This is a genomic window from Fodinicurvata sediminis DSM 21159 (genome assembly GCF_000420625.1).
Lineage (GTDB): Bacteria > Pseudomonadota > Alphaproteobacteria > Kiloniellales > DSM-21159 > Fodinicurvata > Fodinicurvata sediminis.
Genome location: NZ_ATVH01000015.1, coordinates 1 through 53934 on the forward strand (window position 1 = coordinate 1; position 53934 = coordinate 53934).

The following is a 53934-nucleotide window of genomic DNA, read 5'->3' on the forward strand; positions in this document are numbered from 1 at the left end:
GTAACCGTCCGCTCAGGACCGCCTTCAAATTTTGGACAGCATCAGGTTAATTTCCGTCGTTATGTACGTCGTTACTGACGTCAACAAGGACGGAGGCAGTGGATGCGCCAGGAGATACTGACGGGTGTTGAGCGTCGGCGACGCTGGTCGCTGGAGCAAAAGCAGGAGATCCTGGCGGCGGTTGGCGTTGACGGGGCGACTGTTGCCGATGTGGCGCGGCGCTACGACATCACGCGCCAGCACATCTACCAGTGGCGCCGCGAGCTACGCCAGAAGGGCCTGCTGGCAGACAGCCGTCCGCAGTTCCTGGCGGTGGATCTGGCCCCGGAGGATCCGGGTGCGGATGCGGGCGGGGCCGGCCTTGTCGAGATCGGACTTTGCAATGGCCGTCGCCTGCGCTTGGCCGGCGATGCCCCGGAGGCGGTGGTGCGGCGCATGATCCGCCTGACGGAGGCGGCATGATCGGCCCGGGCAATGGTGTGCGCGTCTACCTGGCCTGCGGGGTGACCGACATGCGCAAGGGAATAACCGGTCTTGCTGCGGCAGCGGATCAGGTATTGCGTCAGGACCCCTGCAGCCGTGCGGTCTTTGCCTTTCGCGGCCGGCGCGGGGACCGCATCAAGCTGCTGCACTGGGACGGCCAGGGGTTCTGCCTCTACTACAAGGTTCTGGAGCGCGGACGCTTTCCCTGGCCCTCGCCGGCCGATGGCGTGGCGCGCCTGACCTCGGCGCAGCTGGCGATGCTGTGGGAGGGCATTGACTGGCGCCGTCCGGCCTGGACGGCGGCACCCCTGCGGGCGGGCTGATATTTTATCAGAATCAAGGGGATAGTGCTGTTCCTGGGGAGTCGGCTGGGGTAAACTTCTGCCCATGATACCGACGCTGGACAGCCTGCCGGACGACCCGGCCACCCTGAAGGCGATGATCCTCGCCCAGCACGAGGAGGTGACCCGCATGTCGGCCTCGGTGCGGGCCTATGAAAGCCTGGTGGAGGCACTCAAGGCGCGCATTCTGCGCCTGCGCAAGCAGAAGTTCGGCAGCTCCTCGGAACGCATCACGCGCGAGATCGCCCAGCTGGAGCTGGCCCTGGAGGACCTGCAGGTCGCCCACGCCCGCGAGTACGGCGGACAGGCGGAGGGCGATCCGGCCCCGACCCCCGAGAGCGAAAGTACGGACAAGCCACAGGGCCGCCGGCGCGGCCGCCCCCGGGTGGATCCGCAGACACCCCGCACGCGGGAGACCCTGGATCCCGGAGAAGAATGCCCCGACTGCGGCGGACCGCTGCGCCTGTTGGGCGAAGATGTTTCGGAACTCCTGGAGCTGGTGACAGCCCAGCTGAAGGTCATTGAGATCGCGCGGCTCAAGAAGTCCTGCCGCTGCTGCGAGAAGGTGGTCCAGCCCGAGGCACCGAGCCGGCCCATTCCGCGCAGCATGGCGGGCCCGGGCCTGCTGGCCCACATCCTGGTCTCCAAGTTCGACGATCATCTGCCGCTCTATCGCCAGACCGAGATCCTGGCCCGCCAGGGCGCGGAGATCCCGCGCTCGACCCTGGTCGACTGGTGCGGCCAGTCCATGGCCGTGGTCGCCCCACTGGTCGCGCGTATCAAGGACCATGTCCTGGCGGGCGATCGCCTGCATGGCGATGACACCCCGATCAAGGTCCTGGATCCGCGCCGCCCCAAGGCGGCGGCCAGCGCCAAGGCCGTCAAGGAGGGGCGGATCTGGACCTATGTGCGCGATGACCGCGCCTGGGGCTGTACCGACCCGCCGGCGGTGGCCTACTGGTTCTCGCCGGACCGCAAGGGGGTGCATCCCCAGGAGCATCTCAAGGACTTCCGCGGCATTCTGCAGGCCGATGCCTATGCCGGGTTCCGCAAGCTTTATGAACCCGACGCCGAGGGCAAGGTGCGCGTGCGCGAGGCGGCCTGCTGGGCGCATCTGCGCCGGGACTTCCACGACGTCTGGAAGGCCACCGGCTCCAAGTTGGCGGAAGAGGCCTTGAACCGTATCGGGGCCCTCTACGATCTCGAGCGGGCGATATCCGGTCAGGCACCGGAGATGCGTTATCGCCAGCGCCAGGCGCACAGCCGGCCACGTGTCGAGGCCTTCCGCACATGGTGCGAGGCGCAGCTGGCACGTATCTCGGGCAAGAGCGGTCTGGCCAAGGCCATGCGCTATGCCCTGAACCGCTGGCCGGCGTTCACGCTGTTCCTGGAAGACGGGCGTGTTGCCATCGACAACAACGTCGCTGAACGGGCCATGCGGCCCATCGCCATCGGCCGCAAGAACTATCTCTTTGCCGGTTCGGACGCCGGTGGCGAGACCCTGGCCGATGCCATGACGCTGATCGAGGCCGCCAAGCTGTCCGGCCACGACCCGCAGGCCTATCTGGCCAATGTCCTGGCCCGCATCAACGACCATCCGATCAACCGGATCGATGACCTCCTGCCCTGGAACTGGACGAACCCGGCCCTGGCCAAGGCAGCCTGATCAATCAGCAGGATTGCAAGGCGGTACAGAGCGGACGGTTACGAATTTTTTAAAGAAATACGAAAATTAATTAAATTTGACCAAGATAAATTAGAATGTATATATGAAAATAACATTGTGAAAAATATATATAGCAAAAATCAAATTAATAGCTTTATAAATAAGCACAAGTTATAAATTTAAATAATTATGATATTTAAGTATTTTATTAATTTAATAATTACAGAAAATCTCGCGGTATAGGCTGCAGAATGAAATCCACAAAATACAAATTTCGGCCCTACTACCTTCTGCGTCCACGCCTGTGGCGCGAGCACATCAAACCCATCGACCTGCGCACGGCCCTATCGCTCGAATGGGGCTATGGATATATCCGTATTCCCAAGGCCGCGAACAGCACCATCATCGGCACCCTGCAGCAGAATTTTCCGGAGGCACGAATCACCTCGAAGCGTGTCGGTGACATCAAGAAGCAGTACCTGCATTACAGTGACCTGTCCCTGACCCAGGCCATCACTCTTCCCCGCAGGCTGTTCACCTTTACGATCGTGCGCAATCCCTATTCCCGTGCGCTCTCCGCCTACCTCAACAAGATTGCGGAAGATCGCATGCCAGAGCACAAGAAACACAGTGCCCAGATCGAAAGCTACGATGAAGGCCGGCTTTCGTTCCGCGGCTTCTGCCGCTACCTGGCCGAGGGGGGAGAGCGGGACAATCCCCACTGGATGCGCCAGACGCGTATCCTGGGCATCGCCGACCGGATCGATTACCTGGGCAAGCTGGAAAGCCTGGACGACGACCTGCCGGCCATCGTGCGGCGCATCTCGCCCGCCGTGGACCTGACCATCCAGCGGAAAGGCCAGCGAACCGGCGCATCCGGGAAACTGCACGCCTATTACGATACGGAATGCCGCCAGATCGTGGAAGCAGTCTATGACCGTGATTTCGGCGAGCTGGGCTACGTGAAAGAGCTTTGAGGGAATGACACAGATGTCGGCATCGGCCTGGACATGATCTTTCCTCAGATGTCCTTCGGTATCGCTTCACTTCCGAAAATCAGGCTGGCGTAATCAACCACCTCCGGATGCCGCCGGATGACCCTCCGGCAGATCTCCTTGTTGCCCTGGTCCCATCTGGACAGCGTGTTCCTTGTGTTCTTCATTTCCGTGCCCTCGAAACTGCTGCCCTTGCCCGCATCGGACACGAAGTCGAGGTGCGCATCCCTGTTCCTGTAACCGATGGATTCGACGATCTGATCGCGATAGGCCCTGTCCTCCGCCCAGCGGTCAAACACGATGGGAACGAAGCTGCCGCGTGTCGCAGAGTTTGGGTAGAGGGCCAGGAAAGCATAACCTGACCACAGGCTAAGGCGGCCATTCAGCGATCTTTCTATGAAATCGTCATCCCTTGTCCTTATGCGTTGCAGCAGGCTCATTTTCTTCCGGCGCCGCTTCTTCATGCCGGCACGCAACATCTTCTCCTTGGAGGCAAGCATGTTGAACGGGTTTCTCAAGACAATGAAATTCGTTCTGCTTTGGGGCGTGCCAAAGTGCTCAACGATGGGCTTGTCCAGCAGGTCTTCGTCAAATTTGCGCAGATCGTAATTCTCGAAGCTGACCAACAGGTTCCGCCTGGTGCTTCTGCGCTTGAACTCATCGACCAGGTCTTCATTGAGCTGCTTCTTTCCGTCCACCCTGATGGCATAGGATTTATGACCCTCCGGCATGGACACGCCCGAGGGATCATCGAACAGATCCACGCCCGGCTTACGTCTGTTGAAGAACAGGGTGTTCTCCTGATCCAGGCCCATCAACCAATTGATGATGGGATGGTTCCCGCTGCGCTGCAGGCCGAAGAGTTTCCAAAGGTTATATGACATCCGGTTCCCTGTTGCTTTTGTCGTGGTGAAAGGCTGATGTCCGCACAGTAATTCATTCAGCTGAGAAGATCCTGACGATCTGATGCAAATCCTGCACAGCCAGTGTATCCTCGGCCAACAGTTCGCCGGGCTCAGGCTGCCATTCGGACTCATGGGCGACATAGACGAAGTCCAGGCTGTAGTGGCGCGCGACCTCCCGATCCACCCGGGAATCCCCCAGCAACAGGCCCTCGCCAGAGCCCAGATCTTCCAGCCCGGCGCGCTTCATGTTATTGAACTTGTCGTCAGGCGAGCCATAGATGCCCCGGAACCACTGCGCCAGGCCGCGTTCGGCAAAGATCTCGCGCAGTTCCGCCTCGCTGCCGCCGGAGTTGACGTAACAGGCGATGTTCCGCGCCTGCAGTGCGGGCAGCAGCTCTTCCACGCCCGGGATGAGGGCGCAATCCCTCAGGCCCTGGCGCACGATCCGGCCATAGCGGTCCACGGCCTGCCTGACCGGTTCCTCCGGTGCGCTTATGCCCTTCATGCTGCGGAAGAAGTGGTCGAACTTCACCTGGCGCGCGATGCCGCCGTTGGCCTGGTGCCAGGCGACGAACTCGGCCACCAGGGCCGGATCCTCGCCCTCCAGCGCCTGGGCGAAGGCCTGGGACTTCAGGCGGTTGGAGGCCAGGATCACGCCGTCGCAGTCGAAGACCGCAACGTGGTAGCGCGCCCGTTGCATCAGAGGGGGGCCTGCATCAACGCCGCGCCCGCATCACTTGGCAGCAGCCCGTTCGCGGAAAAGTTCGCGCACCCGCACCAGGTCCTCGGGCGTGTCCACGGCGACGGAGCTGGTGGAGACCTCGACCATCTGCACCTCGTGGCCCATTTCCAGGAAGCGCAGGATCTCGATGTCCTCCACCTGCTCGTGCGGGGTCTTGCCGCCGCGCTCGGCGAAGGCGGCCAAGGCGGCGCGCGGGAAGGCATAGATGCAGACCTGCTTGTGCGACCAGGCGAAGACGCCGTCCTTGCGTGCCGGGATCGGCCCCCGCGACATGTAGAGCAGGCGCCCGTCCAGGCGCGTCACCAGCTTGGGCACAGTGGGGCTGCGGTACTCGCGCTCGTCGGCGATGGCGCACATGGCGTTGAAAATGCGCTCGGGCTCGGCCTCGGCTCGGGCCAGCACGGCGCAGATATCCTCGGGCCGGATCAGCGGCTCGTCCCCCTGGACGTTGATGAAGGTCTCGGCCTCGATCTGTTTCGCCGCGTGATAGACCCGGTCGGTGCCGGTCAGGCAATCGTCCGGCGTCATCACCACCTGCGCCCCGCCGGCGCGCCCGGCCTCGGCGATGCGGTCGTCGTCGGTGGCGATGAAGACCTGCTCCGGACTGGTGGCCTGGCAGCAGCGCTCCCAGACATGCAGGATCATCGGCCGCCCCTCGATCTCGACCAGCGGCTTGCCGGGATAGCGCGAGGAGGTGTAGCGGGCCGGGATGACGATGGCTGCGTTTGGCACGGGTGGTTTCCTTCGGTTAGGCTTTGCGGTGGCGGTGGTGCGTGTGGCCGATCCTTCGAGGCTCGCTAACGCTCGCACCTCAGGATGAGGCTTCGAGGCTCCGCGCTAACGCGATCCGCCTCAGGATGAGGTTTATCCTTTAATTACAGCTCACTAACATCCTCCCAATTCACCTCATGCTGAGGTGCCCGGCCCGGAGGGACGGGCCTCGAAGCAGCCTGGCACCGGTGTTGAGGCCGGGGTCATGCCAACGGCGCCGTCCGAGCTGGCCGCCGATCCTTCGAGACGCCGCCTGTCGGCGGCTCCTCAGGATGAGGTTATCTTTTATCTGTAGCTCTCTAACTCTCTAATTTGCTCCCAAACCTCCTCATGCTGAGGTGCTCTGCCGGAGGCAGAGCCTCGAAGCACCTCATGCTGAGGAGCATGACCCGAAGGGGCATGCCTCGAAGCATTGGCACCGGCGGCGCCGTTGGCATGCTTTCCCGGCACAACCGCCTGTGCCAGCCTCCTTCGAGGCTCGCTATGGCTCGCACCTCAGGATGAGGTCAGTTTTATTGAGCTTTTCCTTACTCTGGCTCCTCACATAGCATAGACCGACGATGCCGTCAGGTTGTAGCGTGTGGGCGTCAGCGAGACGACGGGCAGGTCGGGGTGCTGTGCCTGGAAATCCTCCAGGAAGCCGTTCATGGCGCGGAACTTGTCGTTGGCCCCGTCATAGCCGTCGAAGCCGGCCACCAGAATTTCGCGCGCCCCGCCGCCGGCGGCGGCGGCCATGGCATAGGCGGCCACCAGGGGGGCCGGCACGACACAACCGTTGGGCGTCACCTGCAGCGCGTGGCGCTGCACGGCCATGCCGTAGTCCAGCACCTCGCGCCCCTCGAGCTGGTGGCGCAGATCGTCGGGCAAGCTGTCCTTCGGGGTCAGCAGCGGTTTCTCGCGCCAGCCGTCGGCAGAACCCAACAGCTGCAGCATGCGCCCGGGATGGCAACAGGCCACGCTGTCCACCAGCTCGGCCGGCACGAAGGAAATGGGGTTCAGGGCGATGACATGGGGACGGTCGCGCTCGATGTAGCGCGCCAGGGCCGGCCAGTGCCGCTCGGCCGAGGGGCCGGCCGCGATCAGCAGGACCTGTTGCCCGGCAAAGGCGCCATCGGCCGACCAGCTGCCCTCGGCCTGGGCGAACTGGCCCAACAGGGCGTTGTCCACGCCCGCGGGGCTGTAGGCCCGGCCGCCGGAGCGGCCCAGTACCTCGATCAGGGCGATGATGTCGTTGGCGTCGAAGCGCTCGTCCGTCAGCATGTCCTGGACATAGGTCGGGTGGACCTCGTGCAGCCCGGCCAGATAATAGAACAGGTTCTTGCCCCAGCCGTAGTGCGCGTGCAGCGCGGCGATCCCGTTGTTGGCAAAGTCGTAAAGCGGCGCCGGGCGAACCAGTTTCAAGTCGCGCTGCTGCAGCTCGGCGACCAGGTATTCCATCTGGGTGTTGCCGGCGCCGCGGCCCATGCCGCGCACCGTGGCATCGATCCAGCCGGCGCCGGCGTCCAGGGCCGCCAGGCTGTTGGACACGCCATAGCCCGTGTTGTCATGGCCGTGGAAACCGATGGGCCCGTTCCAGGCCCGGCGCAGGGCGGCCACGGTCCCCTGGACCGCCGCGGCATCCATGTTGCCCAGGGAATCGGCGAAATAGAGCGCTTCGACGCCACCGAAACCGACAGCCGCTTGGGCCAGCTCGCCCAGCCGCTCCGGCGTGCAGCTGTTCGCCTGCATGATGTTGAGCCCGATGCGATAGCCCAGGCGCGACAGCTCGGCCACCACCGGGCCGCAGGACTCGACCTGGCCCACGTGGGCGGCGATGCGCACCAGATCGACAGGCGACTCTGATGCGGGGGAGAAATGACGGCGGATTAACTGCGCCGGCCCCGGTTCCTCCTTCAGGTAGTCGCCGGCATTGATCATGACGCCATAGGTCAGATTGCCGGGCAGGTCCAGGCTGTCCAGGAAGGCGTCGGTAGTATAGGCGAAGGGCCCCAGGAAGCGGGCCTTGGGCGTGAAGCGGAAGCCGATCTCCACCACATCCACGCCACAGCGCGCCATGGCCGACAGGTAATCCGCGACCAGCTCGGCGTCGAAGTCCCAGTCGTTGTAATAGCCCCCGTCGCGCAGGGTGCAGTCGAGAAGCATCAGGTCCTTTGGCACAGCATTCACCCCAAAAGTATGGGAAAAGGTCTAACCAAAGCGCCGCATGACTTCAATGTCTGCCCAGGCGCCTCTGCATGTCGGCGATGAAGCGTGGCGTTTCGTCTTTGGTTTTGTCGATGATCATGTTGCGCTCCATGTAGGCGCGGACCTGTTCCAGGCTGCCGCTCTCCGAATAGAACGCGTTGATGTCCCGGACAGTGAAGGGGTCCAGCGCATCGCCGCCCGTCACCGCGTGACCGCGCATATAGCCGTAACGGTCATGCCCGTAGGCATCCAGGCCGGACAGGTAGAGGCAGGGTGTGCCCTCCAGCAGCACCTTCAGGATTGCGGTCGTATTGCCGCTGATGCAGAGATCGACCGCCTTCGCGAATTCCTCGATACCGGCCGTGCTGTCGTACACCTCGCAGTCGAGGCCCTTTACGACGCTGTCCGAGCTCCTGGGGTGCGGTTTGTAGAGCACACGGGTCGGCCGCCATTGCCTATGCAAACCGGCCAGCAGGCGCTCTAGCCCTTCGCGGTTCGGATAGACATTGGTGGTGATCCCTATGACGGGGTGTTCCGGCACACGCCTGAAGCGCAGGTCTTCGGCCTTCCCGTCATAGACATGCCGGTTCACGACGACGGCGTCCTGATCGGCCTTCAATTTGTCAGCCAGCAGGTTATTGAGGCAGATGGCGTAATCCACACGAAATGGGGGGCGGAAGCTGTGATGCTGCCCGTACTGGTAATAGATCACCGCAGCGCCGCTTTTTCGGGCCGCCCGGGCAAAAGCGATGCGCCGCGCGGCCAGGTCAGAGATGATGGCAATGGCCACAGGCGGACGCTTGGTAAAGCATTGCTCGGCCATGGTCTGATACAGGAAGAATTTCAGGAAATCCCGGCCGACCCGGGCAGGATAGCGCCGACGGATCCAACCATAGTTGCGCAGCACTTTCCCCAGGCGCCGCTTGAGAAACAGGTGTCCCAGAAGGAAAGAGAAAAGCGGAATGCGCTTGGCGTAACGGATAGTGTCGAAGCGCGCCGACGCGAAGATCCCCGTGATGAAGTCCCGGACCTCCCGTGTCTTGTGAGACTCACTGGCCAGCAGGATGGCGCCTGTCTCATAGTCCTTGATGAACGGCATGGGGGTACAGGCCACGGCAACCAGGTCCTTGAAGACCTCCCACAGCAACGCCATCCCTCGAAGGGGGGCTTGCGCGTAACGGGGACGCCGATTTCGCCCGAGATAGCGCAGAACCGCGAGAAGCGAGCTGTCCATGCCTGTCGTGCCTTTCCCGGCGCGGTGAGAGGGGTCAGCGGCGGAACAGGTGCTTGATCCTCTTCACCAGGCTTTTCTGGCGCGCCTTCTGCCTGGCCACACGGTCGAAGGAGGCACGGCGCTGGGTCCGGAAGGCCTGGGTCGCGGCCTCGAAATCCAGGGGCTTTGCATAGCGGAAGACGGCACAGCTGCCGTTATTGACCTGGTACTCGATGGGCTCGAAACTGTCCGTATTCTTGGCAAAGAAGTCCCGCTGGTCCGTGAACCTCTCCTCAGACTTCTTCCTGTAATAGTGAAAGTCCATCATGTAGAGGACCGTCTTGCCGGGCACCATGTGCGGCCCGAAGATCTGCATGGTATAGAGAAAGGGCTCGCCTGCCTTGGCGGTGTCGAGCACGAACAGGCCGATGTCCCCCTCGGTCCAGTGCACCTTCTCGATATCGCCCTGGTGAAACTGGATGGGCACGCCAAGGGGCGCCAGCGCGTCCCTGACCCAGGGCAGGGTGTCCTGGTTCTCCTGGAACTCCACGCCCCAGGCCCTGGCCTTGTCCAAGTGCGTCGCGCGGCAACGCCATTCGTCGAAGCTGTGCAAGGGGATATCCCTGCCGGAATCGCGCACGCCCAGGGCGAGATAGGCGGTGCCCGAACCGAGCCAGCTTCCGACCTCGACGATGCTGTGCCCCTCCTCCACCTCGGCGGCCGCGCGCCTGAGCCGGTCGCCTATGGCCTGTCCGCCCATGGAGGGGATGCGGGCGGCGATATCTTCGAGCGAGGAAGCAGTTGTATCGGTCATGGGCGTTTCACTGGTAAGAGGGGAAGCTTGATTGGCGCCTGAGCGGCTGATGGTCGGAACTGTGCACCTTGGATGGATATCCTCTCATAGAGGATGAGCCATCACAATCAAGCCTTTCGCATTCTTGTTGGCGAAGCTGTGGTGCGTCGAACCGGGGTCCGGGACACGGCAAGCCAGGATGAGGAAGGTTCTCAATAGACTGCCGCAAAAACCGCCAGTGCGGCATAGATCATCAGGCCCAGGCCGGCCCGGACATAGCCGCGACGGCGTTGGCGGCGAATCGCGTCCTCGCCCTGTGTTTCCGGCGAGTTGCCCGGCGTTTCCATCAGGGCCTCCAGGTGCCGCACCACGCGGTCCCGCTCGTTCTGGGGTATGCGCGCCGGCTGCCGGAACGGACGGCCCAGGGGCACGGCCAGTTCCTGGCGGTACAGGCTGGCGTGCAGCTTGGGAAGGTCGCGGGGCGCGGCCTGGAACAGGCGGCGCAGGCCGTGGCGCAGGCGCGACAGGTGCTGGCGGCGAAGCGGCAGGGGGAAGATCGCCAGCGGCCGGCCCAGGCTGGCCACCTCGACCATCATGGAAATGCTGTCGCCCGTCACCACGAAGCGGTCCGCATGGGCCAGCAGGCCCAGATAGGGGTTGTCACTGGTGGTGGGGTTGCCGGCCGCGTCCGGTTCCCAGCGGAAGAAGCGCGCGCCGGGCGGCAAGGCGGCCAACAGCGCATCGGCCACCTCGGGCGGGGTGCGGCGGCTGGTGGTGAAATAGAGCGTGCCGCCCTCGTCCTGCTGCAGGGCCTCGACCCGGGCGACCAGACGCGCGATGGCGGCGGCGTCCAGGGCGAAGGGCTTGGTGGGCCCGCCGACCAACACGGCGATCAGCGGCCGCGGAAGGGGTTCCAATGCGTCCTGCCACTGCGCGCGCTGTTCGGCCAGGCGGTTCGGATCCACGCGCATCAGCGGCAGGTCCAGGTTGATGACGTTGGGCCGCCGGGGCAGGTGATACTGCGGCGTGCCGATCACCAGGTCGAAGGCGTCGAACTGCTTCTTGGGCCGGCCGATCAGGGCCACCTTGGTGCGGCCACCCGACTGCTGCTTCACCCACAGCGCGGCCATGGAAGGCCGACGCCCGATGGTCAGGATCAGGTCGGGCCAGGGCGGCTGCAGCCGGTCCGAGCTTTCGGGATCGATGTGATAGAGATCGGGCCGGAACTCCGGCTTGCCGTGGATGTAGGGTTCGCGGAAACTCAGGTGCCGACGGACTACGGGCCAGCCCAGCGCCCCGGCCAGCGCCTCGACCTGGGCGTTGTCGCCCAGCTTGTCGCCCAGAAGCAGCCAGACGGTCGGTTCCACCATATCCCGGGGCATGTACATGGCCTGTCCGCAGGGCCGTTCGCCCTGCCCCTGCTGTGCAATGCCTGCCGCAACCGCATTGCGATTAACGCCATATTAACCTGTACTTTGTCGAACAGGCACCCTCAACCTGCAAGGAAAATCCGGTGTCACAGCACCTGTCTTTCGGGATAGCGTTGTATCTTTGCAGCAGTGGTTCGAGGCTCACCCCTGTGGGGTTCGCACCTCACCATGAGGGTTCGAGGCTCACCCCTGTGGGGTTCGCACCTCACCATGAGGGTTCGAGGCCCTGCCCTGCGGGCCGCGCTCCTCACCATGAGGAAGGTTGGTGAGGTGGAAATAAAGCAAAACCCTCATCCAGAGGTGCGGAGCGCGTAAAGCGCGGAGCCTCGAAGCCTCATCCTGAGCCTGTCGAAGGATGAAGCCACAAGGCCAGACCGCGCCGCTGGCATTCGCCACCAGCCCCTGCCAGGCCCCTTCTCCGCAAGAACAGGCTGCGCTATGGTTCCGGCATGACGGATCTCATCCTCCACATTGGCCTGCCGAAGACAGCTACGACCACTCTGCAGCGCCATATTCTACCAAACTTCCCGGCCTATCTCGGAACGCACTATGGCGAAGCAGGGCCGGACTTTGCACAAGGGCTGCTGAAGCGGGCGCCGGTCGCACCGCTGGAGTCGACCGAAGATCCGGCCGCTGCGGACTGGGCCAGGCAGCTGCTCGACCACAAGGACGAGCGCTTTCCCGACGCCAGCTGCATCGTCATCAGTCACGAGTCGCTGACGAACCGGCAGACCTATGGTCCGGACGATCTCTGGCCCGTGGAAAGTGCATCGGCAGCTGAGTCCGGAGAAGGCGCGCGCCCCTTTCCCATCATCTCCTTCCTGGAGACCTTCTCAGAAAAGGTGTGGCAGCGGGGCGATGTGAAGGTTCTCCTGACCCTGCGCAACCAGCCGGACTGGCTGGCCTCGCTCTATGCCCAGAAGTCGGCGCACATCAAGCGCGCCTCGCAGCGGGATTTCGAGGACAGGGTGCGAAGACTGATCCGCAACGGGAATGCCTATCTGGATTGGTCAGCCTGGGTCCACCACCTGCGCCAGGCCATTGGAGCCGACAACCTCTGCGTCCTGCCGATGGAAGAGATGGACCGCCCCGCCTTCTGGCAGGACCTGGCGGACTTTCTGGGCCTGGACAGGCTGCCGGAGGAAACACCGGCCGCCTTCAACCGCCAACAGGAGAATGCTCGGCGCACGCAAAGCGACAGCTGGGCGATACGCCCTCTCAAGACCTGGAATGTCAGTCTCAAGCGGCACTTGAAGCGCGCCTATGAGCGTAGGGACGAGACACCGCCGCGGCTCGTCCGAAAGGTTGCGGCCCTGGCAGACTCCGCCGTGAGTGCCCCCTATCTGAAATTCCATGAACGCCAGCGCGAAATGGAGATACGCCTGCCCGATGATCTGCGCAGCACGATCCAGGACTATTGCAGGCCGTTCAACCAGCGCCTTGCCGAACAGCTCGGCCGTGACCTGAGCCACCTTGGCTACTGAGCTGACCTGGAGTTCGTCGCGACCGGCATGCGTTCAGGACGATTTCACGAGGGATCGCAACGCCTCTCTCGCACGGTCGACCGGACGGCGCCGCAGTGGAAAGAAGCCTTGCGGCCGCGTCACATAGCTTTCACCGATGAAATTCACGTAACGACGCGGCACCTGGGTGCAGGAGCGCGGGGTTACGCCGTGCAGGCTGTGCGGCGTGTTCAGCCAGAGGATCAGCGTGTTCGGTCTGTAGCGAACCGTCTCAACGGTCTCTATGAACCGTTCCGGCACGTTCAGCTTGCGGTCGTGATAATAGCGCGCGTTGGTCAGGCGGTAGAGATTCAGGTCGCCGCCAGTGGAGTCGTCCTGCGGGCTGCGGAAATACAGCAGGCCGGCAAACAGCTTGAAGGGATTGTCCACATGCGGCACCCGCACCGAGGAGATCTCGGTGACGGGACTGTTCATGCAAAGCTGGCAATCCAGCAGGACGTCCTTCTGCAGGTTCTCGGAGGTTTTCTCACGGCCGGGGTGCCGCACATCCGCCCGCAGATCCGACAAGGGCTTGCCAAAACGCTGTGCCAGATCGGGATAGACCCCCTCTATGGCATCGTTCCAGAAGGCCAGGAACTCCTGCAGGAAGGCCTGAGAGCTGTGATAGTCCAGAAAATCCCGCCAGAGTGGCGGCGTGTCCTCGTCCCCCAGCAGATCGCGCGCCGAGCGGGAATAGAGCGTGTTGTTGGCCAGCGTCCCCTCTCCTGCGATGGCCTGCAAGCTCGGGAAGGCCGCGTCCAGTTCCGCGTAGTAGTCGCGATCCAGTACGTTTTCGGCCACCAGGTGCGGAAAGGGCGCCTGCCGGATCTGGCCTGGATCCAGGTTCTTCAGGATGCTTTCAGCCATGATCGTACCTTTGCAAGTCTGTTGGCGAATAGGGCAAACTCGGGTCCAGGTCGCGTGCGACCATTTCGTCGATCACCGCCAGCTGCTCTTGTGTGAACAGGCGCCGGTGCCCGCCCACACCGCCCTCGCGCACCTTGTAGGATTCGCCCGCGCCAGTGGCCGTCGGCTTCAGACGCTCGCCCTGGAAGAAGCCGCTGCGCTCCTTCTCCCTGAGGGACGAAAAGGAGGCAAACTCCACCGCCGCTTCCATGACAGCGCGTGACGGCATTTCCCCCAGCAGTGTCATCGTGCGCTCGAGCGCGCGCAAGCTATCCTGCCACAGGTCTTCATAGGTCACGACCAACGCCTGTTCGAACCGCGGCGCCTCACGCATCCAGTGGTTATAGCGCTGAATCACCCGCCCCAGGCCAAATTCGGAATGCACCATGAAGTCGTAGAGCAGCAGCTCACGAACTTCGTCGGGCACCTGCTTGCGCAGAAGTTCGCGTGGCGTCGCCCGCTCACGCAGGTGGTGATAGAAGGAAACCGAAACATCGCGCGGATCACGCAACAGGAAAATCACCCGCTGTTCGTCACGGGCGCGGGCCAGGCGTTTCCCCGACAGGCGGCTCACCACCTCCAGCCCATCGCCGAAGTGAACAGCGGGTATGTCCGGAACATGGCGCTTCAGGTTACCCCCCTGCAGCAACAGGTCGGCGGGTGTCTGATAGAGCTGGTGATAGACGTGGCTGACCATGGCGCGCAGCCAGGTGCTGCCGCTCTTGGCATGGAAACAGACCAGGACATCCGCCTGTTCCAGCGCCCGGGCCAGCTTCCTGTCGCGCCGGTGAATATGATAATTCTCGCGCAGGCGCCGGATCAGACTCATCCCCGCGCCTCGATGTTGATGGTCAGCGTGCGGCGCAGCGCGTCGGCCGGGCCGGTCATGGGCCGGACCGAGTGCCAGGAGTTGAAGGTCTTCACGAAGACCACCGCCTGGTTCGGCTCATAGGCGAAGCTGTCCAGCAGCTCCATCTCCTCGAACTCCGCCCGCGCGTTCATGCGGTTGAACAGGCGCGTGGCGTCCTTGGGTCGGTTCACATCCGTCGCCCCACCCCAGGCCGGATCCCACTCGTCGGCGCGGGCCATGGAGATCACGATGGTCACGATCTTGCCCGGCTCGTCGGTGTGGGGAATGACGCTGCCGCCATCGGCCGGCAGCATCGAGAACTCGAAACGCGATCGCAGCTTGGGCGACAACTCCCAGTAACGGCCCTTGGCCACGTTCTTGGCGTATTTCCTGAGGCGCTTGGCCGTGGACAGCGGCGCATCGAAGCCCAGGTCGATGTTCTGTTCGCGCAGGCTGTGCATCACGCCATAGATGAAGGCGTCGCTCTTGATCCAGGCATGCAGGTCGCGCCAGACGGGCGTGTTGTGGATGAAGTCCCGATAGGCCCGGGCGTTGAACTTCTCGGACAGCACGTACTTGTGCCCGACCTTGCCCAGGTAGTGGAAATGTTCCTTGTTCGGATAAGCCTCCAGCAACCGTGCATAGTCGTCATCCGGAAACAACGGGCGTGCCACGCCGATGGGAAAAGGGTCATGGCGCAGTGCAAGGTTTTGAAGCTGAAACTGCATGGCCGAGAGACAAACTCCTGTCGAACAAACCCTTCCCCTGACGCCGTGCAGCTTAGGCAAGGCCAGACGCGGCTGCAATGAAAAGCGGTGGAGAGGGCACAGGCGGTGGCGCTGGAATTTTTCCAGTCTTCACCGACTGTGCCAAGCCACTTCGAGGGCTTGACTAACGTCAAGCCGCCTCAGTGTGAGGAGAGGAGGGAGATTAGAGAATCAGACATAAATAAAGGCCTCGTCCTGAGCCCGTCGAAGGATGGGCGGCCTGCCCAGGCGGTGCCGTTAGCATGTGCCCCAGCCCAACCTCTAGTGCCGGGCTGCTTCGAGGCTTGACCTGACGGTCAAGCACCTCAGCATGAGGGAAGATAATAATCTGAAAATAAACAAAAACCCTCGTCCTGAGGTGCGGAGCGAAGCGGAGCCTCGAAGGGCCTGCCACCAAGCCAGGCGGCGCCGTTAGCAATTGCCCCTGGACCAACCGCCTGTGCCAAGCTGCTTCGAGGGCTTGACTTCCTCATCCTGAGGGCCGCCTAAGGCGGTGTCTCGAAGGACGTCAAGCCACCTCAGCAAGAGGAGAGGAGGGAGGCACGTGAATGTCCTGAAATTAAAAGAAGAACCTCATCCAGAGGTGTGAGCGGCAGCGGGCCTCGAAGGATCGGCCGCCAGCTGTGGCAGCGCTGTTTGCATTCTCACCAGCCCCTCTACCCACTCCCCTCTGAAACGGCGGCACTCACCTCCCCATACCCGAAGAAAGGATCCAGTTCGCGCGCGACGACGGCATTCACATGGGCAAGTTCACGCGGCGCCAACGCTTCCAGATGATCCCCCACCACCCCCTTGCGGGTCTTGTAGGTGCGCAGGTCGCCCTTCTCCGTCGGCCGCAGCGTCTTGCGGCCAAAGGCATCGGCTTCCTCAAGCTGGCGCATGTTGTCGAAGCTGGCATAGTCCACGGCTTGCGCGACCAGGTCGGGACGAACCTCCCTCACCCCGAAAAAGCCCAGGGCACGCGTCAGGGCTGTTGCCGGCTCGGCGATCATGTCCTCGTAGCGCAACAGAAGGAAATCGCGCGGGTTATGCTGCTGATCGGCCCAGATGTTATAATAGGCAACGATGGTCGCCAGCGACCCGCGCGCCTCGTAGACGTAATCCTGCAACGGACCGTCATAGCCGTGGGAACTGGCACGATAGCGCAGGGAATAGTACTGTGAAACCAGGACGTCCCGTGGATCGCGGCAAAGGAAGAGCACGCGGTCCTTGCGATAGTTGGTCTTGCTGCGCTCCAGCTCTTCCGGGGTCCGCTTGTAGGGTTTGTCATCGTGATAGGCGACCAGCTGCGGCACGCCCGGCTGCCGGAGCAGCTCTCCGGTCATCAGGTAATCCTGTGATTCGATGCCGTTGTGATGCGCCAGGTAATGCCCCAGCATCAGACGCAGCCAGGTCCGCCCGCACTTGGGAAAAGAGATGATGTAGTTGCCGCCGGGCCGGAAGAAATGGCGAAGGCTGCGAACCTGTCGCTTGAGGATCTTTCCGCCCATGAACCACCGAACTCCGCTGCTTGATCGGGAAGGGAACAGGTAGCAGGAACGACGGGCCTTGGGAAGTCGCAGGCGGCGCCGTCAGCCCTCCCCCGTTACCAGCGGCAGCCCACAACACTCCGCCACCACAGGCTCGCTGGTGACCAGTCGCCCCGGATGCTGCCGCCCCAGCGCGCTCAGGACGGTGATATCGGTCTCTGCATGCTTGCTGCGGGTGGTGCCCAGGGCGGTGATGGCCGGGTTTTCAGCATAGGCATGGGTCAATTCGAAAGAGATGCCGGCCAGCATCACGCGGTCCCAGGCCGGGTCAGCCAGACCCAGTAGGGTGGCGAAGACACCGGTGGAGGGCTGCTTGATGGCAACGGCCGCCGCAGCATCCGGGTCGTCCCCCGTTTCACGCTGCAACAGCTGCGTGTAGTGGCTGTAGGGCGGGGCATGGAAGTGCCCGAAGTCGTAGCCCGCCTGGCGCAGTGCCCGGCGTACATGCCAGGCCGACATGCGCCAGCGCCGGGCTTCGCGAAGGAGTCTGCGGGGCAGCAGCCCCTGTGCCGGCGGCCGGGGCAGGTACCAGACCTCGTCGCTGGACAGGCCGCTTAGGGTTTCCAGCGCGATGCGGTTGGCCTGGCGCTTGCCGCTCTCGTCCCGCGCCGTGCCGGCACCCAGTACCGCGCTGACCACCGTGAAGCGTGGTGTCGGCAGGCCCGCCGCCCGCGCCGACCAGCCCGAGGCATTGGCACAGGCGACGGCATCGATCTGCCAGGCCGGCGGCAGGCAGGGATCGGGCTTGGAACCGAGCACGAGCAGGCTGGGCATGGCGGCAATCTTCCGGTGGCGAATTCGTGCGTACCAGATAGCAGCCTTTACCGACCCGGGAAAAGAGGCAGGGTGGGACCTCTCCGCCTGTGCCGGGCGCCTTCGAGGCTCGCTTATGCTCGCACCTCAGGCTGAGGAGGGGGTTTTACTTCAGTCCCCTAAGCCCTCTCCACCTCCCTCAGCTGAGGCGCTTTGCCGAAGGCAAAGCCTCGAAGCAGCTGGATCAGGCCGTGCCACAAGCCACTGACCACAACCACCCCCTTTCCTCCGCCGGCGCAGCGGCGTAAAAGGCGGGCGACTCATTCGGCCCGCACGTAGGGCCGCGCCAGCAAGGGGAACGTCTACCCATGAACATCACCATGATCGGCACCGGCTATGTGGGCCTGGTCTCCGGCGCCTGCTTTTCGGAATTCGGCTGGACCGTCACCTGCCTGGACCGCGACGCGGACAAGATCGCGGCGCTGGAAGCCGGGCGCATCCCGATCTACGAGCCGGGGCTGGAGCCGCTGGTGGCGCGCAACGTGGCGGCCGGGCGCCTGGCCTTCACCACCGAGCTGAAGGCGGCGGTCAGGGACGCCGACGCCGTCTTCCTGGCCGTGGGCACACCCAGCGATCCGCACGGCCGCGCCGACCTGTCCCATGTCTATGCCGCGGCCGATGCGCTGGCCGACAGCCTGGAGGGCTTCACCGTCATCGTCACCAAGTCCACGGTGCCGGTGGGCACGGGGCGCGAGATCGCCCGGCGCATCCGTGCACGCCGGCCCGAGCTGGACTTCGAGATCGCGTCGAACCCGGAATTCCTGCGCGAGGGCGCGGCGGTGGAGGACTTCCTGCGCCCCGACCGCGTCATCCTGGGCGTCGAGGGCGAACGTTCGGCCGAGCTGCTGCAAACGCTCTACCGCCCCCTGGCCCTGCTGCAGAAGCCCATGGTGGTCACCGGCCTGGAGACCGCCGAGGTCATCAAGTACGCCGCCAACGCCTTCCTGGCCACCAAGGTCACCTTCATCAACGAGATCGCCGACCTCTGTGAACAGGTGGGCGGCAATGTCCAGGACGTGGCCCGCGGCATGGGCCTGGACGGGCGCATCGGGCCCAAGTTCCTGCACGCCGGCCCGGGCTTCGGCGGGTCGTGCTTTCCCAAGGACACCCGCGCCCTGGTGGAAACGGGTCGGGAGGCCGGTGCCGAACAGCGCATCGTCGAGGCCGTGGTGGCAGTGAACGAGGCGCGCAAGGTCGCCATGGCCGATAAGGTGGCCGAGGCCTGCGGCGGCGACCTGGCCGGCCGGACCATCGGCCTGCTGGGTGTCACCTTCAAGCCCAACACCGACGACGTGCGCGAATCCACCGCCCTGGACCTGGTTCCGGCGCTGCAGCAGGCCGGCGCCACTGTCCAGGCCTTCGATCCCGTGGGCATGGACAACGCCAAGCGCCTGCTGTCCGGCGTGGACTGGCGCGAAGATGCCTACGCCGCGCTGGAGGGGGCCGATGCCCTGGTCCTGCTGACTGAATGGAACGAGTTCCGCGGCCTGGACCTGGCACGGGTCAGGCGCCTGCTGGCCCAGCCGGTGGTCGTCGACCTGCGCAACATCTACACGCCGCAGGAAATGAACGCAGCCGGCCTCAACTACCACTCCATCGGCCGCCCGCCGCTGCGCGTGATCGAGGGGTGAGGGGCGCCTCGGGCCACGGTCCGGCCAAGCGGCGGTAGTGAGCGCGTAGCTACAGCGTCCACACCCTGGCCAGCGGCGACTCGCCCAGCGGTTCGGTGGACAGCTCGATGGTTTCCTCCGCCACCGTGGGGTAGAGGTCCTGCACCAGGGGGTCGTGGCCGGGGATGACCAGATCGGGACGGTCGTGAATCTCGCCCTGTTCGTCGCGCACCTGGGCCAGTTCGCGCATGCGCTCGTAGGCTGCCAGGGTGGCGGGGATGTTGACGACCACCGGGAAGGGGTTGCGCCAGACCATCTGGTCGAAGAAGTGCGCCACGTCGGAGGCCAGGACCAGCTTGCCGCGCGCCGTCTCGACGCTGACCGCCTGCATGCCGGCGGTGTGGCCGCCGGCCAGGTGGGCGCCGATGCCGGGCGCGATCTCGCCGTCACCGTGCAGGAAGCGCACCCGCTCGGCGAAGTTGTAGGTGACCAGGTTGCAGACGTCCTCTGGCTCGAAGGGCGCGCGGCAGACGGGGTGGCGCATGTCGGGTCCGGTGGCGAAGGCGACTTCGCTGCGCTGGACGTGGAAGCGCGCGTTGGGGAAGCGGTCCAGGTTGCCGGCATGGTCATAGTGCAGGTGGGTGACCACCACCTCGTCCACCCGCTCGGCCGAGAGGCCCAGGCGCTCAATCGCCGCCGCCGGACAGCCCAGAAAGTTGCGCCCTCGTTTCTTCGCCGCCGCTTCATTGAAGCCGGTGTCCACCATGACGATGCGACCGCGGCCGACGACGACCCAGACGAAATAGTCGATGACCCGCCCGCCCTCGTGCGGGTCGATCACCTCCGGGTGCGGCTCCAGCACGAAATGGTGCGGATCGCGCCGCAGTGTGGCGTAGCGGATGGCGAAGACGCGGTAGGTGTCGGCGTCGATGTCGGGGGTGGTCATGGGTGTTTACTCGCTTGTGTCTGGGTCTGTGCCTAGATGCTTCGAGGCTCAACCTATCGGTCGAGCACCTCAGCATGTGGGTTGGTTATTCTCAATAAATATTTGGTAAAACAAAATAATCTTCATCCTGAGGTGCCCGCGCAAGCGGGCCTCGAAGGAGGCATTTCTTCTGTAACTGTTCCAGTTTGCGCTCATCATCCGCCCCTCCCTACACCACCAGTCCGGTCATGTCGGCCAAGGCCTGGAGCAGGTGGGGGCGGAAGGCCTGGGGGTGTTCCTGCATGGGGAAGTGGCCCAGGTCAGGCATTTCGCGCATGACGGCCTGGGTGATCAGGGCGGCGAGCGCACGGGTGCTTTCGGGCGAGCTGGAGTAGTCGTATTCCCCAGTCAGCAGGGTGACCGGCACACCGTTGCCGGACAGGCGGGCGGCCACGGCGGCGCCGTCGTATTCCTCGCTGTAGAAGGCCAGGTCGCCGTCATAGATGCCCGGGCGCGCTTGGGCATAGCAGCCGCAGGCCTCGTCTCGGTAACGCTGGGGACTGGCCGGCGCCAGCAGGGCGCGGACGTAGGAGGGATTGTGTCGCGCGCTGTCCACCGCCGCATGACAGAGATAGGGTGAGCGCCGGCCCGGCGCCTGCAAGGGCGCCTCCAGCGCGATGGCGCCGGAGAGCAGCTCGGGGTGCTCGGCGGCCAGCACCAAGGCCATGGAGGCCCCCATGGAACAGCCGATGACAATGGGCTTTTGCTGCCTGTGCGCCGGGGCCACCACCTGGCTCAGGAAGGCGGCCGAGATGCCGCGGTAGAAATCCTGGGTCAGCACGCCGGGCGGTCCGGCCTGGGCGGGCGGCGAGGCGCCATGGGCCGGCAAGTCGAAGGCATACATGGGGAAGACAGCGCCCAGGGCCGTGTCGGCCAGCTGGTGCAGGTACTGCCGCGCGTCGGCCCCGGCGGTGTGCAGGAAGACCAGGGGCGGTCCTTCTGGTGCGCCGGCCTGCAGTGCATGGATCGGCAGCCTTTGGCCATCGTGGTCGATGCGATGGAAGTGGCCGGTGACAGAGGTGATATCATGCGCGAAGTCGACTTCCGGGCTGTCCCAGGGCGCGTCGGGACGTGTCAGTTCGAAAGCCCGCTCCAGCGCTGCCAGCGCCTGGGCCTGGACCAGCGGATCGCCCTGGATGGCGAAGGCGGGATTCTGGCGCAAAATGGCGCCGAAGGACTGCCAGCCCGGTGGCTGCCGCCGGCCGTCCAGCAGGGCGGTCCAGGCCTCGGGCGCGGCCGAGATGGTGATCTCCGGCACGGCACCGTGGGCCGGCGGGGCGCCCAGGGGCAGGGCAAGGACAGTCTCGCCGCTGCGGCAGACCAGGCGTGTGGCCAGGCCCTTGGCAGCAAAAGCCAGGTCCGGATCCTTGGAGGCGCGTTTGTGCCAGGCGGCGATCAGGGCGTCAGCTTTCATGAGCTGCTCCTGCCGCCGGTATCACAAGCAAATTGCTGATCGCACGGCATCAGGACAACAGCTCCTTCCAATCCTGGCGGCCATTCAGGACACGAAGTATCAGAACATCGTCCTGTCGTACTTGATAGACAATCAGGTGGGCTTGGTGGGCGTGAATGCGGACAATGGGCCGGAATTCATGGCGTTCCCTGGCGATCATGGGTTGCTCCGAGAGCAGACGCAGGGTCGCCATGAGATCGCTGTGATAACGCTCGGCCTGGTGAACTCCGAATTCCCGGACGCCGTAAAGATAGATAGCGATAATATCTTCATCGGCTTTCCGGCTCGTTCGAAGCTGCATGTCAGTGATCGGTTCCAGCTTGGCGCCGGGCTTGGGCCAGAAGGTCGTCCAGGCTGTTGGAACTGACGCCGCTGTTCACGCCCTCGTCGATCAGCTGTTGCAGCTCGGCCAAACGGGCCTGTCGATCCTGGTCGCGTCGGATCAGGTCGCGGACGTAGTCGCTGGCATTGCCGTAGCGACCGCTCTTCGACTGGGACTCCACCCATGCCTTCATCTGTTCGGGTAGGGAAATATTCATCGTTGCCATTGCCAGTCCTCCATGGGGGAAAGAATGGCATGCTTTGGCAAATATTGGCAAGACTCTGGTGTCGCTTTGCCTGTGCCGGGGTGCTTCGAGGCGCGACCTGACGGTCGCGCACCTCAGCATGAGGGGAGGGGGCCAAGTAGTAGAACGTTGATCCTAAAGAAAAAACCTCATCCTGAGGCGCCCTGCCGTAGGCAGGGCCTCGAAGGAGGCCTTTCTGCTGTATTACCTCCCTCATCCCTCCTTCGGCTCCGACAGGCGGGCGATTTCGGTGTGGTCGGCGTCGGCGGGCAGCTGGTCGCGGGCCTGGGTCCAGAGCTTGACGCTGGTCTCCAGCGTGGGGGTGTCCAGGCCCAGTTCGGCGGCCAGGTCGGACGCGGTGCCCAAGTCCTTGGCCATGAGGGCCAGCGCGAAGCCTGAGCCGTAGTCGTGGTTCAGGATGTACTGTGCCAGCTTGTTCTCGGTCGAATTGTTGCGGCCCGTCGAAGCATTCAGGATGTCGGTCATGCGCTGGCCCTCGATGCCGAAGCGCTTGGCGATGTTCACCGCCTCGCAGGCGGCGGCCAGGCCGGCGGCGGAGACGAAGTTGTTGAGCGCCTTGGCGGCGTGGCCGGCGCCCAGGGGCCCGGCCTCCAGCAGGCTGCCCATGGCCTCCAGCACCGGGCGCACGCGCGCCACCTGGGCGGGATCTCCGCCGGCCATGATGGCCAGCTTGCCCGTGCGTGCGCGCGGCACGCCGCCGGAGACCGGGGCGTCCACCAGGGCGATGCCGTGCTCGGCCAACTTGTCGCCCAGGGCCACGGTGCGCAGCGGCGCCGAGGAGGACATGTCCACCACCACGGCGCCGGGCTCCAGCCCGGAGATCAGGCCGGGGCTGTCGGCATTGCCCAGGACGGCGGCCTCGACCACTGGCGAGTCGGGCAGCATGGTGATCACCAGCTGGCAGCCGCGGGGCAGCTCGGCCAGGCTGTCCACCGCTGTTCCGCCTGTGGCCTGGGCCACCTCGAGGCGCCGGTCGGCATCGATGTCGAACAGGCGCAGGGCATGGCCGGCCCGGGCCAGGCATTCACACATGGGCGCACCCATGTTGCCCAGTCCTACAAATCCTATGGGGCCGACAAAACCGATGGGGCCGGTGATGGGGGCGGCGGAGTCGCTCATTCCTTGCCCTCTTCCTTGTCGATCTGGTCGAAGACCTCGCGGGCGTTGCGGAAGGAATCGATGGCGGCCGGCACCCCGCAGTAGATGGCGGTGTGCAGCAACACTTCGCGGATCTCCTCGCGCGTCAGGCCGTTGTTGAGCGCGCCCTTCACATGCAGCTTCAGTTCGTGCGGGCGGTTCAGCGCCGTGATCATCGACAGGTTGATGATGGAGCGGGTGCGCCGGTCCAGCGTCTCGCGGCCCCAGATGGCGCCCCAGCAGGTGCTGGTGACGAACTCCTGCAGGTCGCGGGTGAAGTCGTCGGCGTTGGCGATGGACTTGTCGACATACTCCGCCCCCAGAACTTCCCGGCGGATTTTCAGGCCCTTGTCGTAGAGATCCCCGTAATCCATGACTGTTGCTACTCCTCTTTCTGTTGATCCGGCCCTTTGCCGGAAGTTGACGCAGGGAACTGCGCCAGGATGACGTCTGTGGCACGGCGCACGTGATCTTCGGCGGCCGCGCGTGCGGCCGCAGCATCGCCGGCCCGGATGGCGTCGATGATGCGGTTGATCTCCTGCAGCGTTTCGGGATAGCGCCCGGGCACCGAGAGCGACAGGCGGCGCAGCTGGCTGACCCGGTTGTTCAGCTGGACCAGGAACTGGCCCACAACACGGTTGTCGGCGCCCTCGATCAGGGTTTGGTAGAAGCGGTTCTTGACCTCAACCCGCTCGCTAGCGCGGCTCTCGTCGGCCAGCGCGTGCAGTTCGGCGGTGATGTCGTAAAGCTGCTGGCGCTGCTCCGCTGTGGCGTTGCGGACGAAGTCCTCGGCGGCCAGCCCTTCCAGCACGCCACGTACGCGATAGATCTCCTCGGCCTGGCGCCGGTCGATGCTGGCCACCACGGGCCCGCGGTGCGGGATGTTGACCACCAGTTCCTCGGCGGCCAGCTGCTGCATGGCCTCACGCAGCAGGCCGCGGCTGACCCCGAAGGCCTCGCACAGCCGGCTTTCGGCCAAGCGCTCGCCGGGGGCGAAGCGGCCTTCCAGGATCGCCAGGCGCAACTGCTCCACCAGCTTGCCGCGCAGCGACAACGGCTCGCGTTCTATCTTCAGGTCCTCAAGTGTCATGTCCGCAGTCTCTCATTCATGGCTCATCCTGCTAAATTGTAGGACAATCCGTCAATAGTATTGACAGAGCATTTTGCCCTGTCACATGCTGTGCCGATAATTCCAAGAACGGCCACCTCAGTAAACGGCCAGTGGCGGATCAACCCTGTGGGAGGAAGAAAGATGGCGGAGTCCAAGAAAGATACCTTGAAAGGCGGCCTGCGTGTGACAAGGCGTACCGCGCTTGCAGGCGGGGCGGCAGCCCTGTCAATGCCCTTCGTTTCGCGCCTGGGGCGCGCGGCCGATCCGGTGAAGGTTGGTGTGGCGGTGCCGCTCAGCGGCGCCAACGCCCAATTCGGCATCAATTCGCGCAACGGCATCGAGCTGGTGGCCAACGAGATCAACGCCAACGGCGGCATCGAGGCCCTGGGCGGTGCGCCCATCGAACTGGTGGTCGCCGACACCACCTCCAGCGCCTCGACGGCGGCCACGGTGGCCCAGCGCATGGTCACAAGCGACAACGTGGTGGCCATCCTCGGTGCCTTCGCATCGTCGCTGACGCTGGGCATTTCCGAGGTGACCGAGCGGCGCGGCGTGCCGCTGCTCACCATGTCCTTCTCGGACGAGATCACGGGACGCGGTTACAAGAACGTTTTCCAGGTCGTCTCCAAGGCCTCGACCATAGGCCAGGCGCAGTTCGGCTATACCCTCGACATTGCCGAGCTGGCCGGCGAGAATCTGGAGCGCGTGGCCATCATGTACGAGGACACGGCCTATGGCACTTCGCAGGCCGGTGGGCTGCGCTCGGAGGCTGAAGCACGTGGCATCGAGCTGGTGATGGACGAGGCCTATCCGCTGGGCATTGCCGATGTGACACAGCTGATCAACAAGCTGGACGCCTCGGAGGCGCAGCTGGTCTTCCCGGTGTCCTACCTGAACGACAGCCTTCTGATCGTGCGCACCATGCGCCAGCGCGGCCTGACCATTCCCGCCGTCGGCGGGGCGGCCGGCTATGTGATTCCCGACTTCCGCGAGGGGCTGGGCGAACTGGCCGAGGGCGTCATGTCGATTTCGCCGGCCAACTATGACCAGGAGCCTGAGTTCACCGATCGTTTCCGTGACGAGTACGGCTACTTCATGGTGCACGAGGCGTTGGAGCACGCGACCCTGATGGGCTGCCTGAAGCAGGCGCTGGAGCGTGCCGGCGAGGCCAGTCCCGATGCCCTGCGCGAGCAGTTGACCGAAGGCGAGTTCGACCAGGGCTGGGCCACGGCCATGAACGGCATGCCGGTGAAGTTCGACGAAACCGGCCTGAACGTCAACGCGCAGCCCGTCATGGTGCAGTGGCGCGATGGTGAGCTGGTCACGATCTACCCCGAAGAGCTGGCCAAGGCCGAGCCCCTCTGGGGTGGCCAGGGGTAAGTCCCGACAGAAGACCCGGCCGGGCCGGCCTTTTCTGGGCCGGCCTGTCCCGGGCAGATTCTCTAAAACGGGGGGTGAGCGGCAATGTCCGTCATACAGGCCCTGATCGACGGTCTCCTGATCGGCGGTGTCTATGCCGTTCTGTCTGTCGGTCTCAGTCTTGTCTTCGGCATCATGGGCATCGTGAACTTTGCCCATGGCGCCTTTCTGATGGTCGGCATGTATGTCGCCTATTTCCTTTGGCGCTATCTGGGTCTCGATCCGCTGATCGGGGCCTTCGGGGCCTTCGCCCTGGTCTTCGCGGGCGGGATGGTCCTGCAGCGCGCACTGATCAAGCCGGTGCTCAAGGCACCCGAGGTGGCGCAGATATTCCTGACGGTGGGCCTGCTGATCACGCTGGAGAACGGCGCCCTGTTGCTGTTCGGGGCGGACTACCGCTCGGTCTCGACGTCTTACCAGGTGATGGGTTTGAACCTGGGCGGCCTGATCATCAGCATGCCCTATCTGCTGGCCTTCCTGCTGTCGGTGGCCTCGGCCATGGGGCTTTGGCTTTTCATGCGCCGCACGCGCCTGGGCCGGGCCATGCGTGCCACGGCGCAGGACCCCATGGCGGCGCGCATCGTCGGTATCAACCCTGATCGCATGCACCAGATCGCCTTCGGCCTGGGTGTCGGCCTGACGGCTTTCGGCGGCGCGGTGATCCTGCCTTATCTGACGGCCTCGCCCACAATCGGCACGAACTTCGTGGTGCTGATGTTCACGGCCGTGGTGCTGGGCGGCCTGGGCAGCGTTGCCGGCGCCCTGGTGGGTGGGCTGTCGGTCGGCGTGATCCAGTCGATCTCGGGCCTCCTGTTGCCGATACAGCAGCAGAACCTGGTGCTCTTCCTGATCTTCATCCTGGTGCTGGCGCTGCGGCCCAGCGGGTTGCTGCGGAGTGCCACCTCATGAAGTCGTTGTCCGCACCCAATGTCGTCGCCCTCGTCCTGCTGGCGCTGGTGGCCGTGCTGGCCCCCTGGCTGCTGGGCGGAAACGAAACCTGGCTGCGCGTCATCACGCTGTGCTGCATGTTCGCTGCCATGGGGCAGGCCTGGAACATCCTGGGCGGACTTGCCAGCCAGATCTCTCTGGGTCATGCCGCCTTTTTCGGGGTTGGCGCCTACAGCTCGACCCTGTTGCTGATGCACTTCCAGATCAGTCCCTGGTTGGGCATGTTCGTGGGCATGGCGCTGGCTGTCGTGCTGGCGCTGGTGCTCAGCATTCCCACCTTTCGCCTGCGCGGTCACTACTTTGCGTTGGCCACCCTGGCGGCCGGTGAGGTCATGCGCCTGATCGCCATCAGCTGGTCGGACCTGACCGGCGGGCCGGTGGGCATTTCCGTGCCCTATCTGCCCGAGGGCTCCTTTGCCATGTTCCAATTCGCCTCACAGGTCACCTATTATTTTGTGGGCCTGGGGCTGGCGGTGCTGGTCAGCCTGGTCTTCTGGTACATGAAGACCAGTGCCATTGGCTATCGGCTGCGTGCCGTGAAGGAGAATCAGGAGGCTGCCGAGGTGGTGGGTGTGAATACCTATCGCACCAAGCTGATCGCATCGATGGTTTCAGCCGCGTTGACGGCGCTTTGCGGCACCTTCTATGCCCAGTTCAACTACTTCTTCGATCCCGACGCCGTCTTCTCCATTGCCTCGGTGTCGATCCAGATTGCGCTGATCACCATTCTGGGCGGCATCGGAACGCTGATCGGGCCGATCCTGGGGGCGCTGTTCATCGTGCCGCTGGAGGAGACAATCAACGCGCAGCTGGGCGGCGAGGCCGCGGGCCTGTCGGCCTTTGTCTATGGCGTGATCCTGATTGCGATCATCCTGTTCCGGCCGCATGGTCTGGCCTCGTTGTGGGACGAGGTGGTCGCTCTCTTCACGCGCGGCAGCAACAAAGGGGGACGCTAATGGCTGGGTCCCAGATATCAACGGCCACCCCCCTTATGGAGGTGAATGGCCTGACCAAGCAGTTCGGCGGCCTGACAGCGGTCAGTGATGTGAGTTTCACCCTGGGGCATCAGGAAATCCTGGGCCTGATCGGACCCAACGGAGCCGGCAAGACCACGCTCTATAACCTGCTGGTCGGGCTGACCAGGCCGACAGCGGGCCGTGTGCAACTGGACGGGAAGGATATCACCGGACAGAAGCCGCACCGCATCGCGGCGGCCGGGCTGACCAAGACCTTCCAGAACATCGCGCTTTTCGCCGAAAGCAGCGTTCTGGACAACGTGGTGACCGGTGCCCTGTTGCGCCATGGCCTGCAGGATGCACGGGACAAGGCAGCCGCCGTTCTGGATCGCGTCGGCCTGGCCGAGGCCAAGGACAAGCCAGCCGGCAGCCTGTCGTTTCCCGAAAGGGCGCGGGTGGAACTGGCGCGTGGTTTGGCGACCGAGCCGCGCGTTTTGTTGCTGGACGAGGTGATGGCCGCCCTGACCCCGACCGAGATGGACGAAATGGTGGGCCTGATTCGCGACCTGAAGAAGGACGGTCTCTCCATCGTGGTGGTGGAGCACCACATGCAGGCGGTCATGCGGCTGTGCGAACGGATCCTGGTGCTGAACTTCGGGGCCCTGATCGCCGATGGCACGCCACAGCAGATCGCGCGCGATCCGGTGGTGATCGAGGCCTATCTGGGCAGCTCGGCCGCCCATCATCAGGAGGAATCGGGGGAGGGTGCCCATGCTTGATATCAAGAACCTGCACGCCTCCTACGGTTCGGGCGAAGTGCTGCACGGCGTGTCGCTGACAGTAGGCGATGGCGAATTCGTCACCATGATCGGTGCCAATACGGCCGGAAAGTCGACTCTCCTGCGCAGCATCTCGGGCTTGGTGCCACAGCGCAGCGGAGAGATTCGTTTCCGGGATCAGGACTTGATTGCCCTGCCATCACATCGCGTGCCCGAACTGGGCCTGGCTCATGTGCCCGAGGGGCGCCATGTCTTCGAGGCCATGACGGTCGAGGAGAACCTGGAGCTGGGTGCCTACAGCCGCCGCGATGCAGCGGCCATCGCACGCAGTCTGGACAAGGTCTATACGCTCTTCCCCCGCCTGGCTGAACGACGCGGCCAGATGGCGGGGACGCTATCGGGTGGCGAACGGCAGATGGTGGCTGTGGGCCGTGGGCTGATGCTGGAGCCCAGTTTGTTGATCCTCGACGAACCCAGCCTGGGCTTGGCGCCCAAGGTGGTGGAGGAGATGCACCGGACGCTGGAGGAGATCCATGCCGAAGGCATGTCGATCCTGCTGGTCGAGCAGAACGTGGCGCTGGCACTCTCCGTGGCCCAGCGCGGCTATGTCCTGCAGTCGGGCGAGATCGTGCTGTCCGGCAGTTCCAGGGAACTGGAAGCGGACGACCGTGTGCGCGAGGCCTATCTGGGGATTTGAAGCTCGGCTGCGGCGCCAGTCAGGCCTCGCCGTGCGAATTGGCAGGGTACTGCGTGCTCGGATCTGGTGAGAATACTGTCTTTACAGCACCCCGGTGAACAGGGCGAGGCCGCCGCCCAGAGCTATGGCCAGGCCGGCCAGGGCGATGGCGCCGTCCTGCAGGATGACCGAAAGGCCGAAGGCGCCGATGGCGAGCCAGGCGATGACAGCGGCGAAGGGCACGACCTCCAGGGGCGGCACGGTGAGTGCGACCAGGATGCAGCATAGTGCCGCCATCTTCAGGCCAGGCCCGCGGATGAGGCGGGTCAGGCGCGGGCGGGCGACGGCGTCGACCCGACGGGCCAGGGGGCGCAGGCGTGCCAGAAAGGCGGCCAGCTTTTCCTGTTCCACCGAACGGCGCAGAATGAAGCTGGGCAGCCAGAGGTGCTTCTGGTTCACCAGAATCTGCCCGGCGACGGCGATGGTGCAGAAGGCAAAGAGCGTTGGCACTCCCGGAATGCCGCCCAGGGGCGAGATGGCGATCAGTGCGATCAGCAGCAGCAGAGGTCCGAAGGAGCGATAGCCCACGGCGTTCATCAATTCGTCCACGGAGACCTGGTCGCCATTGTCCTTGCCATTACCGGCGGCCTCCATGCGCGCCAACATGTCCTGCAGGCTCTGGGGGTGACTGGTCTGGGGCATGCAAGGTCCGGATGTCTGGATGGAGACGTTTCTGGACCCTAGCGGGCCCGGGTTTTCCCGGCAAGAGGCACCGCGGTTGGACGGGAACGTGCTTGCCCTTTCCGCACGGCGTCCCAGATTCAGGACTCTCTTATCTTATTTGCTGGAAAGGACCTGTCATGCCTGTACGTCCAGTGTTTCTTGCCGCCGTTCTTGCGTTCACGCTTGGCCTCGCGCCTGTCCTCGCCTGGGCCCACCATGGCTGGAGCTGGGCGGAGGAAGAGAATTCCGAGCTCACCGGCGTGGTCGAAAGCACCAGCCTGGGCAATCCGCACGGCACCGTCACCCTGATGGTCGAGGGCGAGGCCTGGGAGGTCGAGGTGGGCCAACCCTGGCGCAACGAGCGTGCCGGCTTGAGCGAAGAGAACCTCTCCAAGGGCGCCGAGGTCACCGTCCAGGGTCACCGCTCGAAGGACGCAAATGAGCGCCGTCTCAAGGCCGAGCGCGTGATCATCGATGGCGAAGTGCACGATCTTTATCCGGGCCGCGACTGACGACAAGCGGCCAATGCCCTGAGGCCAGGCGTGCTGACCGCGCTTCTCGAACTGCTGCGCGACAGCGGCCCCGCCGTCTTCCTGCGCGGCGGGCGCTGGAGCTATGGGCTGGTCAACGGCGCCCACATCCTGGGCCTGGCTCTGCTGGGGGGCGCCATCCTGCCGCTGGACCTGCGCCTGGCCGGCCTGTGGCGCAGCGAACCGGCGGAGCGGCTGGCGCGCGTGCTGCTGCCGGTGGCCATGACCGGCTTGGGCCTGGCCGTGGCGACGGGCCTGCTGCTGTTCTCGGTGCGCCCCTTCGAGTACCTGGCCAACCCCTTCTTCTTGGCCAAGCTGGCCCTGGTGGCGCTGGCCGTCGCCAATGCGCTCTGGCTGCGCCTCTCGCCCGACTGGCGAACCCTGCGCGAAGACGGCCGCGTATCCCGCCGCCTGGCCGCGGCCGGCCTGGTCTCACTCCTCCTCTGGATCGCCGCCCTGTTCTGCGGCCGCCTGGTCGCGTTCGTGTAATCTAAGATTGAAGTTTTGTTTAATTTCCAGGAATAACATCCTGTAGTTGCTTCAGAATTCTGTTGGACAGTTATCATGAAGTGATAATATAAAGTGCCGATAGAGCATGATTCCACACTGGATACACTTCTGGAACTTGATGGAACGGTCTTTGTTATAGACCCGGACGGCATCTACAAGGTTCGCTTTAGAGTGACCCGTATTCGACCGGGTCCGGAGAAGCCGCACGGTCTGGACTATTCCCTTACGCTTCACGGGAAGGATGGGCAAAGGATTGCCGGCTTCGACAATGCCCATCCTGTCGAGCGGCAAAAGCGGGGAGAGCCAATGGATCACCGCCATCGGTTCAGGACCGTCAGACCGTATGAGTATCAGGATGCGGCCACGCTTCTAGAGGATTTCTGGGTGCTGGTGGACTCCGTGCTCAAGGAGGAAGGAGCGTTGTCATGACGACGTTGAGGATCGGTATCGCCAGCTATGAAGAAATGAAGGCGCGAAGCCTGGCGATTGCGCGTGGCGAGGTGAAGCCCGGGCCCGAGGAGCCGAAGGTGTGGTTCACCTCCACTGAGTCCTTCGCGAAGCTGCTGTCGTCGGGGAACAGGGACCTGTTGAAGATTATTGCCGAAACGTCCCCGGCTTCGCTCGAGGAGCTCTCGGGTCTCACGGGGCGGGCCAAATCCAACCTGTCTCGAACGCTCAAGACCCTGGAGAGCTATGGCCTGATCCGCATAGACCGTGGTTCGAGAGGGCGTGTCATGCCGCGCGTTACAGCGGACAGGCTGGAACTGGACCTGCCGCTGGTTGAGAAAGTGGTGGGGGTCGAGACGGAGGCGGGGTGATGCCTGCAGCCGGGATGTTTCAACGCTTTTCCACACTGACTTGTCCGCTTTGTGGGTATGTGTCGCGCGATGAGATGCCGACCGACGCCTGTCAGTACTTCTATGACTGCAAGGGTTGCGGCGCCGTGCTGAAGCCCCTGCCGGGGGACTGCTGCGTCTACTGCTCCTACGGCGATGTGAAATGCCCGCCAGTGCAGCTTGGCGATGGCTGCTGTCAGGACTCCTGAGATCACTTTGATATCAGGCGGACAGGCGGGCCAGCTTGTGCACTGGGCAGGAAATGCGCAAGGTTGTAGACTCTTCCGGACAGCAAGGAGAAGACGATGACTTTCAGCAATCCCGAAGGCATGGCGCCACCGCTTGCGCATTATTCCCACGTGGCCGAGGTGCCGGCCGGCGCGCGCTGGCTGGTGATTTCCGGCCAGGTGGGCGTGCGGCCCGACGGCAGCATTGCCGAGGGCATCACGGAGCAGAGCGAGTGGACCTGGCGCAACCTTGTAACCTGTCTGCAAGCGGCCGGGATGGGTGTAACGGACATCGTCAAGATCGGACATTTCCTGGTCCATCCAGCGGATTTTCCCGCCTATGCCGAGGTGCGCAGCGGCTATCTGGGCGCCCACAAGCCGGCCTCGACCCTCCTGTATGTACAGGGCCTGGTGAAACCGGAATTGCGGGTCGAGGTGGAGGTCACTGCGGCCAGGCTGGACTGAATTGTAAGCCTAAAGGAGGGGTGTCATGAGCAAGGCGGAGATCCAGACCCGACCCATCCATCTGGGTCGCGGCGGAACGGCCTCGGCGGAGCCGGTCTTTACCGGCGAAATGCAGTGGTACGCGGACTACATCGCACGCCACGAGGCGGATGGCGCCGAGGGGCGCCTGGTGGCCCTGCATAGCTTCACGGAGCCCTGGACCAGCTGGGAGGTGCATCCCAACGGCAGCGAGGTGGTGCTCTGCATTAGCGGCACGATGACCCTGCATCAGGAAGCCCCCGACGGCAGTCTTTCCAGCGTGACGCTGAACGCCGGCGACTACGCCATCAACGCGCCTGGCGTCTGGCACACCGCCGATGTGGAGGCGGAGGCCACGGCGCTCTTCATCACGCCCGGCCTGGGGACGGAGCACCGACCGCGGGTGTGAAGTGGCCATGGCAATTTCCATTCGCCTGAAGCGCGCCCAGGACGATCCGGCCGACACTGACGGCACGCGGGTGCTGGTGGATCGCGTCTGGCCGCGTGGACTCTCGAAGGACAGGCTGAAGCTGGATCGCTGGCTGAAGGAGGTGGCGCCCAGCAAGGAGCTGCGTCAGTGGTTCGGGCATGATCCTGAGAAGTGGCCGGAGATGCAGCGCCGCTATCGCGCCGAACTGAAAAGCGGCGAACAACGCCGGGCCTTCGAGGAATTGCAGGACCTGGCCCGAAAGGGGCGCGTCACCCTGGTCTTCGCCGCCCGCGACCGCGCGCACAACCAGGCGGTCATCCTGAAGCAGCTGCTGGAGGAAGAGCTGGCCTGACACGCAGCGGCTCGCGCTGTACGCCACATGCTGTGTGACTTTTCACGGGCTTGTCCGTGGCAAGACGAAGCCTGGGAGCTGCGACCCCTTGGGCAGGACATGGGGTCGGCCCATATAGTGATGGAGATGGAAGAAAGCTGCGGGAAAGGCAAGATTATTTTTCCCTTTTCTTTCTTCCCCGCGCTCGCCGGGAAACCGGCCAGCCCCACGTTTCCCGCGAGCTTGACTGAAACCCGATGCCGGTCCGGGCCGGTTACGCCTGGGTTTTGGGCATCGATAGGCAGCGTCTCTGGCGCAGCCGCGGCCGACATCGGATTGGAAAGAGATGTCAGGAGGCGGTGATGACGGATATACGCTGGAACGAGACTTCGCATCACGACGAGCGCCAAGGCAACCGTATCCTGCATGGCGGCGTCTACAAGGTGGTCATCGGCGCATGGCTCTGGTTGCTGCTGGTCTTCTGGGGGGCTTTCGGCTTCGAGCGGGAAAGCGCCTACATGATGGCGGTGGCTACCGGCCTGTTTGTTGCTTACTTCGGAATTTCGGCCCTGTTGATGGGGATGCAGCCCGATTATGAACAGGTGCGGGCGCGCTTCTCGCGCTTTCTTCAGCAGCGCTTCGAGACTCAGTCCGGTCCCATCAGTGGATGGGGGTCGCTGGTGCAGGTGGCCATCATTCCGGTGTCCCTGGCCTTGGCGGGGACGGCGCTCTGCCTGATCCTTGCCATGGTGCGCGCCGGCACACTTGGCTAGTACGGCGTGTCAGAGCGTGTGCTCAAGGCCGGGCACGAATGAAATAGTCGTACCCTTCGACTCCGGGCTTGAGGCGTCCGCTCTCGTCCCAATCGTCCCAGTCGACGAAGCGGAGCGGCTCTGTCTCGTCCAACTGGTGCAGGCGCGCACGCCAAGCCTGTCGGCTGTGCTCCAGGTGGGCTTGGAAGGCACTCTCGTCCTGGTAGGCGTAGCCGTTGCCCTGAATGCCGTGGGCACGGAAGGCGGGCAGGACCGTAAAGCCCATGTAATGCAGTGAGTAGTGCAGCGGCCAGAGCAGCAGATCGATATCGCCGCCGCGTCCGTTGTGGGCGAAGGTTTCGGCCGGACCGCCGGTGGTCACAGAGACCAGGGCGCGTCGCCCGCGGAAGTAGCCGAGATTGTAGCGCATGGACGAGGTGTAGAGGCCGCCGTTGACGAAGACACGATCCATCCAGCCCTTCAGGATCGCCGGCTGGGCGTGCCACCAGAGCGGAAACTGGAAAACCACCAAGTCGGCACGCTCCAGGCGGTCGATCTCGCGCTGGACCTCAGGAGCCAGGATGTCTTGCTCGTAGGCCCGGCGCTGCTCGGCCAGCGGCGCGAAGACCCCAAGATCGGCACGCTCGCGGTAGTGAGCCGGTCCCTCGGCCGGATCGAAACCTTCGCCGTAGAGGTCCGAGACCTCCACCGCATAACCCTGCTCTCTCAGGGTGGTGACGGCCGTGTTCTTCAAAGTGCCGTTAAAGGACTGCGGTTCGGGGTGGGCAAAGACCACCAGAGCGTGGGCGCTGGGTCGTGGTTTGCTCGTGTCATGAGGCATGAGGGAAACTCCTGTGGAGGTCGTTGACTTTCCTGCAGGCCATGTAATCCTGTTTGTTTCAGAAAGGAAATTCCAAGAATTTGTGAAATTGCTTTGCATGAATGAACAGAAAGGACGCTGGGACGACCTGCGTGTGGTCCGCGCCATTGCCGACGCGGGTTCATTGTCCGGCGCCGGGCGGCAACTGGGTTTGAGCCACGCCACGGTCTTCCGCCGGTTGAACGAGATCGAGGCACGCCTGGGCGTACGGCTGTTCGAGCGGATGCGCGGGGGCTACAGTCCGACCCCGGCGGGTGAGGACCTGGCGGCCACGGCCGTGCGGGTCGCAGACGAGGTGCTGGAGGTGGAGCGGCGCCTGGCCGGGCAGGACCTGCAGCCGGCCGGTAGCCTGCGGGTGACCACCACGGACACATTGCTGTTCGGCCTGCTGTCGCCCATCTTCACGGCGTTCCGGCAGGCCTATCCCGAGATCGGGTTGGAGGTGGCGCTGTCCAACAACCTGTTCAACCTCTCGCGCCGCGAGGCCGATGTGGCGATCCGTCCCGCCCAGGCGCCGCCGGACACGCTGGTGGGCCGGCGCATCGGAGTGATCGCCCAGGCGGTCTACGGCAGGACAGAGCTGTTGGAAGGAGAGTCAGAGACGCACGATCTGACGTCCTTCAGCTGGATCGGCCCGGACGAGGTCATGGGCTATCGTCCCCTGGAGCATTGGATGGAGCGGCAGGGACTGCAGGATTCCTGCCGCTATCGCCTGGACAGCCTGCTGGCTATGACGGTGGCGGCACGGGACGGCGCCGGGCTGGCGGTGCTGCCCTGCTACCTTGGTGACGGTGCGCCGGAACTGCGGCGTCTGGGGGCGGCGATCCCGGAACTGGCCACGGATCTCTGGTTGCTGACCCATCCCGACCTGCGCCGTGTGGCGCGCATCCGCGCCTTCATGGATTTCGTCGCCGAGGCCGTGCGGCGAGAAGCGCCGCGCCTGGATGCTTCGAATGGCTCAGCATAGGTGCTTCAGGCGCGCCCCCATCGGGGCGCACGCCTCAGCATGAAAAAATTAATTCTTTGAAACTAAATGAAAACCTCATCCTGAGGCTGCGCCAAGCGCACTCGAAGGATCGGCCACAAGGCCAGGCGATTGCCGTTGGCGTTCTCCCCGGCCTTGCCGTCAGTGCCGGGATGCTTCGAGGCGTTGACGGTGTCAACGCACCTTGTATCGAGATTGACGGGTGTTATAGGGTAGAAATACTGCCCTGGGTTGTTATAACCCGGGCGGTGGCGGAGGGGAGCTCGATCGCACCTAGGGCAAACTGCGAAACCCGCTGCTGAGCTTGATGCCCCCTCCGCCGGTTCTTGAGAACCCGAACAGTCGCAAGGGTCCCATAGAGAGCCCGCACGTGCAAGGAAGGGAGAGAGCCGAAGATGTTCGTCGGAATCGATGTTTCGAAGGATAAGCTGGATGTCCACCTGCGCCCCAGCGGGCAGGCTTTCACTGTCCCGCGGGACAGTGAAAGCATCGAGAATTTGGCCCAGCACCTGAACGCCCTTGAGCCTGAACTTGTGGTGATGGAGGCCACGGGCGGATTTGAGACGGTGGTTGCTGCCGGCCTGGCAGCAACAGACCTGCCACTGGCGATCGTGAACCCACGCCAGATCCGGGACTTTGCCAAGGCCGCCGGGCGCCTGGCCAAGACCGATACGCTGGATGCCGCGGTGATTGCTCATTTCGCCGAGGCGATGCGCCCCGAACCGCGGGCGGTGCCCGACGCCGCCAGCCGCAGGCTGGGCGAGCTGGTCACCCGCCGGCGGCAGCTCCTGGGCATGCGCGTGTCCGAAAAGAATCGCCTTTCCCGCCTGGCGGATCCGCACGCCCTGCACTCGCTCGAGGAGGTCATGGCGGTGTTGGACGAGCAGCTGGACGTCATCGACCGGGAGATTGCCAGCTTGATCCGCGAAACCCCGGCCTGGCGGGAAAAGGATGGCCTGCTACGCTCCGTGCCCGGTGTCGGTCCCAAGACGGCCCAGACCCTGATCTCCGAACTCCCCGAGCTGGGCCAGCTCCACCGGCGAGGCATCACCTCGCTCAGCGGTCTGGCCCCATATCCCAGGGACAGCGGCAAGATGCGCGGCCGACGTGCCATTGTCGGTGGCCGCAAAGCGGTGCGGAGTGCCCTCTACATGGCCGTCATGGTCTCCATAAGACGCGACCTGCCACTGGCCCAGACCTATCATCGCCTGCGCGCCGCCGGAAAGGAGGCGAAAGTCGCCATCACAGCCTGCATGCGCAAGCTCATTGTCATCCTCAATGCCATCCTCAGAGACGAAAGGCCTTGGAAATATGCTTGACATCGACAACAGTCGCTCAGCATGAGGGGGCTAATGAATTGACATTACTCAAGAATTCCTCCTCAGCATAAAGGAGCTTTAAGCGGTACGCTTCTCCCGGCCTCAAGCAGCCTGAGGAACGATCACCTGCGCGCTACTCCGCCTGCTTCCGGTCGCTGCGCAGCATGGCCTGGAGCAGGACGTTGGCGCCGGCGGTCAGGTCCTCAGGTGTGGCGTTCTCGATCTCATTGTGGCTGATGCCGTCCTCGCAGGGCACGAAGATCATGCCTGTTGGCGCCACACCGGCCATGTTGATGGCGTCGTGACCGGCGCCACTGACGATGTCGCGGTGGGCGTAGCCCAGGGCCGAGGCTCCGTCGCGTACGGCCGAGACGCAGTCGGAGTCGAAGGGTGTGGCCGGGAAGTGCCAGATGGCGTCGAGCTGTGCCTCGAGACTGCGGCGTTTGGCGATCTCCTCTACGCCGGCCCTGAGCGCCGCGTCCATGCCGCTGAGGCGTTCGTCCACGGGATGGCGCATGTCGATGGTCAGCCAGACTCGCCCGGGAATCACGTTCCGAGAGTTGGGGCTGACCTGCAGCATGCCGCAGGTGGCGCAGGCATCGGGTTGGAAGTCGAAGCCGATCTGGTTGACCAACTGCACCGCTTCCGCTGCACCCACCAGGGCATCCTTGCGCCGGGCCATGGGCGTGGGCCCGGCATGCGCTTCCTGTCCCGTGAAGGTCAGTTCGTACCAGCGCTGCCCCTGGCCGCCGGTGACCACGCCGATTGGCTTCTCCTCGGCCTCCAGCACCGGACCCTGCTCGATATGCGCCTCGAAGCAAGCGGCAACGGGACGGCCGCCCAGCGGCGCCTCGCCGGCATAGCCGATGCGCTTCAGCTCCTCGGCCACGGACTTTCCCTCCAGGTCGGTGCGGGCCAGGCACCACTCGGGATCGAGTGCGCCAGTGTAGGCGCCGGAGCCCAGCATGGCCGGGGCGAAGCGCGAGCCCTCCTCGTTGGTCCAGGCGACGATCTCCACGGGGTGCTCTGTCTCGTAGCCGGCGTCGTTCAAGCTGCGCACCACCTCGAGGCCGGCCAGCACGCCATAGGCGCCGTCGAACTTGCCGCCGGTGGGCTGGCTGTCCAGGTGGCTGCCGGTCATGATGGCGGGCAGGTCGTTGTTGCGCCCCGGGCGACGGGCGAAGATGTTGCCGATGGCGTCCACCTCGACGCTGCACCCGGCTTCCTTGCACCACTTGACGAAGAGGTCGCGGCTCTCGCGGTCCAGGTCGGTCAGGGCCAGGCGGCAGACGCCGCCCTTCTCGGTGGCGCCGATCTTCGCCATCTCCATCAGGCTGTCCCACAGCCGGTCACCATTGATGCGCAGGTTTTCCATCTCGCGCGTCTCCCTTGTCGTTCGTGCGCCTATATCTCTTCCAGACCACACCACTCGGCAATGTAGAGCGCAAGCGTGGTGGTGACCTGTTGCATGGATTTCAGGCTGACCCGCTCGTCGAAGGCGTGGATGTTCTCGGACACCGGCCCGTAGACCAGGCAGGGCGTATCGCCGTAGAGCATGAAAACCCGCGCATCCAGGTAGCCGGCCGTGATGAAGCTCTCCAGCTCGCGGCCGAAGCTGCGGGCATGGGCCTTGCCCAGGATCTGCTCGGCCTCGGTGCCTTCCTCGAGGACATAGCCCTCGGCGAAGAAGCCGTTGTAGTCGATCTCGGGCGGGTTGTTGGCCAGGAAGGGATCCTTGCGGGCGGTTTCCTGCAGGCAGGCCTCGATTTCGGCGGCGGCCTCCTGGGGCGAGACGCCGGGAAAGATGGCGATGCGGCAATCGAAGGAGCACCAGGAGGGCACCGAGGAGGCCCAGTCGCCGCCGGCGATCTTGCCGACATTGAAGTTGATGGGGTGGTCCTCGTCCTTGAAACGCGCCGGCCGGCGTTCGGGCGCGTTCCAGCGTTCCTCCAGCTCGCGCAGGCCGGAAATCAGCGTGTAGGCGGCCTCGATGGCATTGGCCCCCTTGCCGGCCTCGCGCACATGCACTGGCACGCCGCGCACCGTCACCTGGAACCAGATGACGCCGGTGTTGGCGCGCACCAGCTTCTCGTCCTCGGGCTCGGGAATGATGGCGGCCTCGGCCTGGTAGCCGCGGGTCAGGCAGGCCAGCGCGCCGTTGCCGGTGCATTCCTCCTCGACCACGGACTGCAGGTGCACCCGTCCGGCCGGCTGGTAGCCCAGGCGGCGCAGGGCGTCGAGAGCGTGGATGTTGGCGGCCAGGCCAGCCTTCATGTCGCCGCTGCCGCGGCCGTAGAGCCAGTCGCCCTCGATATAGGGATCGAAGGGATGCCGGCTCCAGAGGTCATAGGGCCCCTCGGGCACCACGTCCATGTGGCCGTTGAGGATCAGCGAACGTCCGGTCTCGTTGCGCGGACGGTGCGTGCCGACCACGTTGATGGCGTTGCTGTAATCGATCTTGACCGGCGAGAAACCGGGATGGTGGCGTATGTCCTCCACATCGACGGTCCAGCGGTCCATGGCGTAGCCGCGCTGCTTCAGCGCCTCGAAGTAGAAGTCCTGGGCGGTATGTTCCTGGCCGCGCAGGGAAGGGTGGCGGACCAAGTCCTGAAGGAAGCTCACCTGCTCGTCAAAGCCATCCTCCACTGACTTGCGTATCTTGTCGGCCAGTTCGGCGGAGAGAGGGCTCTGGGCGTCTGACATCTATCAAACCTCTGTCTGGAGTTGCTGATCGGCGACTGCTTTGCGGGCCACTTCGGGAATGGACCAGTTGCGGCCCGGGACGGCGGCCAGCAGTTCCTTGGTATAGGGGTGCTGCGGGTTGTTGAAGACCTCGCGGGTATCACCATACTCCACGATCTCACCCAATTGCATCACCGCGATGCGCTCGCAGATCTGGGCGGCCACACGCAGGTCATGGGTGATGAACAGTACCGAGATGTTGAGCCGCTGCTTGATGTCATCCAGCAGGTCCAGGACCTGGGCCTGTACCGAGACGTCCAGGGCCGAGACCGGCTCGTCGGCGACCAGCAGCTCGGGATCGAGCGCCAGCGCCCGGGCGATGCCGATGCGCTGGCGCTGCCCCCCGGAGAATTCGTGGGGATAGCGGTCGGCGACAGCGGAATCCAGGCCAACGAGTTCCAGCAGTTCCTCGGCGCGTCTATGGGCCTCAGCCTGGCTGGTGCCGTGGGCCATGGGTCCCTCGGCAATGATGCGTCCGACCTTGCGGCGTGGATTGAGCGAGGCGTAGGGGTCCTGGAAGATCATCTGGATGTGCTTGCGATAGGGCTGAAGCCCGCGCCCCTTGAGGGCGGCCAGGTCGATCTCGTCGCGAAAGCGGATCTCGCCACCATTGCTTTCCAGCAGGCGCACGATGCAGCGGCCAACGGTGGACTTGCCCGACCCGCTTTCGCCCACCAGGCCCATGGTCTCACCCTTTCGGATGTCGAAGCTGACTGACTTGGCGGCCTGGACCGTGCGGCCCTTGGTGAAGAGCCCGCGCGCAGTGACGTAGGTCTTGTCCAGATTGCGCACGGACAGCAGAGTGTCCGCGGAAAGCTTGCCCCGTGCCGCTGGTGGCTCGAACCGGGGCACCGAGCCCACCAGGCGCTGGGTATAAGGATGCTGCGGGTTGTTGAGGATCTCACTCGCCGGGCCGCTTTCCACCACTTCGCCCAGCTGCATCACGGAGACCTGGTCGGCCACCTCGGCCACCACGCCGAAATCATGGGTGATGAACATGACGCCCATGTTGCGGTCCTCCTGCAGCCTTCTGATAAGCCGCAGGATCTGTGCCTGGGTGGTGACATCCAGCGCGGTGGTCGGCTCGTCCGCAATGAGGACACCCGGCTCCAGCGCCAGGGCCATGGCGATCATCACGCGCTGGCGCTGGCCACCTGACAGGCGGAAGGGATAGGAATCGCCCAGGCTTTCCGGATCCGGCAGGCCGACGCTGCGCAGAAGCTCGACCACCTGTTCCCTTCTTTCCTTGCGGCCCGCCTTGCCGTGGGCGTCGAAGACCTCGTTGATCTGATCGCCGATCTTCATGACGGGATTGAGGGCGGTCATGGGCTCCTGGAAGATCATGCCGACGCGGCTGCCGCGCAGGTCGCGCATGGCGGGTTCGGGAAGCTGCAGCAGATCGCGGCCCTCGAACATGATCCGCCCGGCCACCGGCTCAACATAAGGACGCGGCAGCAGGCCCATGATGGTGTTGGCCGTGACCGACTTGCCCGAGCCCGACTCCCCGACGATGCAGAGAATCTCCCCGCGCTTGATGTTGAAGGAAACCTTTTCCACCGCGTGCGGCCGGTCGGCCCCTTCGGGCAGACGCACCGTCAGTTCCTCGACGGAAAGCAGGGTGTTTTCTGTAGCTGTATCGCTCATTTCCTGCTCCCTCGCCTAGCGTGTCTTCCGCGCCAGGCGCGGATTCATGGCGTCGTTCAGGCCTTCGCCGACCAGGTTGAGGGCCAGCACGGTCAAGAGGATCATCACGCCGGGGAAGAAGCTCATCCACCAGGCCTGGCGCAGCACGGTGCGGGCCGCCCCGATCATGTAGCCCCAGGACATGACATCCGGATCGCCCAGCCCCAGGAAGGACAGCGCGGATTCCAGCAGAATCGCGGTCGCCACCATCAGCGAGGTCATGACGATCACCGGGGAAAGCGTGTTGGGCAGAATCTGAGTCAGGATGATGCGCGCGTTGGATTGGCCAATGACCACCGAGGCCTGGACGAATTCCCGCGAACGCAGGCTGAGAAATTCGCCGCGCACCAAGCGGGCCACCGGAGGCCAGGAGACGATGCCGATGGCCAGGATCACCGATTCCACGGAAGGCTGCAGGATGGCAACGATCACGATGGCGAGCGCGAAGTTCGGCACGGTCTGAAACAGCTCGGTGAAGCGCATTACGCCGTCATCCACCAGCCCGCCGTAATAGCCGGCAAAGGCACCCAGGGTGACCCCGATCAACAGAGCGACCACGGTGGAGGTGAGTCCCACCAACAGCGATACCCGGGCCCCATGCACCAGACCGGCCCCGATGTCGCGGCCCAGAGTGTCGGTGCCGAACCAATAGCCGTCCAATTCCATGGGCGGGATAAAGGGCCGCTGGACCAGTTTCCAGGGACTGTCTGGATAGAGCAGCGGGGCGAAGATCGCCATCAGGATGACGGCGACGATAATGAGAAGCCCGACGACCGCCCCCTTGTTGCGGCAGAAGCGCTTCCAGAATTCCAGGTTCTTCTGCATCACGACACCTCGATGCGCGGATCGACGAAGGTGTAGACCAGATCGGTCACGAGATTGAACAGCACTACCACGGCCGAGGAAACCAGGAAGACGCCCAGCAACAGGTTGTAGTCACGCTGCAGCAGGGCATCGAACATCAGTCGGCCGATGCCGGGCCAGGCAAAAACGGTTTCCGTGAGTACGGCACCGCCCACCATCTGTCCGGCCTGGATGCCGGCCAGTGTGATGACGGGCAGCAGGGCATTGCGCAGGACGTGCATGCGGGTGATGCGGCCGGGTGCCAGGCCCTTGGCGCGGGCGGTCTTCACATAGTCCATCTCCATCACCTCCAGCATCGAGGCGCGGGTCATGCGCGTGTAGACAGCCATGTAGAAGAGTCCGAGCGTGAGTGCCGGCAGGATCAGGTGCTTGAGGACATCGAGAACATACTCCAGGCCAGTATAACCCGCCCCCACGGAGAACATGCCAAATCCGGGCAGCCAGCCCAGATAGACCGAGAACAGCAGAATGGACATCAATGCCACCCAGAACAGTGGCGTGGCGTAACAAACCAGGGCCAGCACGGTGATCAGGCTGTCCGTCCAACGCCCGACGCGGGCCGCCGCGAGGGCGCCCAGCAGCACACCGAGCGTCAACGCGAAGCAGAAGGCCGTTCCAGTCAGCAAAAGGGTGGCCGGCAGCCGCTCGAAGATCAGGGTCGCAACTGCCTCGTCCTGTCGGTAGGACCAGCCGAGGTCCAGGGTCAGTACGCCCTTCAGGTAGATGAAGAGCTGTTCGTGGAGCGGCTGGTTCAGTCCGAACTTTTCCTGAAGTTGCTGGATGAACTCCTGGTCGGCCGCACCCGCCTCACCCGCCATGACCTGGGCCGGATCACCGGGGGCCAGGCGGATCAGAAAAAAGTTCAGGATGACAATGGCCAGCAGGACGAAGACGCCCTTGACCAACCGCCGTGCGATAAAGGAAAGCTTGCCCATGGTTCACTACTGCCATGCGAACTCCCCCTCCAGCGGTCTGGAGGGGGAGTCGGTGGTAGGGAAGGATCAGCGGTCGAGCCAGGCGTCACCGAAGCCGTCGTTGACGCCGATCGCCGTGGTCACGAGGTTCTTGACGTCACAGCGATAGATCGTCGGGAACTCCAGCTCCAACAGCCAGGCAACGGGCACGTCCTCGACCAGGATCTGCTGCATCTCCTTGTAGATCTCGGCCCGTTTCTCGTCCGGGAAGGCCACCGCGCCCTGCTCGGCCAGTTCGTCCACGCGCTCGTTCTCGTAGCCCGCGACGTTGTTCCAGGGCGAGCCCTTCTCGATGTTGCTGGAGATGTAGTTTCGGGTCACGCCCAGGGCCGGATCACCGTACTGGTAGAGGTAGGTGAAGGCCATATCGAAGTCCCACTCGTTGAGACGCTGGTTCCAGCCGCCGACGTCCGTGGCTTCCATGTCCACGTTGATACCGACTTCCTCCAGGTTCTGTTGAACGGCCTCGGCCCAGCGCTGCCAGGTCTCGCCGTAAGGCAGGGGAAGCAGGCTGATTTCCTCGCCGTCGTAGCCGGCCTCGTCCAGCAGTTCCTCTGCCTTGTCCGGATTGTAGGAATAGTCCGTCACATCGTCGGTGTAGAAGCGGGTTACCGAGTTCACCGGTCCGGTGGCAACGCGGCCCTGGTTGTTCCAGACCACCTCCTGGGCGAATTCATTGTCGATGGCGTACATGATGGCCTGGCGCACGCGTTTGTCGGCCAGCGGTCCTTCGCGATTGTTGAGCCACATCCAGGCCAGCGGTGCGAAGTATTCCCAGCCCTTGGTGGTCATGCAGGTGTTGTCCATTTCGGCCAGGCGCGGCACGTCGAAGTTCTCGATCGAGCCACCCGGCAGGACATCCACTTCACCGTTTTCGTAGGCCACCGCGCGGGAGGCCGCATCCGGAATCACATGCCAATAGATCTCGTCCAGGTAAGGCTGGCCCTCCACGTGGTAGTCCTCGTTGGCGACCAGATGGATGTAGGAGCCGCGGTCCCATTCCTCGAACTTGAAGGGTCCCGTGCCGATGGGATCGTTGTCGTCGGCCGTCTCCTGGTAATTGGTGCCCTGGTAGATGTGCGCTGGCCACATGGGGACCGTCCCGACCTCGAAGAGGCCCAGGAAGGGACCGAAGGGCTGTTTCAGGGTGAAGCGCACGGTGTAGTCGTCGAGCGCTTCCATCTTTTCCACGTGATCCAGGTTGACGCGCAGGCGCGGGTTGGTCTCGCGCAGCATCTCATCCATGGAGAAGATCACATCCTCGGCGGTGAAGTCCTCGCCGTCATGCCACTTCACGCCTTCCTTCAGGTGGAAGGTGTAGACCGTGCCGTCTTCGTTGACTTCCCACTCTGTTGCCAGGTTGGGCACGGGGTCCAGGTTGGTGTCGTACTTGAGCAGGCTTTCGAAAATATTGCCGGCGACCATCTGGGTCGGGGCGTTCTGCACCATGCCCAGGTTGAGGCTGGGTGGCTCGGGCTGGATTACGACATTTGCCGTACCGCCGCTTTTCGGCTCCTCGGCCAATGCCGGCCCGGCGACGAACGCCAGTGTCGCCACACTGGCGACAGCCGCGGCTTTCAGGCTCCTGTTAAAGGCCATGGTCTTCTCCTTCTTGACTGTGAAACCCTCTGATTCTCTGTTCACTTCTTCTGTCTGCGGGGGTGTCCCGCTTTAGTGCGGCTTGCTGCCGCTAACCCAACCCTGACGGGAAGGGTGTTCTGTCTCAATCCGCATAGCCGGGACTCTGCGTGTCGGCCAGTCTCAGCAAGGCGGCCCATTCACTGTCCTCGACGCTCCCTTCGATCTCCAACTTGTCATAGAAGCGTTCGTACTGACGCGCCGTTTTCTCGCGAACTTCCGGCGGCGGCAGGACCATCTCGCTGCCGCTGGCCTGCACGGCCAGCTGGGCGCGACAGGAACGCTCCAGATTATACATGAGCTTGAAGGCTTCGCTCACACTGCGTCCGCAGGTCAGCATGCCGTGGTTACGCAGGATCATGACATACTTTTCAGCGAGATCGGCCACCAGGCGCTGGCGCTCGTCGTGATCCAGAGCGATGCCTTCGTAGTCGTGATAGGCCAGGCGGTCATGGAACTGCAGGGCCCATTGATTGAGCGGCAAAAGCCCATTGGCCTGACAGGATACGGCGACGCCGGACGTCGTATGGGTATGCAGCACGCAGACCACATCCGGACGTGCGGCATGAACGGCGGAATGTATCGTGAAACCGGCCGGATTGATCCCCAGGCCCAGGGGGTCGTCCACCACCTCTCCATCCAGGTCGACGGTCACCAGGCTGGAGGCCGTGACCTCGTCGAAACGCTGGCCATAAGCATTCAGCAGAAAACGGTCGTGGCGGCCCGGAAGGCGCGCCGAGATGTGCGTGTAGATGATATCGTCCATGCCGAAGTGGGCAACCAGACGATAGGCAGCCGCCAGATCGCGGCGCAGCCGCAAGAGCGCTTCATCCGTTGATTCCCCTGCCTGGCCGGGCTGTCCCGCGACAAGCTGCATGACTGCTCTCCCTCGTGTGCCTTCCCGTGGCCGCGTTATTCGCGGTCCTTAACCTGTTCAGAGCACATAATCGGTCCGTTCGGCAAGACGGTAGCACGGTCATTTTCGGGGTCAAAGCAAAACCTGTCGACAATCGACAATACGTGGTCCTAGAGTTGAACCCGCAAGGAGGGAACAGCATGGTACTTCCCCGGCACGACAAGGGCCAGACTTTCCGGGAAATCGCGCGCAGCGATCTGGTGGGCCAGGTGGCCGGCCAACTCTATGCGGCGATCACGGAAGGGCGCCTGAAGCCCGGTGCCCGCGTGGTCGAAGCGGCCATTGCTCGCGAAATGGGGGTCAGCCGGGCCCCGGTGCGCGAAGCGGCCCGTTTGCTGGAACAGCGCGGCCTGCTGGTCGCAAGCCCGGGCAAGGGGTTCACGGTTCGCTGCCCGAGCGCCGGCGAACTGGATGATATCTATGGTCTGCGCATCAACCTGGAAACCTATGCGGCCACCCTTGTGATCGAGCGGGCCAGCGATGCGGAGCTTGACCAGCTGGCGGGCCAGCTGGAACGCTTGCGGGCCACAGCGGCTGAAGGTGATGTGGCCCGAACGGTAGAGGAGGACCTGCAGTTTCACCTGATGATCTGCGAGCTCTCGGGCAATCGCCGCCTCTTGCGCGTCTTCACCGACCTGGCGGACGAGATACGCCTGATCATCGCGCTCATCGAGCAGATCTTCGATGATCCGCAGCGGCTTGCCGATGCACACATCCCCTTGATGGAAGCGCTGATTGCCAGGGACAAGGCGCGCATCGCACGTGAAATGGATTGGCATATCGGGGTGGCCTGGGAACAGCTGCGGGCGCACTATGATGATGAAGGTCGGGTGGATGAAGGCCCGAACTGACCGATCCGGGTGGCCAGCAAGCCCATTATCCCGGCCGTTGACGACCGAACGCGGCGGTGACCCCTTCCTGGGTCTGCAACGTGAAATCAACCGGCTTTTCGACGACACCTTCAACGGCTTTGCCGCTCCCGGTCTCTTTCGTGGCGGCGAGAGTTGGCCGCGCGTCGAGTTGAAGGAGACGGACCAGGAGTTGCAGGTCTCGGCCGAACTCCCCGGCCTGGAAGAGAAGGATGTGGGGTTGTCGCTGGAACGCGACGCGCTTGTCATACGTGGCGAGAAGCAGCAGGAAGAACAGGATGAAGAGCGTCGCTTCAGTGAGTTCCACTATGGCCGTTTCGAGCGGCACATCCCGATCGGCAAGGACTGAGACAGCGTTCGGATGCTGTGCAGCCTGAAACAGAAACGAGAGCGTAAAGTAAGGTTTGTTGCCCCGCAGGGTCACAGTCCTGCGGGGCAATTCACTCCAGGGTGGTATAAGCGCGCAGAGTTTTGCGCCTGTGCCGCTGATTCCTGGAAATGGGGGACGTGAAGCTGTATAGAGGCAGTATGGAAATGCCCCCTTCAGGAAAGATCCTGGTTCCCGACAGCCGTCCCTGTAGCAAACCCATCGGATTTTCCGCCCGATATGCCTTCCGGAGTCCTCAATGCGCCTGACCATGCACACGGATTATGCCCTGCGCCTGTTGATGCTGCTTGCGAGCAAGCAGGGTGAACCGGCCACCATCCAGGAGGCGTCCGAACGCTACAACATTTCCAGGAATCATATGATGAAGGTGGCGCACCGTCTGGGTCAGGCCGGCTTCATCCAGACCCTGCGCGGGCGCCGAGGTGGCTTGCTGCTGGCCCACCCGCCGGAAGACATCAACCTTGGTGCTGTGGTGAGATTTACCGAGGAAGATCTGAACCTGGTCGAGTGCTTCGATCCGAGCAACACATCCTGTGCCATCCTGCCGGCCTGCCGCCTGCGCGGTATCTTGCAGCAGGCTCTGAAAGCCTTCCTGGCCGAACTTGATCGCCACAGCCTGGCAGACATCACAGGGCAGCCAGCGGAATTGCGTAAATTTCTGGGACTGCCGGAGCTGGCGTCCGGAACGGCCGCCTGAGGACAGTGGACAGCAGCTTCGGCAGGCTTCGGGGTTCTCAGCCGGCGCTTTCCGTAAGGTCATGCAGGTGAACGTCCTGGCCGGAGTGTTTCTCCAGGATTCGGATGGCGCGTTCCTCATCACTCCTGTCCCAGGTTCGCACCCAGAGCAGCAGCCCGCCGTGATCGAGCTGAGTCTGCAGGTGGTCTGCATGGTGCTGGCCGATGCGGCGCGCCAGAATCGAGCCGATAAACCCGCCCGTGCCACCGGCCAGGGCCGCTGCAGATATGGCGGCGGCCAGGGTGCCTCCCGAAGCGACCACGGCGCCAGCGGCAGCAACGGCGCCCACGTAGAGCAAGGTGCCCACAACACCGCCCTCGGCCTCGCCAATGGATTCGATCGGCACATAGAAGGTGCGCGGAACGGCCGGGTTGTCCTCGAGTTCACTGACCTTACGATACCTGTGAGCGAGTGTGCGCTCCACCGTTTCCTCGGCTGCCAGAAGGGAGAGTTCTGCCCGGTCGAAGCCGGAGGAAAGCAGTTCGTCAATGGCCTGTTGCAGGGCCGCCTCCGTCTTGAAGACCCCGACCGCCTCGCGAATTGATGCCGTCTGCTGCATGGTCTGCACTCCGCTGAGTCTCTGACCATCCAGTGAGCGCCCAGGCCATCGTTTTGTCCTTAATCTGGATCAAGTGGCGGGCTGGAAAGATGCGGCGCCTGCCTTGAAGCCTCCAGCTTTCTTACCACCTGTCTTCGGTGAAGGGGCCTTTGTGCCCCAGCCCATATTGCGCAGGCTGGAAGGAGGAGAGGACATGGCGACGCCCCTGACTCGTGAGGCCGTGAACCGCGTTCTGGGGCCAGTCGGCAACACCCTGAGTGCCGAACTGGTTGCAACAGGCGCCAGCGCAGAGGAATTGCAGGAAGCGCATGCCTGGCTGCACAGCGATGAGGCCCTGATCAATGAGGGGCGTCCCTTGCCGACAGGCCGGGTCGCGGAACTGCTGGATATACTCAAGGGCTACGAGGAAAGCGAGGAGATGGAGCCGTAGTGCCGTCAGGACCAAGTCTGATGGGCGCCAGAGACTATGCCTGGATGACCGAGGACATGCGCTCCAGTCTAACGCAATTCCGGCCAGCCTCCTTGGCTTCGTAGAGCAGCCTGTCTGCTCGGTTCAGGGCCTGGTCGACCGTTTCGTCCTGCTGAACCGCGACGCCGCCGAGGCTCAGAGTTACGCTGTATGACGAGTCGTTGAAAACGACCACTTTCTTTTCGGTGGCCTGGCGGAGGCGTTCGGCCACGTCCCGTCCTACAGTGATGTCGGTTGCCGGAAGCAGAACGGCAAACTCTTCGCCTCCAATTCGGCTGAGTACGTCGCTTTCCCGAAGGATGGCGGTCCAGGTGCGCGCAAGCTGCTTCAGCAATTCATCTCCGCCAGCATGACCGTAAGTGTCGTTTATGCTCTTGAAGTGGTCGATGTCCAGGATGAGGAGAATCCCCGGGGGCGTGCCTTCACGCCCGGCTCTGTAGATGTCTCTTCTGGCCAGCTCGAAGAAGTGACGTCGATTCCATAAGCCGGTAAGCGCGTCCACACGAGCCAGGCGTTCGGTTGCTTCCTGCTGTTCTGCGAAGGCCATCTCCAGCTTGGCCACCTGCCTCAGGCGCTTGACCCTGGAAGCACTAACGGTGGTATAGAGGAGGACGCCCGTCAGCAGGTATACATTAATGATGAGTTTGAATTGCAGGGAGGCGTCATGCGGCAGTAGGGCAAGATTCGGGAACAACAGGACCGAAGCCGCAACGACGATAATAAACCGATGCCCGGTGGTAAGTTGTACAGCTGCAATAAGTATGATGAAGATGCCTGCCAATAACCTTTCAAGACTGCCCACAGAGATATATATAAGGGTTATGCCCACTAATGCTGACATAACACAAAACAAACTTGCGATATTAAGTATATTATAGCTATAGCATTTTTTCGATATGAGAATAGATAAAGAGAATATAAATGTAAGTATTAAGTATATTAATAATACATATACATTAATATAATTGTATATATACGTAACAAGAGAAAAGAATATTAAGTATAGGAATATGGCGGAGGCAGATATTACATAAAGATAATGCTTTAATGCAAGAGACTGGATCTCTTTATACCTGCTTTCCGTAATCTCTTCTGTATTTGTCCCTGTATTTCCCATAATGACATTATATTATATCTCGAAAGCAGGTAGAAGGACCAATTTCAGGCAAAGTTATGGCGCGGTCGGGCGTGTGCCCTTCTTGGCGGAGGTGAAGCTTGAAGTTTACCTGCGGAGCAGGGAGGGAAACCGCAAGGCGGACAGGATGGACATGCCCAGAAGGCTCAGGAGTTTCAACGTTTCTGCCAGCGCGTAGAGCATGTGATGCTGTGAGGGTTGCGGCATCTCGCCAGCGATGATGGCCTGGACGCGTTCGTTCAGTTCCGGCAGCAGCCAGAAGGTCTGCAGTGCCAGAAGGATGGCAATCAGGCCCAGCAGCAGGGTCCAGCCGCGCGGAAAGCCGGAGATCAGGGCAGCAAAGGCCAGCAGGATCGCAAGCGCCCATTCGACTCGGTTGAACAGGGCGAAGGTGACCCGGCCGACGTCCAGGGCCACCGGGAGTTCCAGGGAGGGTGCCTGGAACTTCACCGGTGTTGCCAGGAAGGATACCCCGACCAGGAGACCGATCCAGAAGACCGGCAGGACCAGTCGGAGAAGCAGGCTCCATGAGGACGGCATCTCTGCTAACCCCCGCGTACCCATGCCAGGCCGATGGCCATCCCGGTGCCGGCCAGAGCCAGGGAGACGGGAATGATGGCCACCTGGACCAGGGCGCCCCGGCCGCTGACGGCACCAGTAAAGGTGTCCATGCGCCCCTTCAGAAAAGCCAGAAAACCTTTGTGCACGGGTTCCCGGTCGCGCTGAAGTCCCATGAGGATGGCGGAGAGACCGAAGTACATGGCGAAAAAGGCCGTGCTGATGGTAACCACCCAGGCGCTTTGCAGGTCGCCGGCGAAGGCCGACCAGAAGGCGGCCACCAACCACAGCCATGCAAGGATGACCACCCAGAAGAATCCCGGGTGGAGTTCGCCTGGTACCTGCTGACTGTTTGAGTCGGGCTTATTCCTGTCGTGCCGGGAAACGTTCATGGGTCAATCCCCTTCTCCAGGTTCAGCACTGAAATGTTCCGGATACTTGTCGGGCACGCCGTCCCAATCCGCGGCATCGGACGGCGGTTCCTTCTTCATGAAGGTATTGGGCCACTTTTCCGCATACTCGGCGTTGAACTTCACCCAGCCTTCCATACCGGGATCGCTGTCGGGGTGAATCGCTTCGGGCGGGCACTCCGGCTCGCAGACCCCGCAGTCGATGCATTGATCAGGAGAAATGACCAGCATGTTCTCGCCCTCATAGAAGCAATCCACGGGGCAGACCTCGACACAGTCCATGTACTTGCAGCGGATACAGGCATCGGTCACCACATAGGTCATGGCCTGACCCCCTGCACAGCCGTGCGCAGTTCGGAGGGGGCCGTCAGTCCGGCCTGTTGGAAAATGGTATACTTGAACTGCTCCGTGATCCGTTCGGCCCATGTGACGAAAGCGAAAGCCGATTGCCGATCGCAGACCCTGAAGGCACTTTGCCGGAAGAGTTCGAGCCCGCGGTCGAGGTGAGCCGGCCGGAGTTCCTTCATGCTTGCGTGCATGGGAACCGGATCATCCTGGCCACGCGAGTCTTCCAGGAATTCCGCGGCCCAGAAGCGACGTATACGGCGTATGAGCGAGTCCCAGTCCCGGCCGATAGCCTTGGAAAGGACGGGTGCCAGGACAGGGTCCTTTTGAGTTCTGGCACAGAAATCAAGGACCAGCCGCTCGATCATGACAAAAGTGACCGGAGGGTTCGTAGGCGGAAAGCCTGTGCTTTCCTCCGCATGGAGCTGCATGGTGCGTCTCCTATAATATGCATAATTAATGAATGTTATTGCCGAGGCTATTGCGCTCGCCCATTAAAAGCAATAGTATAAATACATCTTTTATGAGGATGGCCCATGCAACTTTCTGTCTACAGCGACTATGCGCTGCGCCTGCTGATGCGGCTTGCCCTGGACCCGGATAGGCTGGTGACCATTCAGGAAGTGGCCGATTCCTATGGAATATCGCGCAACCACCTGATGAAGATTGCCTACGCCCTGGGGCAGCACGGCTTCATCACAACCCTGCGCGGGCGCAGGGGCGGCCTGAAGTTGGCGCGCCCGGCCGAGGAGATCGGCCTGGGTGAAGTGGTGCGCGTGACCGAGGACAGTCTGGACCTGGTCGAGTGTTTCAATGCGCAGACAAACAGTTGTGTCCTGGCGCCCCATTGTCAATTGAAAGGCATTCTGGGTGAGGCACTGGAGGCTTTCCTGGCTGTGCTCGATCGCTATAGCCTCGCTGACCTGACGCGACAGCCAGGGCTGCTTGCCGCTTGCATGATTCCATCGCAGCCAATTCGTGAGGAGGGCCTTCATGGCCAGCGTGACCCGAGATAACAGCTCTGAGCAAACCAGGGGCCGGTGGTTTGCACTCTTTGCCTATGGATTTCGCCCCTTCTTTCTGGCGGCGGGTGTTTATGCCGTCGTCGCCTTGCTGATCTGGCTGCATGCACTGGCCGGGGGCGTCTGGCCGACCGCCTTCATGTCGGCCATCGACTGGCATGCCCACGAGATGATCTTCGGTTTCGCCGCTGCGGCCATGGCGGGCTTTATCCTGACGGCCGTGCCCAACTGGACCGGCGAGGGCGGTTTCCATGGCTGGCGCCTGGCTGCTCTGGCGCTGGCCTGGCTGGCGGGGCGCCTGGCGTTGAATCCCTACATGCCGCTGCCGCTTGTCTGGGGCGCTGTCGTCGACCTGGCTTTCTTCCCCCTGTTGGTTCTGACGGTGCTGCCGGGACTGCTGCGCCTGCGTACGCGGCGCAACATGATTTTCCCCTTCCTGCTGCTGCTATTCTGGAGCGGAAACCTGCTGTTCCATCTGGACCAGCTGGGGCTGCTCCAGGCCAGTGCACGGACCGGACTGTTCCTGGCCATCAACGGCCTGCTCGTGGTCCTGGCCCTGCTGGGTGGACGTATCATTCCAGCCTTCACGCGCAATTACCTGAAATCGCGCGATCTATCGCTGACCCTGGAAAGTCCGCGCTGGCTCGAGATTTCCGCCCTGGCGGCTCTCCTGGCCATGCTGTTGTTGGACCTCTGGCAGGTGGAGAGCCTTGCGGCCGGGTATGCGGCCCTTCTGGCCGGACTGCTGAACGCGGCACGGCTGCTGTGTTGGCAAGGTTGGCGGAGCTGGCGTGCGTCCATCGTCTGGATCCTGCATCTCGGTTTCCTATGGCTTCCGCTTGGCCTGCTCTTGAAGGGACTATGGCTGGTCTGGGCTCTGCCCATCGCGTCCGGCTGGTTGCATGCCATCACGATCGGTGCCTTTGCCACCATGATCCTGGCCGTGATGACACGGGCCACCCTGGGGCATACCGGCCGGAGTATCGTGGCCGGTCCGATGACCGCGCTCAGCTATGTCCTGATCCTTGTCGCGGCGCTTCTGAGGGTTCTGTTGCCGGTGTTGCCGCCG

The 53934-nt window shown here is 63.4% G+C and carries 62 protein-coding genes (1 of these 62 only partly in view); 28 read left to right on the forward strand and 34 right to left on the reverse strand.

The window, feature by feature from the left end:
- The first annotated feature begins 102 nt into the window (after positions 1 to 102).
- From tnpA to G502_RS21480, 4 genes are all read left to right on the forward strand, one after another.
- On the forward strand, positions 103 to 462 hold the full coding sequence (tnpA, locus tag G502_RS0110405) for an IS66-like element accessory protein TnpA (RefSeq protein WP_022727560.1): 360 nt from the start codon (positions 103 to 105) through the stop codon (positions 460 to 462).
- A complete protein-coding gene (gene tnpB / locus G502_RS0110410; protein WP_022727559.1) occupies positions 459 to 806 on the forward strand; it encodes an IS66 family insertion sequence element accessory protein TnpB in 348 nt (115 codons plus the stop codon). The genes tnpA and tnpB overlap by 4 nt, the downstream gene beginning before the upstream one ends.
- Before the next feature lie 64 nt (positions 807 to 870).
- On the forward strand, positions 871 to 2490 hold the full coding sequence (gene tnpC / locus G502_RS0110415; protein WP_022727558.1) for an IS66 family transposase: 1620 nt from the start codon (positions 871 to 873) through the stop codon (positions 2488 to 2490).
- 251 nt (positions 2491 to 2741) lie between these two features.
- Positions 2742 to 3467, forward strand: coding sequence for a sulfotransferase family 2 domain-containing protein (locus G502_RS21480; RefSeq protein WP_022728610.1), 726 nt, complete (start codon positions 2742 to 2744; stop codon positions 3465 to 3467).
- Between the two features lie 44 nt (positions 3468 to 3511).
- On the opposite strand, the gene G502_RS0110425 is transcribed toward G502_RS21480, so the two are convergent.
- From G502_RS0110425 to G502_RS19700, 7 genes are all read right to left on the reverse strand, one after another.
- Complete coding sequence (locus tag G502_RS0110425) at positions 3512 to 4369, reverse strand: hypothetical protein (RefSeq protein WP_022728611.1); 858 nt, start codon at positions 4367 to 4369, stop codon at positions 3512 to 3514.
- Positions 4370 to 4421: 52 nt separating this feature from the next.
- Positions 4422 to 5090 (reverse strand): HAD family hydrolase, encoded by a 669-nt coding sequence (locus G502_RS0110430; protein WP_022728612.1) that lies wholly within the window; start codon positions 5088 to 5090, stop codon positions 4422 to 4424.
- Positions 5091 to 5123: 33 nt separating this feature from the next.
- Positions 5124 to 5864 carry a 3-deoxy-manno-octulosonate cytidylyltransferase gene (locus tag G502_RS0110435; RefSeq protein ID WP_022728613.1) on the reverse strand — a complete coding sequence of 247 codons (741 nt, stop codon included), beginning with the start codon at positions 5862 to 5864 and terminating at the stop codon, positions 5124 to 5126.
- 579 nt (positions 5865 to 6443) lie between these two features.
- Positions 6444 to 8060, reverse strand: coding sequence for an aldolase catalytic domain-containing protein (locus tag G502_RS0110440; RefSeq protein ID WP_211217829.1), 1617 nt, complete (start codon positions 8058 to 8060; stop codon positions 6444 to 6446).
- A gap of 52 nt (positions 8061 to 8112) precedes the next feature.
- Complete coding sequence (locus G502_RS0110445) at positions 8113 to 9321, reverse strand: hypothetical protein (protein WP_155957840.1); 1209 nt, start codon at positions 9319 to 9321, stop codon at positions 8113 to 8115.
- Positions 9322 to 9355: 34 nt separating this feature from the next.
- Positions 9356 to 10114: a class I SAM-dependent methyltransferase gene (locus tag G502_RS0110450; RefSeq protein WP_022728616.1), complete on the reverse strand. Its 759-nt coding sequence runs from the start codon at positions 10112 to 10114 to the stop codon at positions 9356 to 9358.
- Between the two features lie 191 nt (positions 10115 to 10305).
- Positions 10306 to 11481, reverse strand: coding sequence for a mitochondrial fission ELM1 family protein (locus tag G502_RS19700; RefSeq protein WP_051152161.1), 1176 nt, complete (start codon positions 11479 to 11481; stop codon positions 10306 to 10308).
- Between the two features lie 491 nt (positions 11482 to 11972).
- On the opposite strand from G502_RS19700, the gene G502_RS0110460 reads away from it, so the two are divergent.
- On the forward strand, positions 11973 to 13007 hold the full coding sequence (locus G502_RS0110460) for a sulfotransferase family protein (RefSeq protein ID WP_022728618.1): 1035 nt from the start codon (positions 11973 to 11975) through the stop codon (positions 13005 to 13007).
- A gap of 33 nt (positions 13008 to 13040) precedes the next feature.
- On the opposite strand, the gene G502_RS0110465 is transcribed toward G502_RS0110460, so the two are convergent.
- From G502_RS0110465 to G502_RS0110485, 5 genes are all read right to left on the reverse strand, one after another.
- The gene (locus G502_RS0110465) at positions 13041 to 13892 is read right to left on the reverse strand and encodes a 2OG-Fe(II) oxygenase family protein (RefSeq protein ID WP_022728619.1); all 852 of its coding nucleotides are present in this window, start codon (positions 13890 to 13892) and stop codon (positions 13041 to 13043) included.
- A complete protein-coding gene (locus G502_RS0110470) occupies positions 13885 to 14760 on the reverse strand; it encodes a sulfotransferase domain-containing protein (RefSeq protein WP_022728620.1) in 876 nt (291 codons plus the stop codon). Before G502_RS0110470 ends, G502_RS0110465 begins: the two co-directional genes overlap by 8 nt.
- A complete protein-coding gene (locus tag G502_RS0110475) occupies positions 14757 to 15509 on the reverse strand; it encodes a hypothetical protein (RefSeq protein ID WP_022728621.1) in 753 nt (250 codons plus the stop codon). Before G502_RS0110475 ends, G502_RS0110470 begins: the two co-directional genes overlap by 4 nt.
- A 695-nt stretch (positions 15510 to 16204) precedes the next feature.
- Positions 16205 to 17038, reverse strand: a complete 834-nt coding sequence (locus G502_RS0110480; protein ID WP_022728622.1) for a sulfotransferase domain-containing protein — start codon at positions 17036 to 17038, stop codon at positions 16205 to 16207.
- Positions 17039 to 17119: 81 nt separating this feature from the next.
- A complete protein-coding gene (locus G502_RS0110485; protein ID WP_022728623.1) occupies positions 17120 to 17851 on the reverse strand; it encodes a hypothetical protein in 732 nt (243 codons plus the stop codon).
- 347 nt (positions 17852 to 18198) lie between these two features.
- Between G502_RS0110485 and G502_RS0110495 the strand changes: the two genes are divergently transcribed.
- Complete coding sequence (locus tag G502_RS0110495) at positions 18199 to 19521, forward strand: UDP-glucose dehydrogenase family protein (RefSeq protein WP_022728625.1); 1323 nt, start codon at positions 18199 to 18201, stop codon at positions 19519 to 19521.
- 49 nt (positions 19522 to 19570) lie between these two features.
- Here the strand turns inward: G502_RS0110495 and G502_RS19705 are convergent, their stop codons facing one another.
- The 7 genes from G502_RS19705 to G502_RS0110530 form a co-directional block, all read right to left on the reverse strand.
- Complete coding sequence (locus G502_RS19705; protein ID WP_022728626.1) at positions 19571 to 20446, reverse strand: N-acyl homoserine lactonase family protein; 876 nt, start codon at positions 20444 to 20446, stop codon at positions 19571 to 19573.
- Between the two features lie 208 nt (positions 20447 to 20654).
- On the reverse strand, positions 20655 to 21899 hold the full coding sequence (locus G502_RS0110505; protein WP_022728627.1) for an alpha/beta fold hydrolase: 1245 nt from the start codon (positions 21897 to 21899) through the stop codon (positions 20655 to 20657).
- Positions 21900 to 21948: 49 nt separating this feature from the next.
- Positions 21949 to 22239 (reverse strand): type II toxin-antitoxin system RelE/ParE family toxin, encoded by a 291-nt coding sequence (locus tag G502_RS0110510; protein ID WP_022728628.1) that lies wholly within the window; start codon positions 22237 to 22239, stop codon positions 21949 to 21951.
- Between the two features lies 1 nt (position 22240).
- On the reverse strand, positions 22241 to 22486 hold the full coding sequence (locus tag G502_RS0110515; RefSeq protein WP_022728629.1) for a type II toxin-antitoxin system ParD family antitoxin: 246 nt from the start codon (positions 22484 to 22486) through the stop codon (positions 22241 to 22243).
- Positions 22487 to 22717: 231 nt separating this feature from the next.
- Complete coding sequence (locus tag G502_RS0110520) at positions 22718 to 23644, reverse strand: NAD(P)-dependent oxidoreductase (protein WP_022728630.1); 927 nt, start codon at positions 23642 to 23644, stop codon at positions 22718 to 22720.
- Positions 23641 to 24036 (reverse strand): carboxymuconolactone decarboxylase family protein, encoded by a 396-nt coding sequence (locus G502_RS0110525; RefSeq protein WP_022728631.1) that lies wholly within the window; start codon positions 24034 to 24036, stop codon positions 23641 to 23643. Before G502_RS0110525 ends, G502_RS0110520 begins: the two co-directional genes overlap by 4 nt.
- A gap of 8 nt (positions 24037 to 24044) precedes the next feature.
- On the reverse strand, positions 24045 to 24752 hold the full coding sequence (locus tag G502_RS0110530) for a GntR family transcriptional regulator (protein WP_022728632.1): 708 nt from the start codon (positions 24750 to 24752) through the stop codon (positions 24045 to 24047).
- Between the two features lie 162 nt (positions 24753 to 24914).
- On the opposite strand from G502_RS0110530, the gene G502_RS0110535 reads away from it, so the two are divergent.
- The 5 genes from G502_RS0110535 to G502_RS0110555 all read left to right on the forward strand — a co-directional run bounded on the left by G502_RS0110535 (position 24915) and on the right by G502_RS0110555 (position 29572).
- The gene (locus G502_RS0110535; protein WP_022728633.1) at positions 24915 to 26153 is read left to right on the forward strand and encodes an ABC transporter substrate-binding protein; all 1239 of its coding nucleotides are present in this window, start codon (positions 24915 to 24917) and stop codon (positions 26151 to 26153) included.
- Between the two features lie 84 nt (positions 26154 to 26237).
- Positions 26238 to 27101, forward strand: coding sequence for a branched-chain amino acid ABC transporter permease (locus G502_RS0110540; protein ID WP_022728634.1), 864 nt, complete (start codon positions 26238 to 26240; stop codon positions 27099 to 27101).
- Positions 27098 to 28096, forward strand: a complete 999-nt coding sequence (locus tag G502_RS0110545) for a branched-chain amino acid ABC transporter permease (protein WP_026989330.1) — start codon at positions 27098 to 27100, stop codon at positions 28094 to 28096. The genes G502_RS0110540 and G502_RS0110545 overlap by 4 nt, the downstream gene beginning before the upstream one ends.
- A complete protein-coding gene (locus G502_RS19710) occupies positions 28096 to 28875 on the forward strand; it encodes an ABC transporter ATP-binding protein (RefSeq protein ID WP_040488118.1) in 780 nt (259 codons plus the stop codon). Before G502_RS0110545 ends, G502_RS19710 begins: the two co-directional genes overlap by 1 nt.
- Entirely contained in the window at positions 28868 to 29572 is a 705-nt protein-coding gene (locus G502_RS0110555) for an ABC transporter ATP-binding protein (RefSeq protein WP_022728635.1), read from the forward strand. Before G502_RS19710 ends, G502_RS0110555 begins: the two co-directional genes overlap by 8 nt.
- Positions 29573 to 29653: 81 nt before the next feature.
- On the opposite strand, the gene G502_RS19715 is transcribed toward G502_RS0110555, so the two are convergent.
- Positions 29654 to 30253 (reverse strand): exopolysaccharide biosynthesis protein, encoded by a 600-nt coding sequence (locus G502_RS19715; protein WP_022728636.1) that lies wholly within the window; start codon positions 30251 to 30253, stop codon positions 29654 to 29656.
- Between the two features lie 158 nt (positions 30254 to 30411).
- On the opposite strand from G502_RS19715, the gene G502_RS0110565 reads away from it, so the two are divergent.
- The 9 genes from G502_RS0110565 to G502_RS0110610 all read left to right on the forward strand — a co-directional run bounded on the left by G502_RS0110565 (position 30412) and on the right by G502_RS0110610 (position 34394).
- Positions 30412 to 30786, forward strand: coding sequence for a DUF6152 family protein (locus G502_RS0110565; RefSeq protein WP_022728637.1), 375 nt, complete (start codon positions 30412 to 30414; stop codon positions 30784 to 30786).
- 30 nt (positions 30787 to 30816) lie between these two features.
- Positions 30817 to 31293 (forward strand): hypothetical protein, encoded by a 477-nt coding sequence (locus G502_RS0110570; RefSeq protein WP_022728638.1) that lies wholly within the window; start codon positions 30817 to 30819, stop codon positions 31291 to 31293.
- Positions 31294 to 31386: 93 nt separating this feature from the next.
- Entirely contained in the window at positions 31387 to 31743 is a 357-nt protein-coding gene (locus G502_RS0110575) for a toxin-antitoxin system TumE family protein (protein ID WP_022728639.1), read from the forward strand.
- The gene (locus G502_RS19720; RefSeq protein ID WP_040488119.1) at positions 31740 to 32132 is read left to right on the forward strand and encodes an HVO_A0114 family putative DNA-binding protein; all 393 of its coding nucleotides are present in this window, start codon (positions 31740 to 31742) and stop codon (positions 32130 to 32132) included. Before G502_RS0110575 ends, G502_RS19720 begins: the two co-directional genes overlap by 4 nt.
- Before the next feature lie 14 nt (positions 32133 to 32146).
- Positions 32147 to 32359 carry a GDCCVxC domain-containing (seleno)protein gene (locus G502_RS22720; RefSeq protein WP_245560763.1) on the forward strand — a complete coding sequence of 71 codons (213 nt, stop codon included), beginning with the start codon at positions 32147 to 32149 and terminating at the stop codon, positions 32357 to 32359.
- A 96-nt stretch (positions 32360 to 32455) separates the two neighbouring features.
- Positions 32456 to 32842, forward strand: a complete 387-nt coding sequence (locus G502_RS0110590; RefSeq protein WP_022728640.1) for a RidA family protein — start codon at positions 32456 to 32458, stop codon at positions 32840 to 32842.
- A gap of 25 nt (positions 32843 to 32867) precedes the next feature.
- Positions 32868 to 33269, forward strand: a complete 402-nt coding sequence (locus tag G502_RS0110595) for a cupin domain-containing protein (protein ID WP_022728641.1) — start codon at positions 32868 to 32870, stop codon at positions 33267 to 33269.
- Between the two features lie 7 nt (positions 33270 to 33276).
- Positions 33277 to 33642 carry a DUF488 domain-containing protein gene (locus G502_RS0110600; protein WP_022728642.1) on the forward strand — a complete coding sequence of 122 codons (366 nt, stop codon included), beginning with the start codon at positions 33277 to 33279 and terminating at the stop codon, positions 33640 to 33642.
- Between the two features lie 341 nt (positions 33643 to 33983).
- A complete protein-coding gene (locus G502_RS0110610; RefSeq protein ID WP_022728644.1) occupies positions 33984 to 34394 on the forward strand; it encodes a hypothetical protein in 411 nt (136 codons plus the stop codon).
- Positions 34395 to 34416: 22 nt separating this feature from the next.
- Here the strand turns inward: G502_RS0110610 and G502_RS0110615 are convergent, their stop codons facing one another.
- The gene (locus tag G502_RS0110615; protein WP_022728645.1) at positions 34417 to 35214 is read right to left on the reverse strand and encodes an NAD(P)H-dependent oxidoreductase; all 798 of its coding nucleotides are present in this window, start codon (positions 35212 to 35214) and stop codon (positions 34417 to 34419) included.
- 97 nt (positions 35215 to 35311) lie between these two features.
- Between G502_RS0110615 and G502_RS0110620 the strand changes: the two genes are divergently transcribed.
- Positions 35312 to 36220, forward strand: a complete 909-nt coding sequence (locus G502_RS0110620) for a LysR family transcriptional regulator (RefSeq protein WP_040488141.1) — start codon at positions 35312 to 35314, stop codon at positions 36218 to 36220.
- 413 nt (positions 36221 to 36633) lie between these two features.
- Positions 36634 to 37557 (forward strand): IS110 family RNA-guided transposase, encoded by a 924-nt coding sequence (locus tag G502_RS0110625; protein ID WP_022728647.1) that lies wholly within the window; start codon positions 36634 to 36636, stop codon positions 37555 to 37557.
- A 133-nt stretch (positions 37558 to 37690) separates the two neighbouring features.
- Here G502_RS0110625 and G502_RS0110630 read toward each other — a convergent pair whose 3' ends face one another.
- The 7 genes from G502_RS0110630 to G502_RS0110660 form a co-directional block, all read right to left on the reverse strand.
- Complete coding sequence (locus G502_RS0110630; RefSeq protein ID WP_022728648.1) at positions 37691 to 38932, reverse strand: Zn-dependent hydrolase; 1242 nt, start codon at positions 38930 to 38932, stop codon at positions 37691 to 37693.
- Positions 38933 to 38961: 29 nt separating this feature from the next.
- Positions 38962 to 40260, reverse strand: a complete 1299-nt coding sequence (locus G502_RS0110635; protein WP_022728649.1) for an ArgE/DapE family deacylase — start codon at positions 40258 to 40260, stop codon at positions 38962 to 38964.
- 3 nt (positions 40261 to 40263) lie between these two features.
- Positions 40264 to 41943 (reverse strand): ABC transporter ATP-binding protein, encoded by a 1680-nt coding sequence (locus G502_RS0110640; protein WP_022728650.1) that lies wholly within the window; start codon positions 41941 to 41943, stop codon positions 40264 to 40266.
- Positions 41944 to 41958: 15 nt separating this feature from the next.
- The gene (locus G502_RS0110645; protein ID WP_022728651.1) at positions 41959 to 42807 is read right to left on the reverse strand and encodes an ABC transporter permease; all 849 of its coding nucleotides are present in this window, start codon (positions 42805 to 42807) and stop codon (positions 41959 to 41961) included.
- Positions 42807 to 43781 (reverse strand): ABC transporter permease, encoded by a 975-nt coding sequence (locus tag G502_RS0110650; protein WP_022728652.1) that lies wholly within the window; start codon positions 43779 to 43781, stop codon positions 42807 to 42809. Before G502_RS0110650 ends, G502_RS0110645 begins: the two co-directional genes overlap by 1 nt.
- 66 nt (positions 43782 to 43847) lie before the next feature.
- Positions 43848 to 45419, reverse strand: a complete 1572-nt coding sequence (locus G502_RS0110655) for an ABC transporter substrate-binding protein (protein WP_022728653.1) — start codon at positions 45417 to 45419, stop codon at positions 43848 to 43850.
- A 124-nt stretch (positions 45420 to 45543) separates the two neighbouring features.
- Positions 45544 to 46335, reverse strand: a complete 792-nt coding sequence (locus tag G502_RS0110660) for a class II aldolase/adducin family protein (protein ID WP_022728654.1) — start codon at positions 46333 to 46335, stop codon at positions 45544 to 45546.
- A gap of 179 nt (positions 46336 to 46514) precedes the next feature.
- Between G502_RS0110660 and G502_RS19725 the strand changes: the two genes are divergently transcribed.
- From G502_RS19725 to G502_RS19735, 3 genes are all read left to right on the forward strand, one after another.
- Positions 46515 to 47225 carry a GntR family transcriptional regulator gene (locus tag G502_RS19725; protein ID WP_022728655.1) on the forward strand — a complete coding sequence of 237 codons (711 nt, stop codon included), beginning with the start codon at positions 46515 to 46517 and terminating at the stop codon, positions 47223 to 47225.
- Between the two features lie 37 nt (positions 47226 to 47262).
- Positions 47263 to 47592, forward strand: coding sequence for an Hsp20/alpha crystallin family protein (locus G502_RS19730; protein WP_022728656.1), 330 nt, complete (start codon positions 47263 to 47265; stop codon positions 47590 to 47592).
- A 277-nt stretch (positions 47593 to 47869) separates the two neighbouring features.
- The gene (locus G502_RS19735; RefSeq protein WP_022728657.1) at positions 47870 to 48328 is read left to right on the forward strand and encodes an Rrf2 family transcriptional regulator; all 459 of its coding nucleotides are present in this window, start codon (positions 47870 to 47872) and stop codon (positions 48326 to 48328) included.
- Positions 48329 to 48365: 37 nt separating this feature from the next.
- Here the strand turns inward: G502_RS19735 and G502_RS0110680 are convergent, their stop codons facing one another.
- The gene (locus G502_RS0110680) at positions 48366 to 48926 is read right to left on the reverse strand and encodes a hypothetical protein (RefSeq protein ID WP_022728658.1); all 561 of its coding nucleotides are present in this window, start codon (positions 48924 to 48926) and stop codon (positions 48366 to 48368) included.
- Between the two features lie 193 nt (positions 48927 to 49119).
- Here G502_RS0110680 and G502_RS0110685 point away from each other — a divergent pair, with 193 nt between their 5' ends.
- Positions 49120 to 49356: a hypothetical protein gene (locus tag G502_RS0110685; protein ID WP_022728659.1), complete on the forward strand. Its 237-nt coding sequence runs from the start codon at positions 49120 to 49122 to the stop codon at positions 49354 to 49356.
- A gap of 34 nt (positions 49357 to 49390) precedes the next feature.
- On the opposite strand, the gene G502_RS22400 is transcribed toward G502_RS0110685, so the two are convergent.
- The 5 genes from G502_RS22400 to G502_RS0110710 form a co-directional block, all read right to left on the reverse strand.
- The gene (locus tag G502_RS22400; protein WP_162140972.1) at positions 49391 to 50089 is read right to left on the reverse strand and encodes a GGDEF domain-containing protein; all 699 of its coding nucleotides are present in this window, start codon (positions 50087 to 50089) and stop codon (positions 49391 to 49393) included.
- Between the two features lie 528 nt (positions 50090 to 50617).
- Positions 50618 to 51070: a DUF4149 domain-containing protein gene (locus tag G502_RS0110695; RefSeq protein WP_022728661.1), complete on the reverse strand. Its 453-nt coding sequence runs from the start codon at positions 51068 to 51070 to the stop codon at positions 50618 to 50620.
- A 5-nt stretch (positions 51071 to 51075) separates the two neighbouring features.
- Positions 51076 to 51480: a hypothetical protein gene (locus tag G502_RS0110700; RefSeq protein WP_022728662.1), complete on the reverse strand. Its 405-nt coding sequence runs from the start codon at positions 51478 to 51480 to the stop codon at positions 51076 to 51078.
- 3 nt (positions 51481 to 51483) lie between these two features.
- The gene (fdxA, locus tag G502_RS0110705; RefSeq protein WP_022728663.1) at positions 51484 to 51822 is read right to left on the reverse strand and encodes a ferredoxin FdxA; all 339 of its coding nucleotides are present in this window, start codon (positions 51820 to 51822) and stop codon (positions 51484 to 51486) included.
- Entirely contained in the window at positions 51819 to 52274 is a 456-nt protein-coding gene (locus tag G502_RS0110710) for a group III truncated hemoglobin (protein ID WP_026989343.1), read from the reverse strand. The genes fdxA and G502_RS0110710 overlap by 4 nt, the downstream gene beginning before the upstream one ends.
- A 105-nt stretch (positions 52275 to 52379) precedes the next feature.
- Between G502_RS0110710 and G502_RS0110715 the strand changes: the two genes are divergently transcribed.
- Positions 52380 to 52859: an RrF2 family transcriptional regulator gene (locus tag G502_RS0110715; RefSeq protein WP_022728665.1), complete on the forward strand. Its 480-nt coding sequence runs from the start codon at positions 52380 to 52382 to the stop codon at positions 52857 to 52859.
- Positions 52837 to 53934, forward strand: the 5' portion of a protein-coding gene (locus G502_RS0110720) for an NnrS family protein (protein ID WP_022728666.1). It continues 120 nt past the right edge of the window; the window shows 1098 of its 1218 coding nt (coding positions 1–1098); it begins with the start codon at positions 52837 to 52839; its stop codon lies off the right edge, out of view. Before G502_RS0110715 ends, G502_RS0110720 begins: the two co-directional genes overlap by 23 nt.

What these genes read in the sequence shown, in the direction of transcription:
- G502_RS0110640 (WP_022728650.1), bottom strand. Translation starts at nt 41,943, where the DNA reads ATGAGCGATACAGCTACAGAAAACACCCTGCTTTCCGTCGAGGAACTG.
- G502_RS0110425 (WP_022728611.1), bottom strand. Translation starts at nt 4,369, where the DNA reads ATGTCATATAACCTTTGGAAACTCTTCGGCCTGCAGCGCAGCGGGAAC.
- G502_RS0110525 (WP_022728631.1), bottom strand. Translation starts at nt 24,036, where the DNA reads ATGGATTACGGGGATCTCTACGACAAGGGCCTGAAAATCCGCCGGGAA.
- G502_RS0110535 (WP_022728633.1), top strand. Translation starts at nt 24,915, where the DNA reads ATGGCGGAGTCCAAGAAAGATACCTTGAAAGGCGGCCTGCGTGTGACA.
- G502_RS0110650 (WP_022728652.1), bottom strand. Translation starts at nt 43,781, where the DNA reads ATGGGCAAGCTTTCCTTTATCGCACGGCGGTTGGTCAAGGGCGTCTTC.
- G502_RS0110475 (WP_022728621.1), bottom strand. Translation starts at nt 15,509, where the DNA reads ATGCAGTTTCAGCTTCAAAACCTTGCACTGCGCCATGACCCTTTTCCC.
- G502_RS0110565 (WP_022728637.1), top strand. Translation starts at nt 30,412, where the DNA reads ATGCCTGTACGTCCAGTGTTTCTTGCCGCCGTTCTTGCGTTCACGCTT.
- G502_RS0110465 (WP_022728619.1), bottom strand. Translation starts at nt 13,892, where the DNA reads ATGGCTGAAAGCATCCTGAAGAACCTGGATCCAGGCCAGATCCGGCAG.
- G502_RS0110610 (WP_022728644.1), top strand. Translation starts at nt 33,984, where the DNA reads ATGACGGATATACGCTGGAACGAGACTTCGCATCACGACGAGCGCCAA.
- G502_RS0110655 (WP_022728653.1), bottom strand. Translation starts at nt 45,419, where the DNA reads ATGGCCTTTAACAGGAGCCTGAAAGCCGCGGCTGTCGCCAGTGTGGCG.
- G502_RS19720 (WP_040488119.1), top strand. Translation starts at nt 31,740, where the DNA reads ATGACGACGTTGAGGATCGGTATCGCCAGCTATGAAGAAATGAAGGCG.
- G502_RS19725 (WP_022728655.1), top strand. Translation starts at nt 46,515, where the DNA reads ATGGTACTTCCCCGGCACGACAAGGGCCAGACTTTCCGGGAAATCGCG.
- G502_RS0110685 (WP_022728659.1), top strand. Translation starts at nt 49,120, where the DNA reads ATGGCGACGCCCCTGACTCGTGAGGCCGTGAACCGCGTTCTGGGGCCA.
- G502_RS19705 (WP_022728626.1), bottom strand. Translation starts at nt 20,446, where the DNA reads ATGACCACCCCCGACATCGACGCCGACACCTACCGCGTCTTCGCCATC.
- G502_RS0110635 (WP_022728649.1), bottom strand. Translation starts at nt 40,260, where the DNA reads ATGTCAGACGCCCAGAGCCCTCTCTCCGCCGAACTGGCCGACAAGATA.
- tnpC (WP_022727558.1), top strand. Translation starts at nt 871, where the DNA reads ATGATACCGACGCTGGACAGCCTGCCGGACGACCCGGCCACCCTGAAG.
- G502_RS0110445 (WP_155957840.1), bottom strand. Translation starts at nt 9,321, where the DNA reads ATGGACAGCTCGCTTCTCGCGGTTCTGCGCTATCTCGGGCGAAATCGG.
- fdxA (WP_022728663.1), bottom strand. Translation starts at nt 51,822, where the DNA reads ATGACCTATGTGGTGACCGATGCCTGTATCCGCTGCAAGTACATGGAC.
- G502_RS0110520 (WP_022728630.1), bottom strand. Translation starts at nt 23,644, where the DNA reads ATGAGCGACTCCGCCGCCCCCATCACCGGCCCCATCGGTTTTGTCGGC.
- G502_RS0110680 (WP_022728658.1), bottom strand. Translation starts at nt 48,926, where the DNA reads ATGCAGCAGACGGCATCAATTCGCGAGGCGGTCGGGGTCTTCAAGACG.
- G502_RS0110660 (WP_022728654.1), bottom strand. Translation starts at nt 46,335, where the DNA reads ATGCAGCTTGTCGCGGGACAGCCCGGCCAGGCAGGGGAATCAACGGAT.
- G502_RS0110480 (WP_022728622.1), bottom strand. Translation starts at nt 17,038, where the DNA reads ATGGGCGGAAAGATCCTCAAGCGACAGGTTCGCAGCCTTCGCCATTTC.
- G502_RS0110590 (WP_022728640.1), top strand. Translation starts at nt 32,456, where the DNA reads ATGACTTTCAGCAATCCCGAAGGCATGGCGCCACCGCTTGCGCATTAT.
- G502_RS19700 (WP_051152161.1), bottom strand. Translation starts at nt 11,481, where the DNA reads ATGTACATGCCCCGGGATATGGTGGAACCGACCGTCTGGCTGCTTCTG.
- G502_RS0110600 (WP_022728642.1), top strand. Translation starts at nt 33,277, where the DNA reads ATGGCAATTTCCATTCGCCTGAAGCGCGCCCAGGACGATCCGGCCGAC.
- G502_RS19710 (WP_040488118.1), top strand. Translation starts at nt 28,096, where the DNA reads ATGGCTGGGTCCCAGATATCAACGGCCACCCCCCTTATGGAGGTGAAT.
- G502_RS0110645 (WP_022728651.1), bottom strand. Translation starts at nt 42,807, where the DNA reads ATGCAGAAGAACCTGGAATTCTGGAAGCGCTTCTGCCGCAACAAGGGG.
- G502_RS0110430 (WP_022728612.1), bottom strand. Translation starts at nt 5,090, where the DNA reads ATGCAACGGGCGCGCTACCACGTTGCGGTCTTCGACTGCGACGGCGTG.
- G502_RS0110460 (WP_022728618.1), top strand. Translation starts at nt 11,973, where the DNA reads ATGACGGATCTCATCCTCCACATTGGCCTGCCGAAGACAGCTACGACC.
- G502_RS0110530 (WP_022728632.1), bottom strand. Translation starts at nt 24,752, where the DNA reads ATGACACTTGAGGACCTGAAGATAGAACGCGAGCCGTTGTCGCTGCGC.
- G502_RS0110505 (WP_022728627.1), bottom strand. Translation starts at nt 21,899, where the DNA reads ATGAAAGCTGACGCCCTGATCGCCGCCTGGCACAAACGCGCCTCCAAG.
- G502_RS0110710 (WP_026989343.1), bottom strand. Translation starts at nt 52,274, where the DNA reads ATGCAGCTCCATGCGGAGGAAAGCACAGGCTTTCCGCCTACGAACCCT.
- G502_RS0110485 (WP_022728623.1), bottom strand. Translation starts at nt 17,851, where the DNA reads ATGCCCAGCCTGCTCGTGCTCGGTTCCAAGCCCGATCCCTGCCTGCCG.
- G502_RS0110555 (WP_022728635.1), top strand. Translation starts at nt 28,868, where the DNA reads ATGCTTGATATCAAGAACCTGCACGCCTCCTACGGTTCGGGCGAAGTG.
- G502_RS0110495 (WP_022728625.1), top strand. Translation starts at nt 18,199, where the DNA reads ATGAACATCACCATGATCGGCACCGGCTATGTGGGCCTGGTCTCCGGC.
- G502_RS0110510 (WP_022728628.1), bottom strand. Translation starts at nt 22,239, where the DNA reads ATGCAGCTTCGAACGAGCCGGAAAGCCGATGAAGATATTATCGCTATC.
- G502_RS0110700 (WP_022728662.1), bottom strand. Translation starts at nt 51,480, where the DNA reads ATGAACGTTTCCCGGCACGACAGGAATAAGCCCGACTCAAACAGTCAG.
- G502_RS19735 (WP_022728657.1), top strand. Translation starts at nt 47,870, where the DNA reads ATGCGCCTGACCATGCACACGGATTATGCCCTGCGCCTGTTGATGCTG.
- G502_RS21480 (WP_022728610.1), top strand. Translation starts at nt 2,742, where the DNA reads ATGAAATCCACAAAATACAAATTTCGGCCCTACTACCTTCTGCGTCCA.
- G502_RS0110620 (WP_040488141.1), top strand. Translation starts at nt 35,312, where the DNA reads ATGAATGAACAGAAAGGACGCTGGGACGACCTGCGTGTGGTCCGCGCC.
- tnpA (WP_022727560.1), top strand. Translation starts at nt 103, where the DNA reads ATGCGCCAGGAGATACTGACGGGTGTTGAGCGTCGGCGACGCTGGTCG.
- G502_RS0110545 (WP_026989330.1), top strand. Translation starts at nt 27,098, where the DNA reads ATGAAGTCGTTGTCCGCACCCAATGTCGTCGCCCTCGTCCTGCTGGCG.
- G502_RS19715 (WP_022728636.1), bottom strand. Translation starts at nt 30,253, where the DNA reads ATGCCCCAGACCAGTCACCCCCAGAGCCTGCAGGACATGTTGGCGCGC.
- G502_RS0110470 (WP_022728620.1), bottom strand. Translation starts at nt 14,760, where the DNA reads ATGAGTCTGATCCGGCGCCTGCGCGAGAATTATCATATTCACCGGCGC.
- G502_RS0110515 (WP_022728629.1), bottom strand. Translation starts at nt 22,486, where the DNA reads ATGGCAACGATGAATATTTCCCTACCCGAACAGATGAAGGCATGGGTG.
- G502_RS22720 (WP_245560763.1), top strand. Translation starts at nt 32,147, where the DNA reads ATGTTTCAACGCTTTTCCACACTGACTTGTCCGCTTTGTGGGTATGTG.
- G502_RS0110695 (WP_022728661.1), bottom strand. Translation starts at nt 51,070, where the DNA reads ATGCCGTCCTCATGGAGCCTGCTTCTCCGACTGGTCCTGCCGGTCTTC.
- G502_RS0110615 (WP_022728645.1), bottom strand. Translation starts at nt 35,214, where the DNA reads ATGCCTCATGACACGAGCAAACCACGACCCAGCGCCCACGCTCTGGTG.
- G502_RS0110715 (WP_022728665.1), top strand. Translation starts at nt 52,380, where the DNA reads ATGCAACTTTCTGTCTACAGCGACTATGCGCTGCGCCTGCTGATGCGG.
- G502_RS0110630 (WP_022728648.1), bottom strand. Translation starts at nt 38,932, where the DNA reads ATGGAAAACCTGCGCATCAATGGTGACCGGCTGTGGGACAGCCTGATG.
- G502_RS0110595 (WP_022728641.1), top strand. Translation starts at nt 32,868, where the DNA reads ATGAGCAAGGCGGAGATCCAGACCCGACCCATCCATCTGGGTCGCGGC.
- G502_RS0110540 (WP_022728634.1), top strand. Translation starts at nt 26,238, where the DNA reads ATGTCCGTCATACAGGCCCTGATCGACGGTCTCCTGATCGGCGGTGTC.
- tnpB (WP_022727559.1), top strand. Translation starts at nt 459, where the DNA reads ATGATCGGCCCGGGCAATGGTGTGCGCGTCTACCTGGCCTGCGGGGTG.
- G502_RS0110450 (WP_022728616.1), bottom strand. Translation starts at nt 10,114, where the DNA reads ATGACCGATACAACTGCTTCCTCGCTCGAAGATATCGCCGCCCGCATC.
- G502_RS0110625 (WP_022728647.1), top strand. Translation starts at nt 36,634, where the DNA reads ATGTTCGTCGGAATCGATGTTTCGAAGGATAAGCTGGATGTCCACCTG.